Annotated in this window: 49 protein-coding genes (2 of these 49 cut by a window edge); 21 read left to right on the top strand and 28 right to left on the bottom strand. The window is 41.6% G+C overall.

Annotated features, from left to right (window positions below; all coding sequences use genetic code 11):
• Positions 1 to 66 carry the start of a non-hydrolyzing UDP-N-acetylglucosamine 2-epimerase gene (wecB, locus tag R0K30_RS07590; RefSeq protein WP_099726412.1) on the bottom strand. The gene continues 1,074 nt to the left of window position 1, outside the view, so the window shows 66 of its 1,140 coding nt (coding positions 1-66); the start codon lies at positions 64 to 66; the stop codon falls past the left edge of the window.
• 267 nt (positions 67 to 333) lie between these two features.
• On the opposite strand from wecB, the gene galU reads away from it, so the two are divergent.
• Complete coding sequence (gene galU / locus R0K30_RS07585; protein ID WP_230030664.1) at positions 334 to 1,215, top strand: UTP--glucose-1-phosphate uridylyltransferase GalU; 882 nt, start codon at positions 334 to 336, stop codon at positions 1,213 to 1,215.
• Between the two features lie 25 nt (positions 1,216 to 1,240).
• Here galU and tagH read toward each other — a convergent pair whose 3' ends face one another.
• The 6 genes from tagH to tagD all read right to left on the bottom strand — a co-directional run bounded on the left by tagH (position 1,241) and on the right by tagD (position 11,274).
• Positions 1,241 to 2,842 (bottom strand): teichoic acids export ABC transporter ATP-binding subunit TagH, encoded by a 1,602-nt coding sequence (gene tagH / locus R0K30_RS07580; protein ID WP_410609905.1) that lies wholly within the window; start codon positions 2,840 to 2,842, stop codon positions 1,241 to 1,243.
• Between the two features lie 19 nt (positions 2,843 to 2,861).
• Positions 2,862 to 3,689, bottom strand: a complete 828-nt coding sequence (locus tag R0K30_RS07575) for an ABC transporter permease (RefSeq protein ID WP_060597419.1) — start codon at positions 3,687 to 3,689, stop codon at positions 2,862 to 2,864.
• A gap of 170 nt (positions 3,690 to 3,859) precedes the next feature.
• Complete coding sequence (locus R0K30_RS07570) at positions 3,860 to 6,226, bottom strand: CDP-glycerol glycerophosphotransferase family protein (protein ID WP_410609902.1); 2,367 nt, start codon at positions 6,224 to 6,226, stop codon at positions 3,860 to 3,862.
• A gap of 183 nt (positions 6,227 to 6,409) precedes the next feature.
• Entirely contained in the window at positions 6,410 to 8,674 is a 2,265-nt protein-coding gene (locus R0K30_RS07565) for a CDP-glycerol glycerophosphotransferase family protein (RefSeq protein ID WP_410610105.1), read from the bottom strand.
• 81 nt (positions 8,675 to 8,755) lie between these two features.
• A complete protein-coding gene (locus R0K30_RS07560; RefSeq protein ID WP_410609900.1) occupies positions 8,756 to 10,762 on the bottom strand; it encodes a glycosyltransferase in 2,007 nt (668 codons plus the stop codon).
• 122 nt (positions 10,763 to 10,884) lie between these two features.
• Positions 10,885 to 11,274, bottom strand: coding sequence for a glycerol-3-phosphate cytidylyltransferase (tagD, locus tag R0K30_RS07555; RefSeq protein ID WP_008343212.1), 390 nt, complete (start codon positions 11,272 to 11,274; stop codon positions 10,885 to 10,887).
• Between the two features lie 369 nt (positions 11,275 to 11,643).
• Between tagD and R0K30_RS07550 the strand changes: the two genes are divergently transcribed.
• Positions 11,644 to 12,414, top strand: a complete 771-nt coding sequence (locus tag R0K30_RS07550) for a WecB/TagA/CpsF family glycosyltransferase (RefSeq protein ID WP_099726419.1) — start codon at positions 11,644 to 11,646, stop codon at positions 12,412 to 12,414.
• A gap of 11 nt (positions 12,415 to 12,425) precedes the next feature.
• Positions 12,426 to 13,613, top strand: coding sequence for a CDP-glycerol glycerophosphotransferase family protein (locus tag R0K30_RS07545; protein ID WP_410609898.1), 1,188 nt, complete (start codon positions 12,426 to 12,428; stop codon positions 13,611 to 13,613).
• 17 nt (positions 13,614 to 13,630) lie between these two features.
• On the opposite strand, the gene R0K30_RS07540 is transcribed toward R0K30_RS07545, so the two are convergent.
• The 12 genes from R0K30_RS07540 to R0K30_RS07485 all read right to left on the bottom strand — a co-directional run bounded on the left by R0K30_RS07540 (position 13,631) and on the right by R0K30_RS07485 (position 27,878).
• Entirely contained in the window at positions 13,631 to 16,261 is a 2,631-nt protein-coding gene (locus R0K30_RS07540; protein WP_410609896.1) for an N-acetylglucosaminidase, read from the bottom strand.
• Between the two features lie 125 nt (positions 16,262 to 16,386).
• Positions 16,387 to 17,337, bottom strand: coding sequence for a mannose-6-phosphate isomerase, class I (gene manA, locus R0K30_RS07535; RefSeq protein ID WP_410609894.1), 951 nt, complete (start codon positions 17,335 to 17,337; stop codon positions 16,387 to 16,389).
• A 147-nt stretch (positions 17,338 to 17,484) separates the two neighbouring features.
• A complete protein-coding gene (locus tag R0K30_RS07530; RefSeq protein WP_410609892.1) occupies positions 17,485 to 18,306 on the bottom strand; it encodes a carbohydrate ABC transporter permease in 822 nt (273 codons plus the stop codon).
• Positions 18,303 to 19,274 carry a carbohydrate ABC transporter permease gene (locus R0K30_RS07525; RefSeq protein ID WP_410609890.1) on the bottom strand — a complete coding sequence of 324 codons (972 nt, stop codon included), beginning with the start codon at positions 19,272 to 19,274 and terminating at the stop codon, positions 18,303 to 18,305. The genes R0K30_RS07530 and R0K30_RS07525 overlap by 4 nt, the downstream gene beginning before the upstream one ends.
• A 56-nt stretch (positions 19,275 to 19,330) precedes the next feature.
• On the bottom strand, positions 19,331 to 20,596 hold the full coding sequence (locus tag R0K30_RS07520; protein ID WP_230030655.1) for an ABC transporter substrate-binding protein: 1,266 nt from the start codon (positions 20,594 to 20,596) through the stop codon (positions 19,331 to 19,333).
• 102 nt (positions 20,597 to 20,698) lie between these two features.
• Positions 20,699 to 22,117 carry a response regulator gene (locus R0K30_RS07515; RefSeq protein WP_410609888.1) on the bottom strand — a complete coding sequence of 473 codons (1,419 nt, stop codon included), beginning with the start codon at positions 22,115 to 22,117 and terminating at the stop codon, positions 20,699 to 20,701.
• On the bottom strand, positions 22,111 to 23,553 hold the full coding sequence (locus tag R0K30_RS07510; protein ID WP_410609886.1) for a sensor histidine kinase: 1,443 nt from the start codon (positions 23,551 to 23,553) through the stop codon (positions 22,111 to 22,113). The genes R0K30_RS07515 and R0K30_RS07510 overlap by 7 nt, the downstream gene beginning before the upstream one ends.
• Positions 23,550 to 24,551 carry a sugar-binding protein gene (locus R0K30_RS07505; protein WP_099726427.1) on the bottom strand — a complete coding sequence of 334 codons (1,002 nt, stop codon included), beginning with the start codon at positions 24,549 to 24,551 and terminating at the stop codon, positions 23,550 to 23,552. The genes R0K30_RS07510 and R0K30_RS07505 overlap by 4 nt, the downstream gene beginning before the upstream one ends.
• A 68-nt stretch (positions 24,552 to 24,619) precedes the next feature.
• Complete coding sequence (locus R0K30_RS07500) at positions 24,620 to 25,075, bottom strand: GNAT family N-acetyltransferase (RefSeq protein WP_249705615.1); 456 nt, start codon at positions 25,073 to 25,075, stop codon at positions 24,620 to 24,622.
• Between the two features lie 118 nt (positions 25,076 to 25,193).
• Entirely contained in the window at positions 25,194 to 25,793 is a 600-nt protein-coding gene (locus R0K30_RS07495; RefSeq protein WP_249705616.1) for a bifunctional 4-hydroxy-2-oxoglutarate aldolase/2-dehydro-3-deoxy-phosphogluconate aldolase, read from the bottom strand.
• The gene (locus R0K30_RS07490; RefSeq protein ID WP_410609883.1) at positions 25,765 to 26,781 is read right to left on the bottom strand and encodes a sugar kinase; all 1,017 of its coding nucleotides are present in this window, start codon (positions 26,779 to 26,781) and stop codon (positions 25,765 to 25,767) included. The genes R0K30_RS07495 and R0K30_RS07490 overlap by 29 nt, the downstream gene beginning before the upstream one ends.
• A gap of 86 nt (positions 26,782 to 26,867) precedes the next feature.
• Positions 26,868 to 27,878: a LacI family DNA-binding transcriptional regulator gene (locus R0K30_RS07485; protein WP_410609881.1), complete on the bottom strand. Its 1,011-nt coding sequence runs from the start codon at positions 27,876 to 27,878 to the stop codon at positions 26,868 to 26,870.
• 260 nt (positions 27,879 to 28,138) lie between these two features.
• On the opposite strand from R0K30_RS07485, the gene kduI reads away from it, so the two are divergent.
• The 5 genes from kduI to R0K30_RS07460 all read left to right on the top strand — a co-directional run bounded on the left by kduI (position 28,139) and on the right by R0K30_RS07460 (position 33,567).
• A complete protein-coding gene (kduI, locus tag R0K30_RS07480; protein WP_410609879.1) occupies positions 28,139 to 28,966 on the top strand; it encodes a 5-dehydro-4-deoxy-D-glucuronate isomerase in 828 nt (275 codons plus the stop codon).
• Positions 28,967 to 28,971: 5 nt separating this feature from the next.
• Positions 28,972 to 29,745, top strand: coding sequence for a 2-dehydro-3-deoxy-D-gluconate 5-dehydrogenase KduD (gene kduD, locus R0K30_RS07475; RefSeq protein WP_230030648.1), 774 nt, complete (start codon positions 28,972 to 28,974; stop codon positions 29,743 to 29,745).
• A gap of 109 nt (positions 29,746 to 29,854) precedes the next feature.
• Positions 29,855 to 31,321, top strand: coding sequence for a spore germination protein (locus R0K30_RS07470; protein WP_410609876.1), 1,467 nt, complete (start codon positions 29,855 to 29,857; stop codon positions 31,319 to 31,321).
• Positions 31,322 to 31,324: 3 nt separating this feature from the next.
• Positions 31,325 to 32,425 carry a GerAB/ArcD/ProY family transporter gene (locus R0K30_RS07465; protein ID WP_410609874.1) on the top strand — a complete coding sequence of 367 codons (1,101 nt, stop codon included), beginning with the start codon at positions 31,325 to 31,327 and terminating at the stop codon, positions 32,423 to 32,425.
• Complete coding sequence (locus tag R0K30_RS07460) at positions 32,422 to 33,567, top strand: Ger(x)C family spore germination protein (protein WP_410609872.1); 1,146 nt, start codon at positions 32,422 to 32,424, stop codon at positions 33,565 to 33,567. Before R0K30_RS07465 ends, R0K30_RS07460 begins: the two co-directional genes overlap by 4 nt.
• A 14-nt stretch (positions 33,568 to 33,581) precedes the next feature.
• On the opposite strand, the gene R0K30_RS07455 is transcribed toward R0K30_RS07460, so the two are convergent.
• Positions 33,582 to 34,979: a glycosyltransferase gene (locus tag R0K30_RS07455; RefSeq protein ID WP_410609870.1), complete on the bottom strand. Its 1,398-nt coding sequence runs from the start codon at positions 34,977 to 34,979 to the stop codon at positions 33,582 to 33,584.
• 291 nt (positions 34,980 to 35,270) lie between these two features.
• Positions 35,271 to 36,635, bottom strand: coding sequence for a sugar porter family MFS transporter (locus R0K30_RS07450; protein ID WP_410609868.1), 1,365 nt, complete (start codon positions 36,633 to 36,635; stop codon positions 35,271 to 35,273).
• A gap of 271 nt (positions 36,636 to 36,906) precedes the next feature.
• On the opposite strand from R0K30_RS07450, the gene R0K30_RS07445 reads away from it, so the two are divergent.
• Together R0K30_RS07445 and R0K30_RS07440 are read left to right on the top strand one after the other, a co-directional pair.
• Positions 36,907 to 37,872 carry an LCP family protein gene (locus R0K30_RS07445; RefSeq protein ID WP_099726441.1) on the top strand — a complete coding sequence of 322 codons (966 nt, stop codon included), beginning with the start codon at positions 36,907 to 36,909 and terminating at the stop codon, positions 37,870 to 37,872.
• 173 nt (positions 37,873 to 38,045) lie between these two features.
• Positions 38,046 to 38,927: a Cof-type HAD-IIB family hydrolase gene (locus tag R0K30_RS07440; protein ID WP_410609865.1), complete on the top strand. Its 882-nt coding sequence runs from the start codon at positions 38,046 to 38,048 to the stop codon at positions 38,925 to 38,927.
• 56 nt (positions 38,928 to 38,983) lie between these two features.
• Here the strand turns inward: R0K30_RS07440 and R0K30_RS07435 are convergent, their stop codons facing one another.
• The 5 genes from R0K30_RS07435 to pgsB form a co-directional block, all read right to left on the bottom strand.
• Entirely contained in the window at positions 38,984 to 40,207 is a 1,224-nt protein-coding gene (locus tag R0K30_RS07435; protein ID WP_410609863.1) for a C40 family peptidase, read from the bottom strand.
• A 108-nt stretch (positions 40,208 to 40,315) separates the two neighbouring features.
• On the bottom strand, positions 40,316 to 40,486 hold the full coding sequence (gene edmS / locus R0K30_RS07430; RefSeq protein ID WP_099726444.1) for an extrachromosomal elements maintenance protein EdmS: 171 nt from the start codon (positions 40,484 to 40,486) through the stop codon (positions 40,316 to 40,318).
• Positions 40,483 to 41,649: a CapA family protein gene (locus R0K30_RS07425; protein WP_410609861.1), complete on the bottom strand. Its 1,167-nt coding sequence runs from the start codon at positions 41,647 to 41,649 to the stop codon at positions 40,483 to 40,485. The genes edmS and R0K30_RS07425 overlap by 4 nt, the downstream gene beginning before the upstream one ends.
• An 18-nt stretch (positions 41,650 to 41,667) precedes the next feature.
• The gene (pgsC, locus tag R0K30_RS07420; protein ID WP_012011488.1) at positions 41,668 to 42,117 is read right to left on the bottom strand and encodes a poly-gamma-glutamate biosynthesis protein PgsC; all 450 of its coding nucleotides are present in this window, start codon (positions 42,115 to 42,117) and stop codon (positions 41,668 to 41,670) included.
• Between the two features lie 15 nt (positions 42,118 to 42,132).
• Positions 42,133 to 43,314: a poly-gamma-glutamate synthase PgsB gene (gene pgsB / locus R0K30_RS07415; protein ID WP_099726446.1), complete on the bottom strand. Its 1,182-nt coding sequence runs from the start codon at positions 43,312 to 43,314 to the stop codon at positions 42,133 to 42,135.
• Between the two features lie 748 nt (positions 43,315 to 44,062).
• On the opposite strand from pgsB, the gene R0K30_RS07410 reads away from it, so the two are divergent.
• The 9 genes from R0K30_RS07410 to rbsB all read left to right on the top strand — a co-directional run bounded on the left by R0K30_RS07410 (position 44,063) and on the right by rbsB (position 53,511).
• Positions 44,063 to 45,544, top strand: coding sequence for a spore germination protein (locus R0K30_RS07410; RefSeq protein WP_410609858.1), 1,482 nt, complete (start codon positions 44,063 to 44,065; stop codon positions 45,542 to 45,544).
• Entirely contained in the window at positions 45,534 to 46,631 is a 1,098-nt protein-coding gene (locus tag R0K30_RS07405) for a GerAB/ArcD/ProY family transporter (protein WP_410609856.1), read from the top strand. Before R0K30_RS07410 ends, R0K30_RS07405 begins: the two co-directional genes overlap by 11 nt.
• Complete coding sequence (locus R0K30_RS07400) at positions 46,621 to 47,763, top strand: Ger(x)C family spore germination protein (RefSeq protein ID WP_410609854.1); 1,143 nt, start codon at positions 46,621 to 46,623, stop codon at positions 47,761 to 47,763. The genes R0K30_RS07405 and R0K30_RS07400 overlap by 11 nt, the downstream gene beginning before the upstream one ends.
• Before the next feature lie 117 nt (positions 47,764 to 47,880).
• Entirely contained in the window at positions 47,881 to 48,864 is a 984-nt protein-coding gene (locus R0K30_RS07395) for a LacI family DNA-binding transcriptional regulator (protein WP_410609852.1), read from the top strand.
• The gene (gene rbsK / locus R0K30_RS07390; protein ID WP_099726451.1) at positions 48,861 to 49,739 is read left to right on the top strand and encodes a ribokinase; all 879 of its coding nucleotides are present in this window, start codon (positions 48,861 to 48,863) and stop codon (positions 49,737 to 49,739) included. The genes R0K30_RS07395 and rbsK overlap by 4 nt, the downstream gene beginning before the upstream one ends.
• A complete protein-coding gene (gene rbsD / locus R0K30_RS07385; protein ID WP_410609850.1) occupies positions 49,736 to 50,128 on the top strand; it encodes a D-ribose pyranase in 393 nt (130 codons plus the stop codon). Before rbsK ends, rbsD begins: the two co-directional genes overlap by 4 nt.
• A gap of 15 nt (positions 50,129 to 50,143) precedes the next feature.
• On the top strand, positions 50,144 to 51,625 hold the full coding sequence (locus R0K30_RS07380) for a sugar ABC transporter ATP-binding protein (RefSeq protein WP_249704870.1): 1,482 nt from the start codon (positions 50,144 to 50,146) through the stop codon (positions 51,623 to 51,625).
• 1 nt (position 51,626) lies between these two features.
• Complete coding sequence (gene rbsC, locus R0K30_RS07375) at positions 51,627 to 52,580, top strand: ribose ABC transporter permease RbsC (RefSeq protein ID WP_099726454.1); 954 nt, start codon at positions 51,627 to 51,629, stop codon at positions 52,578 to 52,580.
• A gap of 13 nt (positions 52,581 to 52,593) precedes the next feature.
• Entirely contained in the window at positions 52,594 to 53,511 is a 918-nt protein-coding gene (gene rbsB / locus R0K30_RS07370) for a ribose ABC transporter substrate-binding protein RbsB (RefSeq protein ID WP_099726455.1), read from the top strand.
• Positions 53,512 to 53,545: 34 nt separating this feature from the next.
• Here rbsB and R0K30_RS07365 read toward each other — a convergent pair whose 3' ends face one another.
• Positions 53,546 to 54,163 (bottom strand): flavin reductase family protein, encoded by a 618-nt coding sequence (locus R0K30_RS07365; RefSeq protein ID WP_230030862.1) that lies wholly within the window; start codon positions 54,161 to 54,163, stop codon positions 53,546 to 53,548.
• A gap of 59 nt (positions 54,164 to 54,222) precedes the next feature.
• Complete coding sequence (gene alsR / locus R0K30_RS07360; protein ID WP_249704868.1) at positions 54,223 to 55,110, bottom strand: acetoin biosynthesis transcriptional regulator AlsR; 888 nt, start codon at positions 55,108 to 55,110, stop codon at positions 54,223 to 54,225.
• A 150-nt stretch (positions 55,111 to 55,260) separates the two neighbouring features.
• Between alsR and alsS the strand changes: the two genes are divergently transcribed.
• Together alsS and budA are read left to right on the top strand one after the other, a co-directional pair.
• On the top strand, positions 55,261 to 56,961 hold the full coding sequence (alsS, locus tag R0K30_RS07355) for an acetolactate synthase AlsS (RefSeq protein ID WP_410609846.1): 1,701 nt from the start codon (positions 55,261 to 55,263) through the stop codon (positions 56,959 to 56,961).
• Positions 56,962 to 56,996: 35 nt separating this feature from the next.
• Positions 56,997 to 57,671, top strand: the 5' portion of a protein-coding gene (budA, locus tag R0K30_RS07350; RefSeq protein ID WP_410609844.1) for an acetolactate decarboxylase. The gene runs 96 nt beyond the window's last position; 675 of the gene's 771 nt are visible here — the first part of the coding sequence; it begins with the start codon at positions 56,997 to 56,999; its stop codon lies off the right edge, out of view.

Genomic DNA, 57,671 nt, shown 5'->3' with positions numbered 1-57,671 from the left:
AAGTGGAGCCATTTTGATTGCTTCAGGTCTAGTACCGAAAATAGTCATTACATTTAGTTTTTTCACTTGTTTATGCCTCTTTCCTAGTATAGTACTTTCAATTATACACAATTTGGAGGATAAATTTAATGATGTGAAAAAGAAATTTACATTGAATTAACGTTATATTTCTTTTTCCTTTACATTTAACATATAAAATATGAATTACTAAAGTTCATTTTAGTGAAATCATTTGTCTTTCCTATGATTTGTAAGTTACACTTTAATAAGACGACCAAGAACACACATTGAATGATTAAATCGGTTATCTATGTAAGGAAGGTGCAAAGTTCATTGAAAAAAGTACGTAAAGCCATTATACCCGCTGCAGGTCTCGGGACACGTTTCCTCCCTGCCACAAAGGCCATGCCTAAAGAAATGCTGCCAATCGTTGATAAACCAACCATTCAATATATTATTGAAGAAGCTGTTGAATCAGGAATTGAAGACATTATTATCGTCACTGGAAAAGGAAAAAGAGCCATTGAGGATCATTTTGATTTTGCACCAGAGCTAGAGCGGAACCTTGAGGAAAAAGGAAAAAGCGAGCTTTTAGAAAAGGTGAGAAAGTCCTCTAATATTGCTGACATTCATTACATACGTCAAAAGGAACCGAAGGGACTTGGACACGCCGTTTGGTGCGCACGTAACTTCATCGGTGATGAACCTTTTGCTGTTTTACTAGGTGATGACATTGTTCAAGCCGAAACACCTGGGCTTCGCCAGCTGATGGATGAATATGAAAAAACCCTTTCATCTGTGATCGGCGTTCAGCAGGTAGCAGACAGCGATACGCATCGCTACGGGATCATTGATCCTCTTACACAAGAAGGACGCCGCTACCAAGTGAAAAATTTTGTTGAAAAGCCGGCGCAAGGAACAGCACCATCGAATTTAGCCATCTTAGGCCGCTACATTTTCACACCAGAGATCTTTATGTACCTCGATCAACAAGAGATTGGTGCAGGCGGAGAAATTCAGCTGACAGATGCCATCCAAAAGCTCAATGACATCCAGCGTGTATTTGCCTATGATTTTGAAGGAAAACGATACGATGTCGGTGAGAAACAAGGCTTCATCGAAACGACTCTCGAGTTTGCCCTTCAGGATGAAGAGCTGAAAAAGAAACTCATTCCATTTATGAAACAGCTTCTTGAAAAAGAAGAAGTCAATTAAAAAAGCTGCCGGCATCGGCAGCTTTTTATTTGATCGCTGAAATCGTCAGCGTATGCTGTTCATTATCAATGACAAACAGGTTGTTTTCGCCCTTTACTGCGAATTTCGTTTGTTTTTCATTCATCCAGACATTTTGTTCAGTCAGCCCAAGTGTTGAAGGAGAAATGGGCATAATCTCGCGGAACACAATCGCGTGTGCTTGACCATTTTGAATCACATAATCGGTTTTCTCTGTGGTCAATCGCTCAATGGTGTCGCCTTGATCACTTTTGATCGAGCTCAGCGTTTGCATTCTTTGCTGAAGCACAGATTCTTCTTTTCCAAGGAAAGATAGTAAATACTCATACGAACCTGCTGATGCAGGTGATACGTAGGAATTGAACTGTCCTGGTCCAATGGATAATGGCTTCAATTCATCTGCAGCTTGCAGTGCATCACGTTTCACAAAATACGTCTCTGACGCTGTTTTGATTTGAACAGTTTGTTTATTTTCAGCCACAGCCTGTACTTCTTGTCCAAATGGTAAAGTGACATCCGCCTTTTTTTTCATGGCTTGATCTTTGTAAACCGTCATTGAATCTGCTGTGACAATGGCTTGTTGATCTACCTTTTTCATATTAGGCGCACCCTTCGTCTTAGGATCCTTTGACTGAGGCGCCTCTGTCTTATCTGATGGTATTGCACCAAATGTTGCCAGCGTACGAAGCGGTCGATCCGAAAACATAGAAAGGGCAAGCAAGATGGTTAAGAGCGCTATAATGGTCACTTGAAACGCTGGTCCAAAAAATGAACGTCGTTTCCCGTTTTCATTATAACGAGACACCTTTGCTGTCTTTTGTACGCCTTTTCGACCTTCCTTGTGTTTCAATTGGTATTCTTTTTTCTCTTTCTTAGAAAGCTTGTTAAACCAATCAACAAACTCCTTATATTCTTTCACAACCTTTTTCGTATCATCAAACATACGAAGCTCACCATAATGCATCCAAGCCACCCGATCACAGATTTTTTGGATTTGGCTAATGGAGTGACTGACAAAAAAGATCGTCTTGCCTTGTTCTTTGAATTCTGTGATTCGATCCACACATTTTTGATAGAACGTTTGGTCTCCGACAGATAACGCTTCATCAATAATCAGGATATCTGGATCGATATGTGCTGAAATGGCAAAGCCTAGACGGGATTTCATTCCGCTTGAACAGCTTTTTACAGGCTGATCGATAAAGTCGCCAATATCCGCAAACTCTACGATTTTTTCATAAAGCTCATCTATCTCTTTATTCGTCAGCCCCATCATTAAGCACTTTAATCGAATGTTGTCTTTACCGCTTAACTGGTTGTTCAGCCCTGCCGCAATGGCAATTAACGAAGGCTGGCCGTCCATCTCAATTTCACCATTTGTCGGTGGAATGATTTTCGCTAGAAGGTTCGACATCGTTGATTTACCAGATCCGTTGATCCCTACAAAACCAATCGTCTCGCCTTCATATACATCAAAGGACACATCACGAACAGCAAAGAAACCTTTTTCATTTTTATTAGGAAAAAACAGCCCTTTGATCTTATCCGACTGTTTTTTATATAGGACGTATTGCTTGGATACGTTTCGAAACGAAACCTTTAGTTTCATCGTATAATCTCCTTACTTTTTAAAGAAAATCGACAAATTTATCCCTGAATTTCATATGAAGCAACGAACCGACTGTTAAAAGAAGAAGGGTAATCAGCCAAAAATAAAGCGTATATTTCACATCATGGAAGAACCATTCTCCCTTTAACAAGCTATTTCTGAAACCATCAATAATGTAGAAAAGAGGATTCAGTCTTAATATATCTCCAATCCACGCTTTGTCTCCAGTCAGCTTCTCTGAGATATTCCAAAAAATCGGCAGCAAAAAGAAAAGCAAACGTGTCACTGATTGTAAAAGAAATTGATAGTCTCTCACGAGTACGCTAATCGTTGAATTAAACAAACTAAACGAAAACATAAACGCGATCATACAAATAAGATAGTATATATATTGCAGCCAATGCGCGTCGGGATATATGCCATAGGAAATCAGCACAATCAGATAGACACCCATCATGACAAAGTAGCTGAACAAGTTGGACATAATCACCACAGACGGCAGCGCACTAATCGGAAAATTCATTTTCGATACCATATTAATGCGTTTAAACACACTGTTTGATCCATCAAGAATCGTCGGACTAATGAAGAACCACGGTATTAATCCAGCAAGCATCCAAATGATAAATGGAACTTCCATGCCTCCAATGACAATTGGCTGTCCTCCGCGAATACCCAAACCAAAAACAAACCAGTAAGCCAGCATTTGAATCAATGGATTTAAAAACTGCCATAAAACACCTAAATAATTCATCTGATATTTTGATTTTGTTTCATAAACAGCAAGTCGCATAATCAGCGGAAATGAACTGATTTGCTCCTTTAGTATCGTCAACATTGCGTTCATTGTTATCTTCCTTAGATATAAGTTTTTGGGATTACTTTTTTAAAAAGCACCGCTCATAATTGTAACAGATAACGATTCACATTTCATCTTATAACAAAAGTCGTGCACTTCAAACTAGAAGACAAAAAACCCTGAATCCTTTCGATCGTAGATTCAGGGGGGTTCAGACATTAGATAATTTGATGCTCTTTTAAGAAATCCGTAATTCTTTTCGTATTTTGATTATCGTTAAAGCTATTGATCTTCAAATATTTTTCTTTATATTCATCTTCCACAACATACTGATGATCGATCGCATGTTTGACAAGATGTATTAGCTCTTGGGTGTTATATGCAATCGGTCCTGGTGCATTTTCTTCGTTCACAGGAGGAATGGCCTTATACTGTCTAATTAAGTAATCTTTCTCTTCCCAATAAAAAATAGGGTACGCTCCTCTATATTGTGCATCATAAATAGCAGAAGAATAATCAGTGATAAACACTTTTGATACTTTTAGCGCTTCTGATGGGTTATCAGAAATAATATGTTTATACTGAGGAAGGTTCTGATAAACGTATTGTGAAAATTTGTTATGCGGTACAATTAAAAGACGGTCAAGAAGACCTGCTTCTTCAAAGCTTTTAATGATTTTGATCAGAACTCTATAATAAGATGTTTCTTCAATTCTATTCGTATAAATAAGCCCCTCTTCCCAATATCGGTAAGTTGGCATAAAGGCTATCTTATCTGCACCGTCTACTAATTTTGCATGATCAAAGGTTGCCAGACCTGTCAAAATCAAGTCATCACGGTCATAGTTCATTTTATAAAATTCACCGGCCTCTAATTCAGAGCTGATAACTGATTTATAAATATTGTATTGGTTTTTATCTTTGTGGAATCCAAAGGCCATTGGATTATCAACCGGTTTGGCAAACATAATGCCGTGTTGTAAAAACACGAGTGGGACACTCATGATTCTCTCTCTGAGATGATCAATGTATAATCTATCATTCAGAACATGGTTTGATAACTCACTTGAAATAAAATAGCTGGCGTTAAAGATACTTAAATAGTGTCGCAGGCTATATTTCGGAATGATTCCCTTTGCATATTTAGCTTTTAGTGTTGGATATGCGCTTGATTTCTTATTAAGAATAAAGTAATTTCTTGAGTTCGTTTGACAATTCTCCTGTATATAGTCATAAACTCTAATAGCTGATTCATCTGCTTTGTCACTCTTTTTCTCAAAAAACAAATTCACACCATACTTTTTGTCTTTATAGAATGATGATAAGATACTCGCTACTTTTATTTTCACTTTACTAAATAAAGAATATTCCTGAGAATAAGGAATAATGGTTGATGTCACATTCCCAAACAGATTTGTTCTTAGTACTTGAAGCTTGTCCCCATTCTTTTTCGTGATATATGTTTTCACCTTTTTATCTCTTTTTTTCAATCTTAAACTATGGATAATTCGGTTATCATTTCCTACGAACAAGTTATTGTGGATTCTGCTATCTAAATCAAGATCATTTAACGAGATTTTAAAGAAACCATACCTTTTCAATAATTTAATCTTTCTAAAGGGTCTCATAAATCTCGCTAGCTGGTGGTCAGAGTTTCTAATATAAAGATATTCATATTTTTGATCTGAATTATATGCGTAATGAGTCAGTCTTCCATAAATATAAAAACTATTAAACATACTAAAAATACGTAATCTTGACGTATGTTTTGTAACCAGATATGGATTTCCTCTCACTAAATAAACACCATTAGTTCTTACATATATATAGTATCTTTGTTTATTAATCACCAAAATATTAAGAATGTTGTCTTCTTTGAATTGCTCTAAGGTATCTTTACCAAAAATTTTGAGCGGCTGATATCTAGGAACGAGTCTAAAGTTGACGGTTTTCTTTTGCTGAGTCATCTTATTTAAAATTTTGATTTGATTACGGTTATTCAGAGTCACTTCAATATCTTTATGTTCCTGCATCACATCAAACAAAATTTTCCTTACATTTAGTTCTTTATTCTGACAATCGTACGTAATCACAAAGTGGAAAGGACTGTATATGATAAAGGAGATGTCAATAAATCTTCTATTCGTCCCATTAATGGTCAAATTCATTTTATAATTCCGGTTGATCTCATCTACGTTCAGCAGCCCTGAGAATAATAAAAGTTCCTCTTCGCCTCGATATAAACCATAACGGTCTATCCCTAATTGTTTGACATAGATATTTTCAAATTGATTGTTAATTTTAATAGGATGTATCTGATTGGGTTGAATCATGTCTGAGCTTTCTTTCACAATATATAAATTCTGGTCCTTAGAATAGAGATAGATCATTTCATTAGAATGATCTATTGTTGATTCAAAAATCATTTGATCTTTTACATTAATTTCACAGATCCACTTTGATTCGTTTACATTTAACTTTTCAAACTCAAAAGTGCATAATTTCTCTATGTCGTCAATATATAATGCTAACTTATGTTCATCTAAATTGAGAATTTCTATAAAATTATGATAAAGTTTGTACATTGAAACACCTCTATATTATTTTCAGCATATTTACAGTACCGGATAATCTTATCTAAATTTAGCATGTTTATTGTTAAATTTCTATGTTTTTTTATTTTTACCATTACTTTTAAATATGTGTACAATGGAATAAAAAACACAAAAAAAAGTATCGTTCAAAAGGAGAAGAACGATACTTTTTTACTATTTTTCAGAAAACACAACCTCAACCACCCGTTTCGATGATTCCCCGCTCTCTAAATAGCAGAATTTTTCATAAAACGGTGCAAATGAAGCTGGTAATGCAAAGGTTGGCTGTTCTGTTTCTCTTACCCAGTCAATGACACTTGCTGTCTCTTTTACAAGCGGTCCAGGTGCTTCTTGTTCAAAGTCGAAGTAGAAGCCTCTGAGCTTGTCACGATATGTTTCGATGTCTGGCACATAGAACAGCATCGGACGTTTGAGATTTGCATAATCAAAGAACACGGATGAGTAATCTGTGATGAGCAGATCAGAAATCATATAAAGGTCTCTGATGTCTTCGTAATGAGAGAAGTCATAGGCAAAGCCTTCATATGGTCCTAAATCAAAGTTTTCAGCTACTAGATAGTGCATACGAAGAATGATGATATAGTCGTCTCCGATAGATGCTCTTAGCTCATGCAGATCAAGGTCTAAATCAAATTTGTACTGACCTTTTTTATAAAATTGATCGTCTCTCCATGTCGGTGCATATAAGATCAATTTTTTATAAAGCGGCAGGTTCATTTTTTGCTTGAGTGCCCTCATCGTTTCTTCATTGTTTTGATTGTGAAGGAAGTCGTTTCTCGGATATCCTGACTCAACCATCGTCTTTTGAAATTGGAACGCACGTGTAAAGATTTCAGTCGAGTATGCATTAGGAGAAATGAGGTAATCCCAATTCGATGCTTCTTTCGTGAAATTCTTTTTGTATTTCTTCGTGTTCGTTCCAGGCATATGCACCTCGTCCATGTCCATCGCCAGTCGTTTTAACGGCGTACCGTGCCATGTTTGCAGGTATGTTGTATGGTCTGGTTTTGGGACCCAAAGCGGCAATCGACTGTTGACGACCCAATACTCAGCTCTTGCCATCGCAAAAATCCATTTGAATGACAGACGATTGATATAGTAGATGTCTTTTTCCTTAAACGGTGCTTCATGCCCTTTTTTGACGCTCCAGATCAACGTATATTCAGGGTGGTTTTCTTTCATATACTCATAAATAGCACGCGGGTTACAACTGAATTGTTTTCCATTAAAGCTTTCAAAAACAACGGTTTTCTTTTTCACGGACAATTTACTTGCTAGCTTAAAGGTCGTTTTGAAGGTTCTTGTCACCAATTGATTACGGACTTTTTTGATTTTGCCAATTTTCTTTTTGAATTTCTTCCACTTGCTTTTGACATAGTACTTCGCACGGGTTTTGATTGTGTAATCATTAATTCGGATGCCAAGCGTTTGCCTCTTTTTCTTTCGATATACTTCATATCGAATCGGGATATCGTTCTTTTTTTGTATTTGGACAAGCCCTTTTAATTGATTAGATCGATCTCCAAGCACAAGTGACGGTGTTGTTAAAGTCTCTTCTACTCCGTTAACTTCACATATAAATTCAAAGTACATTCTATAGATATATCGCTTATCTGTAGAATAGGTTAATGCCCCTAAAGGGACTTCAACTTTGAAAGGATATATCTCTGGCATCTCCCCGTCTGTTCTATAATAATCAATTTCACTTTTTTGCTGGAAATTTACGGGGAAGCGGTGCTCCATTTCGGGGGCACTGTTCCTTTTGACCAGGATTTGTATTCTTTTGATTCGATAAGAGTGCTCAGCACTTATCACACCACAATATCCATTTAGAGTCAGGATATTGGTCTCATCGAGTGATATCTGCTTCATTTTCGTGATCTTCATTTCTCGCTTGACCTTAATAGAAGCATTCCCTTTGTCCGTACGATATGGTATGGCAAGGAGCAGAGCGTTTTGATTTTCTATGAAACAGACTTCAGGCGTTTCGACATCCAGCTTTAGACGACGCTTATAATAAGGATTGTCGTCTTCATCTATGAATTGTCCTTCTTCCTCTTCCAATTCCGCCTCTTCGTCCTCTCCATCAGAATCATACGAGGAGTCTTCGGTTTCATCTTCGCTCTCACTACTATCAATCATTTGAGAAAAATCCGTCACATATAAATTATACGTTTGTCCTTGTTCCATTTTATTCGAGAAAGAATCTTCATGAAGCACTATTTTAAACCGATTTTCTGCTAGATGTTCAAGAGGAAGGTAAACTTCCTGCTTTGAGAACCTTTCTCTCATGAGCAAGTAAAATATTCGACCTTCTAATGGCCTATCATCATCTATTTTCAACACAATTTCCAGTTGTTGGTGATGGTTCTTTAAACTTTCAACAACACTTTTCTTCTGAACGGTCTCTTCAATCATCAATCATTTATCTCCTCTGTTCATCGAAATCTTATGCTTGTCATACTCATAACACGATGTAGTATAAATAAAAGTTTCTATTTATTTATTCAACTTCCAAGAATAATTCCCTTTAATTGTCTTGTAAGAAACACCATCCACCTTTGACACACCTTTTTCATTGAGCAAATGCTCGGCGATTGGTAACCGCTGAGTGATTTCATTGAATTCTTCATCTCTCATTCTCATATAGAAATCAACGTATTTTGTTTTGTTTCGCTTCAATGCCGCCTTTATGAATGCATGTCCAATTGGGAAGGATACCTTTAAATTTTCGACTTTTTTAGAGAATAACTCAGCATGGTTATCCCGATCGTATCCGACAAGTTCTAATATAACCTTTTTTCGCTTTTCAATCACACCTTCCATTTGCAAGTCCAATGAAAGAACATGATGTTTACTACTAATGTCTACCAATTTGAAATGAATAGGCTTCATCATGCGTTGAATTTGGTCTCTTTTTTCTCGAACTTCTATCATTTTGTGGAGTGCCGTTATCCAGTTTTCATAATAGTTCGGGATTGAATATATCTCTGCAATCTCCTGACAATTTTCTGAAAAAATTTGATGCTGTTCATCGTTTTTTAACAATTCAATGATTTTGTTAGCTAGCTGCTTCACTTCATATTGCTCTACAACAAAGCCATTAAACTCATTTTTCACAAGCGTGCTAGCACCATAATCGTAATTATAAGTAATCACAGGGCAATTGTTAACAATTGATTCCATGATAGATAATGGACAGCCTTCAAAGACAGAGGTAGAGATAGACATTCTAGCTGTTCTAAATTCAACATCAGGTTTTTGAGTGAACCCTTTCAAAAAGACATTCTTTTCTAAATTTAATTTTTTAATTTCCTGTTTTAGCTGCTTTTCTTGAGGACCAGAACCAAAGATTTCAAGCCTCGCACTTGGTACTTCTTTTATCACAAATTGAAACGAACGGATGGCATCTATGACATTCTTGATTTTAGTTAATCTCGCCATCATCAGTACCTTATGTGGATCAGCCATATAATGATCTTGTACTTGATGTGACGAACGGTCTAGTGTATGTGGCGTTAAAAAGAATATATTTTGATGACCGAATTGTTTTACTACATCTGTTTTTTGCTCTTCAGTGATAAAGAAGACGGCATCTACTTTTTGTTTTCTTATTTGGGTAAATAACTCATTGTAATCAGAACGTAATGCTGTCTTTTCTGTTTCGTAGTGTTTACTGTGAATAATTGCTGAGAAGTAAGAAGAGCTTCTTTTTTTTAATTGAAAAACATACTTATCCTGCTTCCGACTATCAACTAAAAAGAGCTTTTTCCGATCATTTTTATACTGAATAGTCATGAGCCACTCTTGTCTTAATGCCTTTTCATTTTTAAAGGTTTTTATCCCTTCCTGAGCATACCATATCATTTCTTTTAATTTATTTTTAGACTCTTCTTCAAGATGAACATACTCTTTTTTCATATAAATATAAGTGTGCTCATAAATGAATAGTTCTTGATAGACTTTGCCCGTTTCCTGAGAGAAATAAGAAACTTTATGCAACTGCCCTTGTGTATTGTATTCCTCACGCTTTTCCATTTGCTGATTTTGATGAAAGAACTCAATCATCTCAATTTGATTTGTTTGTTCATTCCTAATGAATCGAACAGATGGATCTTCATGATCAATTACCACTTCACTGATGTTGTCAGGGTGATAAGATGGGTGATACTGTTCCTCTGGTTTACTATTTGGAATAAGGAAGTCTACATACATATTTTGAATTTTTGTCATTTTAGGATTCACTATTTGTTTGTCAATGATCCCTTTCACTTTCCGAGAAAATTCAGGATCATATGAAAAGGTTAAAAAATGAGATGAAATATTCTTCAACCCAAATAGTTTCGCACGTAGCAATAACGACTTCGTCATACCACCATATTTCTCTTTAATTCTCCCAGTAATAAAGTAATAATCCATATCCGGAATTTGTAAGTGTGGTTGCGGTTGACTTTGATTATTTTTAAGTGTCTTTCTTCTATGCTTGTTAAACCATTTTCGGATCAAAACACTCAACCTTTCATTGTTGTCCATTTATTCCGTCGATATTTAAATAAATTTTAAAAGAATATTTTAACATGAAAAAGTACTTCTCACCAAATGATAAGAAGTACTCTTATTTCAATCTATTAAAGTCCTGCAATTTCTTCCTTTATTTGTGTTGTAGAGATGCCTTCTGTTCTCTTCAAGTATACGACTTCGCAATGCTCTTTCAAGAAATCGAATTTACCTTCCCAGTCATCTCCCATGACAAACACATCGATGTCGTGCTCTTGCACGTCTCGGACTTTTTGGTCCCAGCTGTTTTCTGGAATGACTTCATCTACATAACGAATCGTTTCTAAAATCAGCTTTCTATGCTCGTAGCTATGATAAGCCTTTTTTGATTTTTGTAAATTAAACTCATCTGTAGAGATGGCCACCACTAAGTAATCTCCGAGCTGCTTTGCACGCTCCAGCAGCTTAATGTGACCCCAGTGTAATAAATCAAATGTACCGTAAGTAATAACTTTCTTCATTGCAAACTAAACTCCTTTCTTTAAATCCTTATTCGTCTGCTTCAAGCAGTAATGTTTATCCGTAATCCCATTATCTTCGATCAGTTTTTTCGCTCTTCGGAACCTCATTATATCACAGTGCCCATTAAACGTTAAGCAGATGTAAAGACAAACTATTTCCAATTTAATGGGCACGGGAGGAAAAGTCCGAAAAATCAATGTTTCACCGATCTTCAATTATATGAAATTATAAAAATGTCATGAAATTTAAAGGATTGTAAAGTTATTGTTAATATTTCATGGAGCAACTATGATAAAATGATGAGTAGGCTAAGAATGAATTTACAATGAACGTTCATAGATAACAAGATGAAAAAGGAGGTCTAAACAATGCAAACAGAAGTGGTCTCTAACCTTTCTTATGTAAACGGCGACTTAGATGAATTTATCAGCTATATCAACCAGCATCATATTTCTCAGAAAAGAGGCGCCATGATTGCGACTGTGAATCCAGAGATTGGCTATGCCGTCATGAAGGATGATGCGTACCATCAAGTAGTCTCTTCTGCGGATTATGTATTGCCGGATGGTGTGGGCGTCGTGTTGATGTCACGCATGACACAGAGTCCGCTTAAATCAAGAATTGCAGGCTTTGATGTCTTCATGTCTATGCTTGATCTTGCAAACAAGCAGTCTAAAAGTATCTTTTTATATGGTGCGAAAAAAGAAGTGCTTGAGGCTGTCAAACAGCGAATTGATACGGAATATCCAAATGTGGTCATTGCAGGCAGCTGTGACGGCTATCAAGCCGATAAACGTTTCGTTGCGAAACAAATCGCTCGCTCGAAAGCACATATGGTGTTCGTTGCTTTAGGTTATCCAAACCAAGAGAACTTCATTTATGAATACCGCCATTTATTCCCGCAGGCTGTTTGCATCGGTTTAGGCGGAAGCTTCGATGTATTTAGCGGCACAGTGAAGCGTGCACCACGCTGGATGATTAAGACAAATACGGAATGGCTGTACAGACTGGTTGTCAATCCGTGGAGGTGGAAACGAATGCTGAATATTCCAAAGTACGCCTTTGCCGTATTGAAGGAAAACAAAGGGAAGAAACGTTACTATCCTGAGCAAGTAAAAGATCAGACGAAGCAGCTATGAGAGACTGATCAATGATGAATATACGCTCAATAATCATTTCATGTTATGCAGCTTTCGTTTCTTTTATTGGATGGCTGATGAGCGGAGTGAAACCGCGTGAAAACCAGGTGACGCTGCTTGTTTCATTCCAGGAGAATGCGGCTGCTCTCATTGATACCTATCAACAACAAGCGAATATGACGATGAAGCTGACAGTCCTCTATACGAAGCATGCTTCCAATATAGAAAAGGACGGGTCTCATCTGTCATTTCGCTATTTTCATGAAAAAAATCCCTTCCATCTCATTCAATGTATGTATACGATGCTGAAAAGCAAGGTCGTTGTGACGGATAATTACTTTCTCATGACAAGTGTGCTAAGAAACAGACCTTCTACAACCTGTATTCAAGTATGGCATGCCAATGGCGCTTTGAAAAAATTTGGCCTTGAAGATGCTTCAAATTCATGCCGGAGTCCACGTGATATCGAACGCTTCAAGCGGGTCTATGCGTCTTTCGATTATATCGTCACGGGTTCAGATCGCATGCGTGAGATTTTCAAGTCATCGTTTGGGGTAAATGACGAACGTTTTTTACCAACAGGTGTGCCGCTGACGGATGTGTACTATGATCAGCGCCCGCCTTCCTTAAAGCCGGATGATTTCCCTAAAGGAAAAAAAATTCTGCTTTATGCACCGACCTATCGAGATTATGCAATGGACGGTCTTGTCCTGCCCTTTTCAAAGGAGCAATTGCAGACAGAGCTGAATGGCGACTATATTCTGCTCGTCAAGCTTCATCCTGCGGTCAAACATTTAGCGAAGGCTGAAACAGATGGTGAATGGATATTTGATGTGTCTGAGCAGCCGCTTTATCCTTTGCTCTGTGCTTGCGATGTTCTGATTACGGATTATTCGTCGATTGTGTTTGAATATGCGCTGCTCGAAAAACCTGTTTTGTTCTTCACTTATGATTTAGAAACTTATCGAGATAAACGGGGATTAGTCGATCGTTATGAAGACATCATTCCCGGAAAGGCTTGCGTCTCTCAAGACATGCTCTTGAAGGAGCTTTTACATCTAAACGAATCAGCCAATGGAGATCTATTAAAAACCTTCGCTGAGGAATGGAACCAATATTCAAAGGGACAATCAAGTGAGCAGCTCTTAACATTTATTGAACAGCAGCTCTTACACAAAAAACGTCCGGCTTCTTATTAGGAAGCACGGACGTTTTTTTATTTGTTATAAACCGGGATATCATAATACAGCGTATAGTTATCAAGTAAGTTATACAAACTATACATACGAGTGACTTGCTTATAAGCCCATCCAATATCCGTAGCATATTGATGAGTCGCTGCACTAGACCAGCGCATTTTATAAATGGTATCTTGTTTGTATGTGGCGTGATTGATATAGCTGTTGCCAATGAATTTTGCCCCGCCAATAATGGCTGCCTCTGGCGTGAACCATTGCTGTTCATACGCATACTTTGCACCGAGATAATTCGGATTGCTGTCGTATGCGCCAATGCCATACATGTTATACACTTTCTTTCCATTAAACATCGTACCATTCGCTAAAATTGAACTTCCGTTACCTGTTTCAAGCAGCGCATGAGAAATCAAATAGATTTCGTTAATATGATACGTTTTCGCTGCAGTTATAAAGGCTTGTCCTTTTCCAGCAAGAATCCCTTTCCCTGCTAAAATCTTCGAATTGACTTCGGTCGGATTGAGATTCGCAGCTTCAGAGAGTTTGAGAAATTGAAAATACGATTGAGTGCCCTCAGCGATATTAGCTGGGTCTACATATTTTAACACTTCTGCTGAACTCGCATTTCTCCAGCCAAGGCTGATCTTTATCCAATTTCCTTCTTTCCCGAGCTGTTTCACTTTTGTGCCTTTGTTCAGCTGTGCCACGATGTTGCTTGCAGAGCTTGAATCAGGTGTAGAACGTACATTTAACCCATCCGTATTCACTGTTGACGTCGCTGGATCTACATATGTCGCATAAACATAAGCCGCACCATCTGTCTGTGGTGACACCTTCATTTGTTTGTTCACCATCTCATTGACAGTGAGGTTATAATTCGTTTGCATGACCATCGGGCCATTTTTGATTTTTGTTGCGGTGGCTGTCCAGCCATATTGGCTTTTCACAAAAGCAATGGCCGCATTTGCATTTGCTAACCCTGTGAATTGCTGCGTTATGTTGATTTTATATGCCGGTTTTGTTGTCGTTGTATAAGCAGCTGTTTCATTCCGTTTTTTGAAAAATGCCATGCCTTGATCACGCAATGCAGCAGTCGCAATGACCCCTGTTTTCATTTGATATTGCCCATAATCAGTTGTACCCGTTTTTTGGGCAGCTGCCTTCATTTTTTGTTTCGTCAAATAGCTAAGTGCTTGATTGAGTTTTGTCTGATTCACAGTCGCCTCTGTCGTAATACGGTATTGCTTGACAGCTTCTGTTAAAGTTTTTGTACTGCTGGCAACCCCATTTTTCTTGATGATCTCTTGCGCCTGCTTCACTTTGCTTTGATCATATACAGGTGTTGTCATCAGGCTATACGCTTTGGTGACGGCTTGTCCCTTACCTGTTGTGATGTTACTTGTCACCTTTTGTGCCTTTAAGTATGCGGCACCTTTGTTCACTTTTGCTTGATCCGTTGCTTGATTGACAACGAGTCGATACGTGCTATCAGATACCTTGCCCGTTTTTTTCGTTGTCGCAGATACCTTTTTCTTTTGGAAGAAGGCCGTCGCTTTTTTCGCTTGATCATCTCCTAAAAGGTTCCCAGTCACTATTTGATATGGCTGTGTAGAAGAGATTTTTTTGGACGTATAGCGCCATTTCTTTTTCTTGAAAAAGGCAACTGTTTTTGCATAAGCTGTATCGTTTAATTGATTGAGCTTCACGATATAATTTTTCGTTTTTCCTACTCGCTGCACAGTACCTGCAGCACCGGTTTGTTTCTTAATCTGAGCCGCAGCTGAGGCTGCTTGTTTGCTGTCTTTGAAATAGCCTGATTCCATGCGATAGACATTTTTAACGGCTCCTGCCTTCTGAATCTTCCCGCTGATTTTTGCTTCTTTTTGCAGCTGGGTAAGAAGTGTTTGGGCTTTCGACTGGTTAGCTTGTGCAGCTGATGTGACGATGTAATATGGCTTGCCTGCTGTCACCGTTTGACGCACTGCTTTTAAACCAGATTCCTTTTGAAAGCCTTGCAGGATGGTATTCGCCTTACTTTGTCCAACAATACCGCCTGAGATCAGCTGATACACGGTGCCAGCTTTGTTTTCGGTTTGGTATGTACTGGTGACTCCTGCCTTCTTTTGTAATTCTGTTTGAATATTTTTGACTTTCGTTTCAGAATCAATGGCTCCTGATATGACCTGATAAGAAGGTCTGCTTTGACTGATGACTTCATAGGAGCTCTTTAGCCCTGATGTTTTTGCTAGCTCTAGCGAGAACTTTTTTGCCTGACTTTCATCGTTGATCGGGTCAGATACGACCTTTTGTAAAGGAAGGCGATCACCAACTGGAGACACAGTGCCATTTATGCCCACCTCTTTTTTTAACGCCGCCGCACTTGCATTCGCTGCATCTTGTGAGTCATATCCTGAGGCAGTGAGCTGATAGGTCGACGTATTCCCTGAGGTTTGATAACTTGCTGTCCACTTTTTATCTTTTTTCAGTGTTTCTACTGCTTTTTTCACTTCTGATTCTGTCGTAAATACCTTTGAGGTGCTAATCGTATAAATGGATTGATCGACATAGGAGGCTGCTTGCGCTTCTTTGCCTGTGTGTAATGTCATACCAAAGGCAGCTGCGAGTAACATAATCTTGATGGTTTTTTTCACGTTCCCTGTCCCTCTCTTAACTTTGCATAATAGTCTACTAATCTCTTTATCGACAAAAACAAGTCTTCTTTCAAGTCATTCATGCAATAGCAAAATAGAGGACCCCATTTAAGTCCTCTTTTCCTTTATATATGTGACACAATCAGTTCACAAGATCCTTCAATCGAGAAGCTCCCTGTTTCAGCTGGCAGAATAAAATGAGCCCCTTTTGGCAGTGGATATGTGTTCCCATCATGCTCTATAGACCCTTCTCCCTTAATAACACTGCACAGCAAAAATGGATCATCTTGCGAAAGCTCTACTTTTTGATCAATTTCCCATTTATACACAGAGAAATATTCTGCTTCTACAAATGTTCTAATGGTCATTCCTGGACGTGTTTCGACTGATTCATCTGCATAACCGTCTATATGAGGAACCGTTGTGACGTCAATGGCTTGCGCAAAATGAAGTTCACGCTCATTGCCATCTTGGCCTTTTCGTTCATAATCATATACCCGATAGGTTGTATCTGAGCTTTGCTGCGTTTCGAGGACAAGCGTTCCTTCGCATAGCGCATGAATGGTACCGCTTGGCACATAATAAAAATCACCAGGCTTAATCTTCACTCGCCGTAAAAGACCTTCCCAATCTCCGCTGTTCATCATGGTCACTAGCTCAGTTCTTGTTCTTGCATTGTGTCCATAGATCATTTCTGCTCCTTCTTTGCAGTCAATGATATACCAGCACTCTGTTTTCCCAAGCTCTCCATTTTCATGTCTTTCAGCATAATCATCATCTGGATGAACTTGAACGGACAAGTCTTGGTTTGCATCTAAAATTTTTGTTAACAGCGGGAAGCGATCGCCTTCTATTCCCCCGAACAACTCCCTGTGATTGTCCCATAGTTCGATCAACGTTTTCCCTTTATATGGACCGTCTTGCACGACACTTGGTCCGTTTGGATGAGCAGAAATTGCCCAGCATTCTCCCGTTTGATCAGAAGGAATATCATAGCCAAATTGATCCCTTAAGGCTGTACCTCCCCATATTCTCTCCTTCAATTCAGGCAGTAAAAAAATTGGTGACTGCTTCATTCAGGATGACTCCTCCCTTTGCTACCCTTTGATAATCCTTGCCTAGCATGATGAAAACTAGTAAGTCTCAACTTTTATTATGACGCTATCTAAAGAGAAGTCAATCCTTTCAGTACACCAAATGAAAACGATAACATGAAAATTTCTTTATCCTTTGACAGAGCCTGCGAGAAGCCCCTTCACAAAGTATTTTCCGAGCAGAATATACACCAAAAGTGTCGGCAGTGCGGCCAAAATAGCTCCTGCCATTTGAACGTTCCATTGCACAATTTGGCTGCCTGATAGATTTTGCAAGGCGACCATGACTGGCTGATGCTCCGCAGTGGTCATCGTGACTGCAAATAAAAATTCATTCCACACATTGGTAAACTGCCAAATGGCGACCACGACAAATCCTGTGATGGAAAGCGGAAGAATCATATGTCTGAAAATCCCGATAAACCCTGCGCCATCAATTTTGGCCGATTCAATCATTTCATCAGGGATGCTCACATAGAAATTGCGAAACATGAGTGTTGTGATCGGAAGACCATATACGACATGGACAAGCACTAGACCTGGAATCGAATTATATAATCCGACTTCACGTAAAAATTGAATGAGTGGAATGAGGATGCTTTGATACGGAATAAACATACCAAACAGCATCAACGTAAAAACCACTTCTGACCCTTTAAAACGCCATTTTGATAGCACATAGCCATTCATCGCACCTAATACGGCTGACAATAAGGTAGCAGGAATGACAAGATAAAGTGAATTCATCAAATTAGGCGATAGCTTTTCAAAAGCGATTTGATAGCTAGAGAAATCAAGCGTTGATGGCAGCGACCACATTTGCTCAAGGGTGACTTCACCTAATGGCTTTAAGCTTGTGACGAGCATGACATAGACAGGCATTAGAAAAAAGAGGCTGCACAGAATCAATAAAGCATAGAGAACTGGACGGACAAACCATCTGGCTGTCATGATGAAGCCCCCTTCCGGCTCGACAGGAGATATGGCACGATAAAGACCGCAACAGAGATCAGCATGACGATTGCAATGGCAGCACCGCCTGCATAATGGTTTCCTCTAAAGGTCATTTCAAACATATAAACGCCCGGTACATCCGTGACAAAGTTTGCACCCGGTCCTGTCATCGAGTAAATCAAATCGAAAATCTTTAAAGAAATATGAGCCATAATAATAATGACACTTGCAGTAATCGGTTTTAAAAGCGGAAAAATGATTTTTCGGTAGATTTGCCACTCAGTTGCTCCATCCATTCTAGCAGCCTCTCTCACTTCCTCTGGAATTCCTCTAAGACCTGCCAAATACATCGCAAGCGAGAACCCAGTCATTTGCCACACAGCTGCAATGACGACTGCAATCATCGCCGCTGGTACACCAAATTCAATTTTCCCCCAGACAAATCCAGCTAAAATATTCGTATCCGTGTACCACTTAGGCTGGATGCCTAGCGTTTTCAAAAATAAATTCACTCCAGTTGACGGATTTAAAATCCATTGCCACACGACACCAGTCACAACGAAGGAAAGGGCCATCGGAAAAAAGAATAAATTCCGGAAAAGAGATTCACCCTTGATCTTCTGGTCTAGTAAAATCGCAAGTGCGAGCCCAGAGGCTATGACGGCTCCAATAAAGAATAAAGTAAAAAAGACCGTGTTTCGTAGATCTGACTGAAAGCGGAAATCTTGAAACAGCATGACATAATTGCGAAGTCCTGCAAAAGAGAAATCCGGAACAAGCGAGGTCCAGTTTGATAATGAAACATACCCTGTCCAGCCAATAAAGCCGTAAACAAAGATGAATAATAAAACAGCTGACGGGGCTAAAAATAGCAGTGCAAGCAGCTGATCTCCATTCCATTTTTTCCGAACACGTTTCACTTTCGGCGCTGACGCTTTTGTGTTCAGCGATGTGTCCATGCGCATGAAGCTACACTCCTTTTTAAAAAAGAGGCGGTGCCTGATCGCCGCCTCCTTCGTCTTTATTTCATAGAGTCTTTTAAAGATGAAACAAACTGGCTGCTGTCTTTTTGTGTCACAAAAATATTGACGGCTTGGTTTGCTTTCGTCACAAAGCCTTCTTCAGCAGCTGAGCCATGGGCGAGTGACGGCGCCAGCTTTGATTCTTTAAATGCCTTCATCGCCGATTTTCCGTATTCATCATATTTTGATACATCCGCATCAACCCGTGCCGGAATCGATCCCTTCAGCGGATTAAACGCATCCTGTCCTTCCACAGATCCTAAGACAGATAAGAATTTTTTCACGTTTTCCGGCTGTTTGACACCCTTCGGCAGTCCGAACGTATCGGTGATCACCATAAAGCTTCCCTCCGTTCCAGGGGTCGCCACGTAACCAAAATCTTTGTTGACCTTCAAGTCCAGATCGTTGACAAAGTATCCCTTCGCCCAATCGCCCATGACATTCATCGCCGCTTCCCCTTTTGCCACGAGCTGTGAGGCATCCTGCCAGTTACGGGAGCTATGATCGTCATTGACGTATTCGAGCATGCGTCCAAAGATGTCTGCCGCTTCCTTCACTTTTGTGTCATCCATTTTCAAGTCGCCCGCCCAAAGTTTTTGATAATCTTCTGCGCCTAATACACCAAGCAGAACACTCTCAAACAAGTGAGTCGCTGCCCAAGGCTCTTTATCCCCAAGCGCAAGTGGAGTAATCCCTTTTTTCTTTAAAGCATCTGCTGTTTTGAAAAATTCATCAAATGTCGTTGGCGGCTCTAAACCTTGGTCTTCAAATACCTTTTTGTTATACCAAAGCACATTGCCTCGGTGAATATTCACTGGAACCGAATAGATTTTCCCATCTTTGCTCACAAGGTCAATCAGTGATTCTGGGAATTTGTCCTTCCAGCCTTCTTGTTCATAAAGATCATCAAGCGGCTCCATTTTGCCTGCCGCGACCCAGCTCTCGTTCAGCTCTGCCCCGCCATGTACTTGGAAGGAAGCTGGCGGATCATTTCCTTGCATCCGGCTCGTCAAAACAGCCTTTGCATTCGTACCAGCACCACCTGCGACGGCTGCATTTTCAATTGGAATCTCTTTATTTTTCTCTTCAAACAATTGAATGAGTGCTTTCAGTCCGTCTTCCTCACCTGCTCCTGTCCACCAAGAGAAAATTTCAAGCTTCTCCGCTCCGCCCTCTTTTTTTGCATCTGAGTTCGTCGATGTACTGCAAGCCGTGATGAGAAGCATGCAGAGTGCCAACAAAGTAAAGCCTAATTTGAACTTCATGATTGATCCCCCATCCCTATTTTGTAAGCGTTATCAAAATAAGTATAATTGTAGATCATTGCTTTTTTTCAGGCAAACTTCTTCACTTTTTTATGAAATTCTTCATTTTTTTATGGCCAGTTTTCGATATTCCTTCGGTGAACAACCGACCATTTTCTTAAAGACACGGCTGACGTAATTGGGGTCGGTATATCCTGCCTGATAAGTAATTTCTTTTAAACTAAGCGAGCTGTCTTTGAGAAGCTTCTTGATTTTATCCAGCCGGCAGGTCGTCACATATTCTTTAAAGGTCAGACCCGTCTCATCTTTAAAGCGCTTTGTGAAATAGGTTGGGCTTAAGTCAACATAGGCGGCAGTTTGCTCGAGCGTGATATGTTCGCAGAAATGTGTTTTGATGTAACGTTTTGCCCGCTCGATGTCATTCACGGTCTGGGTTCTCGCTTCATACACGTCAAATAGATGCTCACAGCACTGGCGGCATTCTGCTGCTGTGCTGATGGCCAGAATGGAGAGGTCTGCACGGAGTCGTGATTTTAATAGAATCAGCAGCTCTTTTACATGTGTAAGTGCCGCCCCCTCTAATTCAAAGGCATCAAATAAGGCAAGCGCATCCTCTCTTCTTCCTTCTTCCAGTGCCAGCATTATGTCGTCAGCAAGCTCGGGAAGATTGATCAACAGATTGGACTGCACTTCTGTATTGTAAAAACCATAACGAACAACGCCGCCATCCTTTTTTCGCTGATAATAAGAAAGCTTTGCTTCCGCTGCACTTTTCTGAAGATGAAGTGGGTTTGAGACTGGGTGCCCTATGCCAACGACAGGTGAAGGATGTCCGCTTGTCATGGCAGCTCGAATGGCTTGCAGTACATCTGCCTTTAGCTGACCTGTTCCTTGGTGACTATAAATGAAGCATGTAAACAGCTCACCGCCCATCTGAATAGGCACCGCTTGAAAAAGAGCGGATTGCTGTAAATCACTCAACAGCTGATCCCCGCCTGCCCGCTGAACAGCGATGACGAGACCTGCTTCACATTCTTGGAACAATTGTTGAAACTCAGTGAAGGTATAAGATTGACCGTTGATCACATGGGCTTCCAGCCACTTTGACTGCTGATTGACCGTCGCTGCCTGCCGCTGAGACGCCTCCTGCTCAATTTCTGCCGCAACAGATCGAATGGCTGCAATGGTTTCGTCTTTATCAGCTGGTTTGACGAGGTATTGTTTAACCCCTTCCTGCATCGCTTGCTTGGCATAATTGAACGTATCGTAGGCTGTCAGCATAATAAATTTTGTATGCGGGCTGCCTGCTTTGATCTGTTTGATGGCTGTCAATCTATCCATGCCAGGCATCTGAATATCCATGAGCACAAGATCAATCGGCTCCGACCGCGCAAATTCAACCGCCTTCTTTCCATTTTCAGCTTCCCCTGCAATATGACACTCCGGGAGCCATTCGGTCATGAACTTCCGCATCGCCATTCGTTCTATTTTTTCATCATCCACAATCAGCACGTTCAGCATACAGGTCCCTCCTTTATCGGAATCGCCAATTGAATGGTGGTGCCTTCGTTTGGCTTTGAATTAATTTGAAGGGCATCTTGCACCCCGTAAAACAAACGCAGTCTTGACACCACATTTCGAAGACCAATTCCTGTAGAATGGCCTTTACTCAGTGTGTTCGGATGATCCTCTTCTTTTTCCGATAGCAATCTTTTTTTCTCTCTTTCATTGATTCCAGTCCCATTGTCCCGAATCCGAATCATCACAAAGCCATTGTCTCGATAGATAGAGAGCTCAACAAGCCCGCCTTCCTCCTTTGGTTCTACTCCATGAATAAAGGCATTTTCGACAAGCGGCTGTAATGTGAGACTTGGAATGTGAACAGATAGACACGACTCATCTATGGTCGTTTTGCATGTAATACGATCGGCAAATCTCGTTTCTTGGATATGAAAATATTCTTTGACCACTTTCACTTCTTGTTCCAATGTAACGGACGTACTGAGAGCAGACAGTGAATACCGCATCAGCGTGGAAACCGATTGAATCAATCTCGATGTGGCATCTGCTGATTCTAAGTAAGCCATGCGTGATACGATGTTTAATGTGTTAAATAAAAAGTGTGGGTTCATTTGGTTTTGCAGCGTTTTCAACTTCATGTCTTTGATTTTTTGATCTAAGGCAGCCTTTTGTTTCATCTCTTCAATCATCATTTTCATCTCCTGCCGCATTCGTTGAAAGGCCTCATTTAACACAGATATTTCGTCCTTTGATGTGACATGCAAATTCGCTCCATCAAAATTTCCTTCTGATACTTCTTTGGCACTTCGAGACAGGTGGACGATTGGCCTTGATATCCCGCCAGCAATGATATATGCCATCCATAATGCGACCCCAATCGATAACGTAAACAGACACAGGGTAAAGAGCGCATAAGTTTGATGTCTTTGTTGAAGTGATTGATAGAGTACCTGATACTCAGATAATTCATCATCTAGCAGGGTCATCGTCTGCTCTTGTATATAGGAGGAGACTGTTCTCACCTCCTTCACACTTGCAGCATATTCTTTGATTTTCCCTTCTTTTACATGTGTCATGGTCGCATCACCTTCATTCATGAGCGTCCGCATCATATATTGATATTTTTCAATAGAGGGTATCGCCGCATGAAGCCCGGCATCTTTTAGCAGCGCCTGATCATAGGTTTTCATTTTCTGTTTTGATTCAATATATTCTCTGGCAAACTGCCGATCTTTCTCAATGGCATAGGCATTGACCTTTTCATACATCGTTTTTGCCTCTGTGGATATATCATTAAGCAGGAGAAAAGAACGAAAGCTCCTGCTATATTCTGAGGTTAATTTCGAGCTGCTCCAATAGACAAAAAAAGCAGCCACGTTACCAAGGAGCACAAGGGTTAAAAACGCCAATAACAATTTACTTCGAATCCTTCTCATGGCTGAACCCCCTGTGGTCTTTCTGTTTGATGAAGAGGCAAATCCCCGCGCCGAATCACACTCGTTCCTGTGTACTGCAGCGCTTCTTCCTTTTCGCCTTTCTGCAAACGAACAAGTGATTCAACCGCTTGGTAGCCCATTTCATAAGGGTGCTGCACGACCACCGCATCGATTTTTTCATCATCAAGCGCCTGAATCGTATCAGGCAATGTATCAAATGTGAGCACATAAAAATCAGCAGCTGATCGATATTGCTCTGTTGCTTGAATGATGCCGACACCATCTAATGCGCTTGTTCCATAAAATGCGGTCAGCTCTGCATGATTGTTTAATAGTTTATACGCTGCACCGGAAGCCCCTGACTTCGTAATGGCTGATTCTTCTATTCCAGCAATATGAATGCGTTTTTCAGCAGAAACGGCATCTCGAAATCCCTTAACGCGCAGCTTCTGGTGGATGGCATCAAGCCGGCCCGTGACAATTCCTACATACTGTTCGCCTGTTGTATCTGCGATGAGCGCCTGCCCTGCGATAAAGCCTGAATAATAATTATCCGTTCCAACATACACTTGACGCTTGCTCCCCTCTGCATCCGTATCGACTGTGACGACATCAATGCCTTTTTCCCTTGCTTTTTGAAAGAGCGGTTTGTATTTCTTCGCGTCAAGTCCCTGCGTCATAATACCATCTACATGCCCAGCAATCGCCATATCAATGGTTTTAAGATGATCATCCAAATCAGCCTGCTTTGGGCCCAGGTATTCGAGATACACACGATGAACGGCCGCCGCATCAGCAGCTCCCTTTTGCACCAGTTGCCAATATTCGTTATCAAGTTCCTCCGGTACAAGGACAAAGTGATATTGATAGGTTGATACCACTTTGTCGGAAGCGCTTTCAATCTTAAATAAATCTTGACCTAATACACATAAAGAAATGACGGATAGCACACAAACTGTGAGAAGAGCGCCTATTCCAATCAACTTAGACAGCTTCACTCACATCCCCCTCCTTTCATTGTTGCCGCATAAAAAAAGAGCTGCTTATAAGCATACTCTCTCGACCTCTATAATTCCTTTGTCATAAATAAACTGTTTGGATCTTCTTGATATGAACCAAAAGGCGGACAATATTGAAACCCAAAGCTTTCATATAGTCTTCTTGCTGGTTCAAAGAAAGCCATCGCACCTGTTTCGAGGCTGACACGTGTATAGCCTCGCTGTTTGGCTTCTTGGAGAAGGTAGGTCAGCATTTGCCTTGCTACCCCTTTTCGCATATGGAGAGCTGCCGTCCTCATCGATTTGATTTCACCATGTTCACTTGATAGCTCCTTTATCGCTCCGCAGCCAAGAAGTTCCTCTCCATCCCATACACTCCACACTGTGACATCTTGTTTTTTCAAATCGTCTAATGGAAGGGCATGAATGCTTTCTGGCGGAGAATGCTCCTTCATCTCTTCTACATGACCGGTGATCAGCTGATCTATCCGTCCATCTGTGAGTGCATCTTGTTGAATGTACATTTCAATCCCTCCTTCACGATCATTGTACGTGAAGAGTCGAATCTTACCCGCTGTTATGTCAGATAAACGAACAAACAACCGGCATCCATGAGCCAGTTGTTTGTGTCATATCAAGTATTTATGAAGAAAGAACCGCTTGTAATTCTTCTGCTGTACTGCTTCCAAGCTGACTGCCGACACCTACTGCCACAGCACCTGCTGCGAGCCATTTTGGGACATCGGCTGGATGAATGCCGCCTGTTGGAATAAATTCAACCTCTGGAAACGGGCCTTGTAAGTTTTTCATATAGGACAAACCGAAGGAGCCGCTTGGAAAAAGCTTGAGCAAGCGGTATCCATTTGCTTTTGCCTGCATGATTTCACTCGGGGTCAGGACACCTGGCACATAGAGTGTATCGTGAAATGATAGATGCTCTCCAATCACAGAGAGATATCCTGGACTGACAATAAATTGCGAGCCTGCCTCAATGGCTGATTGTGCCTGTTCAAGCGTCGTGATCGTTCCTGCTCCTACAATGAGTTCTTGCTCATGCCGAAAGGATGCGATGATGCGTTCAGCATTTGGAGTGGTATACGTTACTTCAATGGCACGCACCCCTTTTTTCTTTAAACGCTGAATCATCTCAATGCCTTCTCCTTCACTATCCGCTCTAACCACTGCGATCAGTTTACAGACTGCGAGCTGCTCTTTAACGTTCAAACTTGCTGACTTTCCCATCTCTCTCATCCCCCTTCATATACTCCCGCCTGTGATACCGTTTGGCTTCTTTCATAAACGCCTGAAGCTCCTCCCGAGTGGGCAGTCCATCCTTATCTCCTGGAGACATCACCGCAAGTGCTCCAATGGCATTACCCCTTGTAACGGATTTTTCATAGGATAAGCCGTCAAGTAAGCCACTAATAACCCCCACTGCAAATCCATCACCAGCGCCGACCGTATCAACGACATCATGAACATGAAACCCGCTCACAATTCCCTGACCGGCTGCACTTTTATAAAAGGCACCTTCCGCTCCGAGCTTAATGACCACTAGCTTGACACCTTTTTGTAAATAGACCTCTGCAATCTCTTCCGGCTCATGGCATCCCGTGAGCCTTTGCCCTTCTGCAAGTCCCGGGAAAAACCAATCGACTTGATAGGCTATCTGGTTCACCGTATGAATCATATCCTCTTCCTCTTCCCATAGCTGAAGCCTAAGGTTCGGATCAAATGAAATGGTTTTGCCTGCTTCCTTCATGGCTTGAAGGACAAGAAAAGAAAACGCTCTCATTTCACTAGACAGTGCAGGCGGAATACCTGTCATATGAAGGTGTCCAGCCTGCCGGAAATAGTTGGAGGGAAAGTCACTTGGACTCATTGTGCTCGCAGCAGAGCCTTTCCGGTAATACGTCACGTCAGGGTCTCCATCAATGACTTTTGATTTAAGCAATAACCCAGTTTGGGACCCATCATTTGAACGGAGCACTGCACTTGTATCGACCCCTTCTTTTTGAAGCTCTTCTAAAATAAATGTGCCAAGTGAGTCTGCCCCGACTTTGCTCATCCAGCCAACCTCAAAACCCAGCCTTGAAAGGCCGACAGCGACGTTACTCTCTGCACCAGCAAGCGCCTTTTGAAACGTATGCACTTGATGAAGTTCTCCAACTTCTTTTGCGTAAAACATCGCCATTGATTCCCCAAATGTGACCGCATCCAATGCTTTCACTCATTTCTCCCCTCTCTCGGTACCGGTTTCAAATCAGTTGAAAAAGAGAGAGCATGCACGTATGTATACTCTTCTCTGCCTTTCGCTTATAAAGATTTCCTGACAATGATTTCTCCATCGAGTTGAATAGTTTGGGGCGCACTTTCATCGCCTTCAAGCCGTGTCTTGATTTTTTGCATGGCCGCTTTCCCCATTTCATGAGATGGCTGTGCAACAGTTGTGATCCCTGGCCCAATCAGCTTATACCATTCTGTATCATCAAACCCGGCAATGCCTATCTCATCAGGAATCTTGATCCCAAGCTCCACGAGTTCACTAATGAGCTTCAGCATGAGTAAACCATTGCCTGCTAAAATCGCCTTTTTCTGATGGTTTGATTGTAAAAAACGGACAATCTCTTCTCGCATTTGTTCCTTTTGCTTCAAATTGATTTCTGAAATGATAGGTTTTTTATGTTTACTCATGGCCGTCTGTTCATATGCTTCTTTTCGTTCTTCACGAGGACTAATCCCATCAACCGGCTCAGTAAAGAAAGCGATGTGATCGTAGCCCTTCTCATACATTTGTCGAAGCAGCCCGATCGTGATATCACGGTTATTCGTTGTCACTGTGTCGACTTTGAGTTCAGGTAATTTACGGTCAACAAGGACAATCGGTACACCGTTTTTCTTAAAATCCTGTAGAATGTCATTGTTTTGACCTGTCGTATTGATGATGAGCCCTTCAATATAATGTGCATTCAGCTTCAGTAGCATTTCTCGTTCTTTTTCTGGACGATTATCTGTGTTACAGACCATGATGCTGTACCCATATTCATCACAAATCTCTTCGACACCGCGAAGCGTCGCTACAGAGAATGGATTCGTTATATCGGCTACAATAAAACCAATGACCTTACTTTTTCTTACTTTTAGTCCTTGAGCGAGCTGACTCGGGCGGTAATGGAGCTCCTCAATGGCTTTTTTAATTTTTTTTACCTTTTCAGAAGAAATTTCATTTGTTCTGCCATTGATATATCTGGATACTGTTGATTTTGAAACACCTGCATAAGCTGCAACTTCGTTAATGGTCACTTTCATTTGCTTCTTCTCTTTCATTCAAAAAACTCCCACGATTAATCTTCTGGTTTGTTTCGAAACCGATTTCAAATAAACTTAAAAAGAGCATACCATAATTTGATGAATACCAGAAGAATTTTTTGAATGATGTGGAAAAAATCGTATTAATAAACAATAAAGAAAGCGATTTCAAATTAACGGTTGACGCCGCTCTCTTTTTCCTCTAGAATTTTCCTTGAAACCGATACCAAATAAAACACCAATATTTTGTTTCAGATGGAAAGGGAGGCTTATTTCAAATGGAAAATCGTTATGCTGTACATCCTGAGCAGGTCAAACGTTTTACAACAGAGGAACTTCGTCGTCATTTTCATATTCCTACGCTATTCGTCAGCGGTGAATTGAAGCTCTATTATTCGCATGAGGATCGTGTGGTCATTGGCGGGGCAATGCCGACAGCAGAACCGATCAAGCTGGATGCCGGCGACTTTTTACGTACGGATTATTTCCTTGAAAGACGAGAAATTGGCATCGTGAATGTCGGCGGGCAAGGAACGGTTACAGTCGATGGTGAGTCTTTTGTGCTGGAGCATAAAGATTTCTTATATATTGGTCTTGGACACGAAGATGTGCAGTTTACTAGTTCATCAGGCGAGCAGGCCAAGTTCTATCTTGTATCAGCAACGGCTCATAGAGCATACCCTACGCAAAAGGCAGCCATTGCTGAATTAACACCGAATCACTTAGGGGAGGCGTCTGCCTCAAACGTGCGAAACCTGTATCAGGTCATCCATGCAGACGGCATCCAAAGCTGTCAGCTCATGATGGGAATGACTCAGCTTGAAACGAATAACACATGGAACACAATGCCTGCTCATATTCATGGCCGGCGTATGGAAGTGTACTTATATCTTGATATAGAAGAAGAGGCACGTGTCTTTCATTTTATGGGGGAGCCCTCTGAAACGAGACATCTCGTTGTCGCAAATGAGGAAGCGATTATTTCTCCTGCCTGGTCCATTCATTCAGGCTCAGGTACAGCGAATTATTCATTTATTTGGGCAATGGCGGGAGAAAACTATACGTTCAAAGATATGGACTTTGTCCCAATGGACCAGCTGAGGTAACGAGGGTGACGACGACATCATATGTTGCGTCCCTCTTTTCCCTCGAAGGCAAAACAGCCCTTGTGACAGGTCCTGGAACTGGCATTGGTCAAGGTATTGCTGTGGCGCTTGCCCGTTCAGGTGCAGATATCATCGGCACATACCACCGCACACCACTTGATGAAACAAAAGCGCTTGTCGAACAGACTGGCAGATCATTTCATGCATATCAGGTCGACTTTGCCGATCCTCAGTCTGCACAGCGGGATGTCGATACCATTTTAAAGCAGCATACCATTGATATTTTAATCAATAATGCTGGAACCATTAAAAGAGAAGAGGCCGCTCACTATTCAGAGGAAAATTGGCATACTGTCATGGATGTGAATATCAACAGTCTCTTTTTTCTCACTCAAAAGGTTGGGCAGCAAATGCTGAAAAACGGGCAAGGGAAAATCGTCAATATCGCCTCCCTCCTCTCGTTTCAAGGCGGCGTCTTTGTTCCCGCTTATACAGCGAGTAAGCATGCTGTCGCTGGTCTGACCAAAGCTTTTGCGAACGAATGGGCGAAACATCAAATTCAGGTAAATGCGATCGCACCTGGTTATATTGCCACCAATAACACGCAAGCCATTCGTGATGATGCGAATCGAAATGAAGAAATTCTCAAAAGAATCCCCGCCGGGCGCTGGGGACAGCCTGAGGATCTAGCCGGTGCAGCTGTTTTCCTTAGCTCACCAGCTTCCGATTATATGAACGGCCACATTTTAGCTGTTGATGGCGGCTGGCTTGCGAGATAAACATATCGAGAGAATTCCTATTTTCAGGGATTCTCTTTTTTCTATTTGCATAATTCTCCTCCTTCCGAGTCACTCTATAAAAAACATGACATGAGGGTGGTGAGGTATTTTGAAAAGTCGCATTGAACAAGATATACAGTCCGTCATCAAGCGCGTCAAAAGCTTTGCCGGGAAAAGTGATGATATCGTGTTCCACTCTTTTTCATTTGGTCCTTCTGCTGTCTCTGCATGTCTCGTGTACGTTGAGGGACTCACAGAATTTGAGATGCTTTCCAAACAAATCATTTCACCTATGCAAAAGGAACTGGACATCACCGAAGTCGATCACACCACACTTCCTTCCCTGTCTAAGAAGTTCTTTGGCATTCAAAATGATGTGCTGGAAGATATGAACCTTGCCATCGAGCAGTTATATAGCGGCAGGGCTATTTTATTTGTAGATGGGGCGACGCAAGCTCTTGCGCTTCATACGAACCTTTTTCAATTCAGAGAAGTAGAGGAGCCACAATCTGAAGTACTTGTAAGAGGACCACGGATTGGATTTATTGAGAACCTTGAAAAAAATACGGCTTTACTACGCGAGAGGGCAAACGATCCTAATCTTGTCATTCAAAAGGTGAATGTAGGCACTCGTAATAAGAAAACTGCCGCTCTCGTGTACGTTCGTGATATTGCTGATCCAAAACTAGTAGAAGATGTTCTATCACGCATAAAACAAATCAAAATGGATGATATCCCTGAAACCGGCTATATTGAACAGCTGATTGAGGACAGTCACATTTCCATTTTTCCACAGATTCAAAACACGGAACGCCCTGATCGGGTGATCGCATCTGTGCTTGAAGGCAAGGTTTCCATTTTGCTTGACGGCACACCTTTTGCTCTTATTCTGCCTATGACACTTACAGCCTTAATGCAATCACCAGAGGATTATTATCAACGATGGACAAGCGCGACTCTTTTACGCCTACTCCGTTATGTCGCCGTAATGTTAACGATTTTTTTACCCGGGCTCTACATCGCCCTTGTCTCCTATCACCCCGGTTTATTACCGACACAGATGGCACTCACCATCGCAGGTAGTAGGCAAAATGTCCCGTTTCCTCCTGTGGTTGAAGCCATTCTCATGTCTTTTACGATTGAACTGCTGCGAGAAGCTGGACTTCGTCTTCCTCGAGCGATTGGGCAAACAATTGGATTGATTGGCGGCGTGATTATTGGTCAGGCGGCTGTACAAGCGAATATCGTCAGTGCCTTAATGGTCATTATTGTTTCACTAACTGCATTGGCTGATTTCACAGCGCCATCATATGACTTTAGCTTCCCGTTACGAATCCTTCGGTTTATGGCGATTTTCAGCTCTGCTATTTTGGGTTTGTACGGCTTAATCATGTGTTATTTATTCGTGCTTTGTCATCTCATGCAATTGAAGACCTTTGGTTTTGATTATTTTACACCTATTTTGTCTTCACCATATTCAGATTTAAAGGATACGTACGTTCGTTTGCCTATAGGACTATTTAAATCAAGACCGAAAACCGCCAAGACAAAAAATATCAAAAGACAAGGGGAGTAAGCAATGTACAGAGCTGATAAGCTATCATTGTTACAAGTCACCATTCTGTGCAGTTCTACAATGATAGGCGCTGGAATTTTAACCATTCCTCGCAGTTCTGCCAATTCAGGATTCCCTGATGGCTGGATCATTGTATTAATACAGGGAGTCATCTTTGCTTTCGTTGCTTTTTTATTAGGCTGGATTGCCGAAAAGAATGCACCGGATACGATCTTTGATTCTAATACAAAAGGCGCCGGTGCCTTCTTCGGCACGTTCTTTAATTTAATCATGATTGCTTATTTACTAGCCATTGTTGGTTTTGAGGCGCGTGTACTCGGCGAAGTGGTTCAGTTTTTCCTTCTTCAATCGACCCCTATGGCCGTGATTGTGATGATTTTTCTACTTGTAGCGATCTATCATTTAAAAAGCGGTATCTTTCCAATGGTGAAGATAGTGACGTATGTTTACCCTATTACGATGGTTATTTATATTGGGCTGATGCTGTTTAGCCTGAAAATATTTGATTTTGATTATTTGCGCCCCGTCATGGCGCACGGATTTAAAGATTTTGGTAAACTTTTCTCTCAAACCTTCATTCAATTTACAGGCTTTGAGATCATTTTGATTGTTGTGCCGCTGATCTACAAAGACAAATGGTCAAAAGCAAAATGGGCCGCAGCCATTGGTGTAGGGATTACCTCACTTGTGTACTCCCTCACGCTCTTTGTTGTGATTGGCTCCATGACTGTTGGAGAAACGATGTCACTCACATGGCCAACCGTCTCACTCATTCAAGCGCTAGAACTTGAAGGGGTGTTCATTGAACGCTTTGATATTTTCTTACTGACGATCTGGACATGCCAGCAGTTTATTTGCATGCTGGGCTTTTTCCAATTTGCCATTAAAGGGTGTCACACAGTCTTTAAGAAGACCAATTTAACGTGGTTGCTATGGCTGTTGTTTTTCTTAACCTCTGCCCTATCTCTTTTTCCAAAAAATATTAATGAAGTCTTTTATTTTTCCACTTTACTCGGCTACGCTCTGTTCATCATTTTAGCCATTCCTTTTATCACATTTATGCTGCTGGCGATACGTAAAAAATGGGGAGGTCGTTCTGCATGAGACGAAGGCGTTTACTTTTATCCTGCTTGTCCTGCCTTCTTTTTCTTCTAACTGCAGGGTGCTGGGACATAAAGGACATTGAGACATTAACGTTTGTGCGCGGCGTTGGCATCGATGAAACAGATGATCAAGGCGTGAAGCTCACCTACCAAAACCTTGTGCCCAATATGGGGGGAACACAAGAAGCCACTTCAACCGGCTATGTCAATGTCGTATCGAAGGGGAAAAATGTGCTTGAGGCTGTCAGTCGTGTCGCTTTGAAGAACCAGCCGATCTACAGTGATCATCTCAAAATCTTTTTGTTCGGCAAAAGTCAGGCAGAGCATCACGATATTCAAGGGACACTCAATCACTTTATACGAGATGACGAGGTTCGAAGAAGCAGCTATCTTTTAGTGACACGGGATAATGCTTCAAAGGTAATCAATCAAAAAATAAATTCGCAGCAAAAAGCACCGGTTGAGCACATCTTTGAAACTTCAAAAAACCGGGACTATAACGGCAAAATTTTACTTCCAACACGTATTGGGAGAGCGTCCGATTACTTTCAGATGGGCGTAAGCTTTCTTGTTCAAAGTGTGGATGCCATTAACGACGAGCTCATCTATGATGGAGCAGGTATCATTCATGGAAAAACACGAAAACTCATAGGGTTTATTCCAGCAAATGATGTTCAAGCTTTAAATTGGATGATGAATCGTATCTCAGGCGGAGTTGTTCCTGCAGCCTACAAAGGCTATCCCATTACATTTGAAATCAAGAAAGCCGCTTCCAAGGTCGAACCTTATTTAAAGGATGGAAAGATTTCCTTTAAAGTCAGTGTAAAAACAAATGGTAAACTATCTGAAGATCAATATCCCTCTGAAAACTCATACGATGAACAGTACATCAAGCGTTATGAGCGCATTTTTTCCCAAAAAATCAAGGGGCGGATTCATAAAGCCGTCCGTCACATGCAGACCGAAGTGGGTGTTGATCCGATCTTTTTAAATCATCAGGTGCGCATCAAGTATCCTGACTTTTGGGAGAAGCATCGAGATGAGTGGGACACGCTATTCCAAGAAGCAGACTTCGATTATGATGTAAAAGTCAGCATCTTGAACTTTGGTGCAGAAGGTGCAAGTAAGAGCTTTAAATGGTGATAGCAAAAAGGCGGTTAGCCTGAAGGGGCGCCGCCTTTTTTACGTGCCACAATCAGAAGCTGATATAGTGTCACTTGATCAGATAAAGCTTTTGTTTGAAATCCAAGTGACTCTCCTACTCTCGCCACTTCGTCAAAAAACAATTGGACGTTTTGATCAATCTGTACATTGATATACTGCTCTATCACGCGTTCGAACAAATGGTTTGGAAAGAGCTCACGCATCGTTTTTGGTGTGAAAAATCTTATATGCGTTCGATCTAGAATTCCCACATCTTGATACGTAAAATCACCTGTCATTAATGGCAGGAGCACCTCCGCATGCATCATGTTAGGCAAGCAGCATATGATCACGCCGCCTGGCTTTAAAGACGTGTGCGCTTGCACAATGATTTGCCATGGATCTGACACATGCTCTAATACATCAGAAAAGATGACCGCATCAAAAAAGGCTTCCTTCTCTGACCACGGGTACTCATCCGCTTTGCCCTCGATGACTTCTTGGTAATACGCCTTGGCAATCTCTGCTTTTAAGGCATCGGCCTCTACCCCGTACATGTCAACAGACTGACTATTGATGAGCTCAAGACCCGTTGCCCCTGCGCCGCACCCAACATCCAGCACGTATTTAGTCTCTTGAGGCAGCAGTGCCGTAAAATATGGATGAGGGGTGATCAGGTTTAAATCAATGCCCCATTTATCTAAAAACCGAAGCCTGTTCTCTGCAAACAGTGTAGAAATGTTCGTTTCTTGATTCGCACGGAAGGTTGCATGACCGTGATGATGCACAAATGAATCATGGACAATTTGCAGCTGATATCCCTTCAGCAATGAACGCAAACAAAGGTCGTCATCCTCAAATGATCCGTACACAAACCGTTCATCAAATAACCCCACATCCTCGATCAGCTCTTGTTTCACCAGCAGACAAAAACCCACAAGTCTATGCACGTACGTCCTCTGACCTTTTCTAGCAGCTGTATATTTCTTAGCGAAGGCTGGGAGCTCCTTCACATCTGTATACGATGGCTGGACCATCTGAGGACCACTCACATAATTGGAGACAGGTCCCACCATTCCAATACGATCTGATGCAAATAGCGCCTCTTTTAATGGAGAAAGCCAGTTTTCAGTCACCATTGTGTCATTATTTAAAAAGAGAATGTTATCTCCTGTCGCTTTTTTCGCTCCTTGATTACACCCCTTTGCAAAACCTTGGTTCTTCTCGTTTTCAATGAAAATAACATCTTCCAGCTCTCTCACATATTCCTTCGTGCCGTCTGTTGATGCATTATCGACGATGATAAGTTCATATTGGTCACTTCGGGTATGCTGCTTGATACTGTCGATACATTTTTTGGTTAAATGCAGTTCGTTGTACGTCAGCATGACAATGCTCGTTTTTCCTTTCATCTTATTTCCACCTTTCGCCCGCCTGTTCCATATGTATGTCATATGCAGCACGTTCAGAAGATGAGCGTTTTTCCTTTCTTGATTAAACGTTTGTTTAACAAAGGGCTAAAATGAACTTTATTTTAGCCCTTTGTCTTCTTTTCAGCGTGATAGAAAACCTTAAAGTCTAGGAAGGACGAGTACCGGAGCGGAGTGAATGTGACATTCATGAGCACCGGCACGCAGGACTGACACCGAATGCGAGAGTTTGTCTACACGCTGAACTAGCTGCATAAGGCAGCTGGTCTTTTTTCACACCGTTTCCCCTTCGTCACTTACGACGGCACGGTTTCTCTTTTTTAAATCCTCTTCAATTTCTTCAAGGCTTTTCCCTTTCGTTTCTGTCACTAAGTATTTCACAAATAAGAAGGCACCTACGCCGATGACTGCATAAATGAGGAAGAGATTGCTGATGCCCATCGCACTTAATAAAGCTGGGAACGTTAGCGAGATGATCAAATTCCCTGTATGAAGAAGGAATGTAGATACACCTGTGCCAATACCCCGAACATGTACTGGGAACAGCTCTGGAAGCATCACCCATACGACTGGACCCCAGCTGACGGCAAAGATCACGATGAAGAGTCCTAAACAAATAATCGTTGTCCATCCTGCGGCTGTTGACCCCTCAAAAAATCGATTCACCACTGACAGAACAATTAAACTGAGGACCATTCCAGCATTCCCAAATAGGAGTAACGCTTTCCGTCCTAAACGGTCAATCATTTTGATCGCCACAAACGTCATGATCACATTCACTGCGCCAATTCCTACGGTTCCTAAAATCGCCGCTGAATCACCAAAGCCGACACTTGTGAATGTTTTTGGTGCATAATAAATAATCGTATTGGTACCGATAAACTGCTGTAAAAAAGCTAAACCGACACCAGCGATCAATGCTGGGCGCACCCACGGCTCAAATAATTCCTTAAGACCGCCTTTCTCTTCACTTTCCGCCTTTTGAATATCTAAAATTTCTTCTTCGACTTCTTCCTTACTCTGTCTAAGTTTTGATAATATCGCCTTCGCTCGGTCAGCCTGTCCATGGACAAACAGCCAGCGAGGACTTTCTGGCATAAACAAAATACCAAATAATAGAAGGACAGAAGGAGCCACTGCAATTCCAAGCATCAGACGCCATGCCTCCGCATCTGCTAAAACGTAGTTCACAATATAGGCGAGAAGAATACCAAATGTGATCATGAGCTGGTTTAAAGAGGACAGTGCCCCCCTTGATTCCTTTGGAGCAAGTTCAGATAAATATAATGGAACAATCGTCGTCGAGCAGCCTACAGCAAGCCCTAATACGATTCGGAATAAGACCATCACTTCCGTATTTGGGGCAAAGGCTGTTCCAAATCCGCCGATAATAAACAAAATAGCTGCGGCGACGATTGCTTTTTTCCGCCCAAATTGGTCTGTCAGTTTTCCAGAGAGAGTGGAACCAAACATCGCTCCGATTAAAATCGAGCTGACGACAAGCCCCTCTGTAACCGCGTTTAAACCTAAATCCTTTTTCATAAATAAGATGGCGCCAGAGATGACACCTGTATCATAGCCATATAAGGCGCCGCCAAGTGCGCCGAAGAAATAAAGCCATCCATTCCGATTTTTCATCAACATAACCCCTCTTTTGTCTGTGTTTACTGGATGTTTCTCTAATAAAAAATCATTTTCCTCACTTCCTGTCATTTCAAACATTTCGATGTTTTATGACAAATATATTTCATTTTCGTATCAATGAAACTTTTTACGATAAGGAAACGTCAATTAAGCGTTGGCGAAAAAATGTCGCACTATATCCCGTTTTAAGGTATATTTGTTTTAGTTTGTAAGCATAAGAAAGAACATCTTTACTATAAAAATCATAGGCGAGGGTTTAAAATATATGGATCAATCACGAAGCAAACGCAAAGGAAAAAAGCGTTTAAAACCATGGGTGAAAGTCACTCTTTTTATATTCGGTATTCTTTTACTGACAACCGCTTCTGTCACAGGCTATGCCTACTATAAAGTGACAAATGCTGCCAAAAAAGCACAAGTGTCTCTAGATCGAGGCGCACAATCTGTCAAACGGATTGAAGCATTTGATCCAGGAAAAGACAGTTTTTCTGTTTTGCTGCTCGGAATTGACAGCAGACCAGGCGAAACAGTTAAACAGGCACGAAGCGATGCAATGGTCTTGGCGACGATTAACCGCACTAATAAAACCGTTAAATTATTAAGCATTCCAAGGGACTCATACGTCAATATTCCAGGTCATGGTTATGACAAAATTACTCACGCACACGCATTTGGCGGTGCAGATTTAACGGTGAGTACAGTTGAAGATTTACTAGATATTCCGGTCGACTTTGTCATTCAAAGTAATTTCAAAGCATTTGAGGAAATTGTGAATGAACTAAACGGCGTTTCTATTAACATTAAGGACGAATATCTTGTCAAACAAATTCAAAAAGATACAAAAGGCAAGGTTGTGCTTCAAACAGGCACTCATACACTAGACGGCGATCAAGCTCTCGCATATGTGAGAACGAGAAAAGCAGATAGTGATTTAATGCGCGGACAGCGTCAAATGGAAGTTTTAAAAGCCATTTTTGATAAATCAAAATCATTAACGTCTATTCCGTCATATGACAATATCATTGATACACTTGGTGATAATGTCTCAACGACCCTTTCTATGAAAGAATTAGTCGGTCTTTTCCCGCTTCTGACTTCATTAAAATCTGTTGATACCATTCAGCTAAAAGGTTCAGACTATCAGCCAAACGGCGTCTATTACTTCCAATTGGATCAAAATCAACTAAACGAAGTAAAAACTGAATTGAAGAAGCAGCTTGAATTATCTTAAACAGAAAGCGTCCCTGTGGGGCGCTTTTTCTCATCTCACCATTGATCATTTTGACATTTTTGTTTAGCCTTGATATAGAGAGGAATCAAATCTCCTCACTCTTTCATGAGAATGAAGGAAATCGTACATACTTTTAAGAGGCTATTGCATGAATGAAGGAGGATTTGACAGCGATGAAAAAAATGATTGCGATTGATTTAGACGGCACACTCTTGAATACAAAAAGTGAAATTTCCGCTCAAAACCGGCAGGCATTGATTCGTGCGAAGGAAGCTGGCTATATTGTCACCATCTGCACAGGGCGGGCGACTTTTGATGTGAAGAACCTTCTTGGCGATTTGGACATTCCAATTATTGCGGCAAACGGCGGGACCGTCCATACCGAAGGATACAAGCTCTTCAGCCGAATCACACTTGATCAAGAAGCTGGGAAACGTGCGGCAAAGGCATTAGTGGAACGGAACATTTACTTCGAGGTATATACTGACGATGCCCTCCTCTCCCCATTTGATGGAAAAGAGAAGCTGAAAGCAGAATTTGATGTGATCAAAAGCGCAAATCCAAATGAGGATGTAGCTGATTTATGGGAAGGGGCAATGACCCAATTTAAACAATTTGGCATCAAATCAGTGGATGATATCCGCCAGATTTTTGAGTCGAATGAAGCGACCTATAAATTACTGTGCTTCTCATTTGATATGAACAAGCTGCAGGAAGCACGAGATCTTCTTGCCGAGATGCCTGAGCTCTCATTGACCTCGTCTGGAAAACATATCATTGAGGTGCTGCCAAAAGAGTCAGGGAAAGGACATGCCCTTAAAAAACTCGCAGCCCATTATGGCGTAGACCGCTCCAATATTTATGCGATCGGTGACAGCCCTAATGATCTATCCATGTTCGAGGAAGCAGGTCACCGGATTGCGATGGAGAATGCGGTGGACGTCATTAAAGAAAAGAGCACATACGTCACAAAAGGCAACCATGAAGATGGCGTCGCCTATTTTATTGATCTGCTTTTACAGAATCAATTCCAAGAAAAAAAGACGCTTGTCTAATCAGCGCCTAGTGAGAAGTCCAGAAGTCCGATCCAAGTGTTGATCGGGCTTTTTCTTTATTTTTTGATTCTAACAGCCGTCTCATATTTATCCTTCCAGTACGTACTTGTTTTCATATTGGTAATGACAACACCATTTGAGACGGTCACATGAATGACTTGATTTGATCCTGCATAAATGGCCGGCATCAATGAAGTCCCTTTGAAGAAGACAAGATCTCCTGGCTTAAGCTCCGAACGTTTTACAGGCGTGCCTGCCTTGACTTGTCCTGACGCATAGCGCGGAAGCTCAATGCCAAGCACTTTTTGATATACATACTGTGTGAATCCTGCTGTATCAAACCCTTTCTCTGGGTTCGTACCGCCTTTGACATAAGGGACTTCCCCAATATACGTAGCAGCTTTTGATACGATTGGGTCTTCTTTCACTAGTTTCAGCTCAGTTAATCGTTTCGCACCTGTCCATTTCTCGCGCCAATACGATTCGGATAAATAAGAAATTGTCACACTTTCAGAACGGCTCGCATGAATAAAACGATCGCCCCCAATGTACATCCCTACATGAGAAATTCCGGGTTTATATGTGTTGCTAAAAAAGACAAAGTCGCCAGGACGAATATCGTCTAGTGCTACTTTTTCTCCGACCATCCATTGCTGTTCAGCACTTCTAGGCAAATAAATGCCAAGTGATTTTTCAAATAAATATTGTAAAAAACCTGAACAATCAAAGCCAACCTTTGGATCTGCTGCACCAAACACATAAGGGACACCTAAATATTTCATCGCATCTTTCACAACAAGATCATCAGAGATTTCTTGAGAAACAGGCAGCCGTTTGACCGCATAAAATCGGTCTGTCCAATATTTGCTTTGGCTGACATCTGTTTTCACCACACCTTGACTAAGCGTGATGTGGATTACTTGATGGTTTCCAGCGTACAAAGCCACATGTGTCGGGATCTTTTTTGTTTCCTCAGGACTACGGAAATACACGAGGTCTCCGGGTTTGGCTTTTTCCCATGATACCTTTTCTCCAATCTGATATTGATCGATGACCTTCCGCGGCAAATCAAATGTGCCTGATGTCTTGTATACATATTGAATAAACCCAGATGCATCAAAGCCCGTTTTTGAATCGGTTCCCCCTTTATGATAAGGTGTTCCAATCAGCTTTTCCGCTTGCTCCAAAGGAGACTTTGTTTGAGCAGACACCTCTGATTGGGACATGAACATCAGCCCTACGAGCGCACAGCCTCCAATCAACATTCCTTTCCATTTCATGATCTTTTCCCTCCTTTCTTCTCTAGTTTCGGCATGACACCTTTCATTTTACACCTTTTTTCGACAAAAAAGAGCACGCAAGGCGTGCCCCTTCTATTCACCATGACTCTATTTATTCGCTTCCGCTTTCGACTGCTTTTGCTGCTCGATCTTCTGCATTTCAACTGAGATCTTTTGCTTCTCATGATCTGTCAGACTGTCACTAAATTTAAAAGCAGACATAAAGACAAATACTAAAATTAACGCAACAAACGGCCAGCTTGCTTTTAGGAATCTCATTTCTTATTTTTTCCTCCGTTTTCTTTTAATGTTTGAACTTTATCAGCATGATTGACTTCAAAGAAAATGTGTCCGTCTTTTTCTTTCCAATCCGCATTCGTGCCATTGGTCAGCATACGAATAATGGATTTCGATTCAAGAGATCCTGCCTTTACTGGAGCAGGCGTTGCTTCTTTGATATACATTGGGACAACTTCAAATGTCGCTTTTCCATCTTCATTCAGATGATACTGAACAAGGGCAGAATCACGTGTTCTAGACCAGCCTTGGTCAAAAATAAAGTTCCCCAGGCTATAGAAGATCGCCGTTCCATTGTAGACCTCCATTGGCTCAAGGACGTGCGGGTGTGCACCGATGATGATATCAGCACCAGCCTTCGACATCGCTCTTGCTAATTCTCTTTGTCTATCGTTTACTTCATTGTTGTACTCCTGACCCCAGTGAGCATGAACAACGACGATATCTGCCTTTTCAGAAGCCTGAGAAATCATCGGAATAAAAATAGATGGATCGGCTGGCAGAATACCTGCTTTGCGATTCGTTGCTTTAAAATTTTTCCCATACACATCTGTAAAACCGAGTGTAGCGATTTTGACACCGTTCACTTCTTTATAAGAGATGTTCTGCTTCGCATCTTGGAGGTTACGACCTGCTCCGGTGTAATCCATGTCAGCTTTTTCAAAGGCATTGATCGTGTTGTTCAGACCTTTTTCACCAAAATCTGCCGCATGGTTATTTGCAAAGTTTAATACAGAGAAATTCAAATCCTTCAATGCTTGGACAGAATCTTCATCCGTTTTCAAATGAATATTCTTTTGCGCCGCCTGTTCCTGATCTGATGCAACTGGATGCTCAAAGTTACCTGTTACATAATCTGACACATCAAAATATGGTTTGGCATAGCGAAAGAGATGCTGTTTCCCGTAGCGATCGGTCACTTTCTCTACATTTCTTCCAAACATAATGTCACCGACAAACGAAGCGGTCAGGATGTTTTCTGGATTCTTTTCTACAGTTGGCACTTGCGCTTTCCCGATAAATGTAAATAGAAATGTACAAGCAATGACGATCGGTAAAGCAATCAGTACATGTTTATTCGTCTTTTTCTTTTGATTCTTTGTGATTTTCAGCAGCTTTTCCTGAAAGCTCAATTTTTTATTCATGATTGGACACACCTTATCTTAAAATAGATAGTAAACATACATGATGGCAAATGTTGCACCACTTAGAAGCAGCGTGCTTCCAAGGGTAATCGTAAGACCTTGCTTTTGAATCGTATTTGCAATCAAACCAGGTACGATGATCCCGATTCCGCGAAATTCTGCTATTTCAAATGGGACCACTGGATAGAAGAAATCAAATACGAGCTTTAAGGCAATCCCTGTAATCAGCATCGCAGCAAACTTTCTGCGTCCGTATAAAATCATAAATTTTGATAGACCAAAGCGAACGATGACATACGTAAGCAAGCTGACAGATAAGACGACTAAAATGAAGACTGGCTGGTTAAATACAAGCGCAAGATAACCTGGAACAACTAGCCCAGCTGGTACAATTCCTGTTTTTTCTGCAAAGATTAAACTAAGTAGAACACCTAAAATTAACGAGATATAAAGATCTGATCCGAACATTTTCTATATTTCCTCCTAGCTGACAAGCTGCTTAATTTTGTATTCTTGAATTTTTTCGATTAACGGTTCAGCGGCGCCATGGATATTGCCGACTCCATAAACCACTCGATTATGAAGCTTCTTCTCAAGCATGTTCATAATTTCTTCTGTAGATTGATATTCAAGGTTGTGTAAGTGGTCAGCCGGAATTTTTCCATCCTCATATGCCTTCACGATTGGATCTGTTGTTTCACCAATTAAAACAAGATCACTTGCTTCAATATAAGGAAGTACATCCTCCGCAAACTGGATCGTTCTATCTACACGATCCGCACGGCAGTTCATGATAATAATCGGTTCATCTGTTGGATATCCAATTTCTTTCACACGCTTCCAAATGTTCAATGTAGATGATGCGTCATTTGCCGCAAATCCATTTACAAAGTGTCCAGGTGTTTTTGCATCCATTAATGGAAGAATTCTCATCGCTCCTGGATCAGGCGGCGCATTTAACATTCCTCTGAATGCCGTATCTTCATCAATCCCTAATGCTTGAGCGACACCAAGTGCCAGCGAAGCATTATCCGGGAAAACCATGTACTCAAATTTCCGTAAATACTCATCGGTAATCTTGGAATTATCTGCAACAATGACTTCCGTGTTGCGTTTTTTCGCAATCTCTTTAAAGAAATCCGTATATTCACTATCCGTAATAACCAAGTGTCCATTGTAAGGAATTGTGGCTGTAAAGGCTTCTGCTATTTCATCAAGAGTTGGCCCCATTACATCCATATGATCTTCAAGAACGTTTACGATCACGCCAATATTCGCTTGAAGCAGCTCTTCCTGAAAGATAATTTGGTAATCTGGATTTACCGCCATACATTCACTGACGATGGCATTTGCTCCTCTTTCAACTGTTTCTCTCATAACTTCCTTCTGCTCTCCGATATTCGGTCCTTGCGGTTTCCTTTTAATCGGTTTCTCTTCTGGCGTATCCCAGTAAATCATTCTTGCATCCGTTCCCGTTGTTTTGCCGACAGTTTTATAACCTGCCTCCATTAAGATACCGGTTGTCAATCTTGTAACGGTGGACTTTCCGCGAATACCATTAATATTGACACGCACCGGCAGGGCATCGATATTTTTCTGATGACGCTTCTTTTCAATAAAGCCAATCCCTAACATGATGACGCAGGCTATAACGATTAACCACATCGATTATCTACATCTCCTTTTTTTATGAGTGTGATATGTAAATTCAATCAACAGTATATCTGTTCAGCATAAAATCACAATCGGTATTATGTAACATAATCTTTCACTTCCTCGTATGCCAAATTCCTCTAATCCTAAGGTGTAAATGCCTAGCACTCCCTCAAATAAAAAGGACAAAAGACGGACAAAATTCAGACTGAATTTCTGCTTCATTCAAGAGAAAGCGTTACCATCAATCATCGAAAAATCTTTTGTCCTTTTCTCCCTAAATTTTTTGACAATTATTAAGATGTATTTTGAATCAATGTTTTAAAACCCTCTCATCCCTACAAAATCAGTCATATCAGTGCTTTAAATGAATAGTGCGTGTTTTGGAATGTTTTATCTTTTTGAATGAACAGGTTAGAAAGTCATCCTCAACGGTCAGAATGCTATACGTTGACCTATGACAAAGGTCACCTCTCAAAAAATCAAGTCATATGCTTATTTTTGGGTCACGAAAAATTGGGATAAGATGTCAAAGTTTGATCATTTCGTTATACCTTCTCTTTACGATATTCACTCCTTATGACCTAAACAATGAAACAATATTCATTTGTTTTTATCAAGATTCATCATTTCTTAACATTTTTAATATGATTTTAGTTGAAAGTTGTCGGCTCATGTCATGCATTCCCCAAAGGTGACGAATAAAATCAGCTTCTCCGCTTACACTAAGGTTAAAAAATAATGTGAGAGGAGGCTAAAGATGCCAAACACCAATGAACAAACACGCTTGCACTTTTTATCAGGCAGCTTTGAGGAGAAAATTCGGATCCTGAAGAAAGCATTTCAGCAAAGCGGCGATTTTGAATACCGGGAGTTAATGGTGAATGAAACAAAATCAGTCCTGTTCTTTATTAAAACGAGAATTGATGAAGGCAAACTGAACGATTTCATTATCGGCAACTTGTTAGGCCCTCCCGGGAAGCAGGACTATACAAAGTCTCTTAGTGCACTTGAAACAGGTGATTTGACACTGATCACTGACAGTATTATTGCAGGAAGCATTGCCTTTCTTGATGAAAATTCCTCGCAGATGAAATTGTTTGCTGTTGGACAGCCGCCGCTGCGCTCTATTTCTGAGCCTTCTTCTGAAAGTATTATTGCGGGCGCACATGATGGATTTGTCGAAAGTTTAGATACGAATTTATATTTGCTGCGTTCACACTTAAATGATCGAAAACTGGCTATCCAATATCATAAGATTGGTACAAAATCTGAAACAAAGCTTGCGACTGTTTATATATCTGATATCGCTAATCAAGAAAAGATAGAAGAGGTAAACAAACGGATTTCTTCTATTAAAGTAGACACGCTGCTAAGTCCTGGCTCTATTGTTGAGGCGATTGAGGATGATTCATTTTCTATTTTCCCGCAGCTGATTGATACAGAGCGCCCTGATAAGGTGAGATCTGCAATCCTTGAAGGGCGAATTGTGGTGATGATGGATGGCAGTCCGATGGCCATCATTCTTCCTGTCACCTTCTTTAGCTTCTTTCAATCACCTGATGATTATAATAGCCGCTGGATTCCGGCTACGTTTATCCGTGTTCTCCGCTATCTTGCCTGTATCATCGCAGTCATTTTGCCATCTTTTTATATTGCTGTCATTGGCTTTCATTATGAGGTCGTCCCAGATGAATTAGCCATTACGATGAAAAATTCAATTATCGGTATCCCATTTCCTCCTTTGATAGAAGCGATGCTAATGGAGATCACCATTGAACTCATACGCGAGGCAGGGGTGCGTCTGCCAAAACCAATTGGTCAGACGATTGGAATTGTAGGCGGTTTGGTCATTGGGGATGCCGTTGTAAAAGCAGGACTCATTTCGAATGTCCTTGTTATTGTGGTTGCAGTGACAGCCGTCGCTTCTTTTGTCCTTCCATCCTTTGAAATGACGTTAACCATTCGAATGCTGCGTTTCCCGCTCATGTTCATGGCATCGATGTTCGGTTTTATCGGTATTTCATTTGGACTGTCTATTGTCCTCATGAACTTATGCCGCTTGGAATCGCTAGGAGTACCTTACTTATCACCAGTTGCTCCATTTAACTGGCAGGACTTAAAGGACACGATCATTCGATTACCGATGTGGATGTACAAAATGCGCCCTGTTTATTTAAATCCGCAAAAGAAAGAGCAAATTGAAAATTTGAGAGGGTGGAAAAAGAAAAATGAACAATAAAATATCTCCACCTCAAGCTGTCTTTTTTATCATCCAATCTCAAATTGGTGTCGGTATTTTAGCCCTCCCCCATTTGCTCATGAAAGACATGGGTCACGATGGGTGGATGACGATTATTCTAGCCGGATTATTCATCCAAATCATCAACACCATTTTTATTTACATTATTCATAAATATCCTGACACATCGTTTTTCCAAACGTTAATCAACGTGTTTGGAAAATGGATCGGCCGGACCTTGATCGTACTCTATACGGTATACTTTGCCTCAGTCTGCATTGTTGTTCTATCGATTTTCACAAGAATTCTTGGAATATGGGTGCTGCCGCTTACGCCAAATTGGGTCATTGATTTTTTGCTGATGATATCCATTATCTACATCGCAAAGGAAAAACTCACAGCAATTGTCAGGTTTAACTTTATTTTGACTCCCTTTTTGCTCATGCTGTCTCTATTGATGATTTATGCATTAAAAGGAACGAATATCGACTACCTCATGCCTTTTTTCCAAACAGATTTTTCTCAATTTCAAATTGGATTGAAGGACGTTGTGCTGTCCATGAATGGATTCGAGATGATTCTTATCATCTCTCCATTTATGAAGGGTACCACCAAGGAACGTTATAAGGTCATGACCATTTCTAATATATGCACAACGCTTTACTACCTATTTATTACATTGATTTGTTTTATGTTTTTCAGCCCAATTGAGCTTAATGTCATTCCCAACCCTGTTCTTTATTTATTAAAGACCATTTCATTCGGTGTGATTGAGAGGACAGACTTAATTTTTCTCAGCTTTTGGGTGTTTAACATTCTTGCCACCCTCAGCAATTATCTCTACTTTTGTGCAAATGGCGTATCCAGCATTTTGAAGAAAAAAGAGCATAAAAAATATGTCTATTATTTTGCCATTTTGATCTATGTCGCTAGCTGTTTTCTTGCAGAAGATCATTTTAGAATTCAGCGCTTTAATGACTTTACGACTTTTTCTCAATATTCAGTCATTTATACACTTCCGATCATTATGGCCATCACCATCTTGATCAAACATCGCAAAGGGAAGGTGAAATCACATGCGTCATAAGTACATGCTGACGCTGCTTATGTGTATTTCTCTTATATTCATGCCTGGCTGCTGGGATCAGAATTTGTTAAAAAACATCTCTCTTGTCCTAACTTCAGCTGTCGATCAAGGAGAAGAAGACAATGCGAAATTCTCAATTACCTATCGAAAGGTGCAGCAGTCTCAAAGTATGGAGCAAGGAAATACAGGCAGCTATTCAACCACTGTTCTTACAACTGAAGCACCGACTTTAAGAAAAGCAAGGACCAACTTTAGCCGGATTGTCGACCAAAAAATTGATATATCGAAAATGCGGGTCATGCTGATCGGCGATGAATTTGCTCAAAATCGCCTTCTTCCCTATTTAGATATGTTTTATCGAGATCCCAAAAGCCCTTTACTCGCAAACCTTGCTGTGGTTCAAGGGGGAAGCTGTGTGGAATTGATCAACCAGCTGCTCAAGGAAAAACTTATTGTGAGCGACTATTTAAACAACTTAATCACTACCGCATCACAGTCCTCCCTAGTAGCACCTAAAAACATTCAAAATGTCCGGTCCAAAATGCTGCAAACGGGAGAGGATTTCACACTGCCGTTACTTCACTTCGATCAATCAAAGCAGTTAATTAGTGTAAAAGGTGTAGCCCTATTTGATAATGAAAAAAAGAAAGGCGAACTGTACGGTCAAGATGCGATTCTGCTCACCGTGATGGACGGGAAAATGGGGAGCTATGCAACCTTCACAAAAAAAGTCAGAAGTGACATGAAATCAAAAGAGAGCAATTACATCACCATTCAAGTAACAGACTCAAAGAGAGACATCAAGATTGTCAATCCTGATCACCGAGACTTAACATTCTCTCTCAATTATGAATTCACGACATCTGTGCTCGAGTATCCGAAAGATAACCTAGATACAGATAAGAACATTGAAATGCTCAACAAAAGGCTTTCAGCCATTTTGACAAAAGAAGCCGAAAAAGTCGTTGCTGCGGTGCAAGAAGCAAATTCTGATGTCCTAAGCCTTGGCAGAAAATATCGAGTAAGACATTATGATGAGTATATGAAAATGAACTGGGTAACCGATTATCCAAAGGTGAAAATTATTCCAAAAATCAAAGTGAATATTAAAAAAACAGGTATTACTAGCTAAGAAAAGGAAGAAGTCATCTTTCTTTTCTTTTTTTATTTTTTTAAGATTGTCATTTCGATAATTTCGTGATAATCTATCTATGTAAACGGTTACATATTCACGAAGGGAGGCACTCCATTGGCTACAATTAAAGATGTTGCAAAAGCCGCACAAGTGTCTGTTGCTACTGTTTCACGCGTGCTCAACGATACTGGATATGTCCATACAGATACGAAAACCCGCGTGACACAAGCGATGCAGGAGCTGAACTATTTCCCCAATGAAGTGGCTAGATCCCTTTTTAACAGAGAATCACGCTTAATCGGTTTAATCTTACCTGATATCACAAACCCCTTCTTCCCTCAGCTGGCTAGAGGCGTTGAGGATGAGATTCATGCTCATGGTTTTCGGTTATTATTCGGAAACAGTGATGAAGATCGCGAGAAGGAAATGGCTTACTTACAAACCTTTAAACAAAATCAAGTGGTCGGTGTCATTGCTGTCACCAACGAACCTGAATCGGATATGTACAATGATGATTTACCCGTTGTGTTCTTAGATCGAACAGTGCCAAATGCACCTTCTGTGTTTGCAGATGCTGCAACTGGCGGGAAAATGGCCGCAATGGAATTGATTAAGCGCGGCAGCCGGCAGATCACACTGCTAAAAGGACCTTCCCATCTTCAAACAGCGCGGCAGCGATTCAAAGGTGCACTTGATATTCTCACTGAAAAAGGTGTCGACTTTCATGTGATGTCTAACGCTTCTTTTTCCTTTCAAGAAGCCCGAAAAAGCGCCAAGGCTCTTTTCCAGCTGTACCCTGAAACAGATGGCATCATCGCCAGCAATGATATCGTCGCAACAGCAGTCATACACGAAGCGCTTCGGATCGGAAAAGCCATTCCAGATGAAGTCCAAATCATTGGATTTGATGATATTCCGCAAAGCGAACTGCTCTTCCCTTCCTTATCAACGATCAGGCAGCCTGCCTATGATATGGGGAAAGAAGCAGCGAAGCTGTTAATCAAGTTCATTCAAAAGCAACCAATAGATCAGCCAGTTATTCAAATGCCCGTCTCTTTTATTGAACGAGAGACCACGAGAAAGGTGGATTCACAATGAATCATATTGTTGTAGTAGGAAGCTGTTCAATGGATTTAGTCGTCACATCGGATAAGCGGCCAAATGCCGGAGAAACGGTTTTAGGTGAATCATTTAAAACCGTCCCAGGCGGAAAAGGAGCAAATCAAGCAGTTGCAAGTGCCAGACTAGGTGCAGATGTATACATGGTCGGCCGAGTCGGTGATGACGCTTATGGTCAAGATATCGTAAGCAATTTACAAGCACAAGGTGTCCGTACCACATATATGAAACCGGTTACCGAAATGGAAAGCGGTACAGCTCATATCATTTTAGCAGAAGGCGATAACAGCATTGTTGTGGTTAAAGGAGCAAATAACGAAGTCACACCTCACTATGTAGAAAATGCTCTTTCTACGATTGATGATATTGGGATGGTTCTCATTCAGCAGGAAATACCTGAAGAAACGGTCGAAGCTGTCTGCGCCATTTGCAGCGAAAAAAAGATCCCAGTGATCTTAAATCCCGCACCAGCCCGCAAAGTGTCACAGCAAGTTTTAGAGCAAGCTGCCTATATTACACCGAATGAGCACGAAGCAGCTCTTATGTTTGATGGTCTCACAATTGAAGAAGCCCTGCGTCAATTCCCTAATAAATTACTGATCACAGAAGGAAAAAATGGGGTTCGATATTTTGACGGATCGAGAGAAGTTTTAGTCCCAGGCTATCCTGTTAAAGCAGTCGATACAACAGGAGCTGGCGATACATTTAACGGCGCTTTGGCTGTGGCATTAATAGAAGGCAAATCCCTATACGACGCGCTTGCCTTTGCCAATCTTGCAGCATCTATCTCTGTCACAAAATTCGGCGCACAAGGCGGCATGCCAGCAAGAGAAGAATTGGAGAGAAAGAAATGAAAAAAAACGGCATCTTAAACAGCCATATCGACAAGGTGCTTGCTGACCTTGGTCATACAGATACAGTCGTCATCGCAGACTGCGGTCTACCTATTCCAGAAGGCCCAATCAAGATCGACCTTGCGTTATCGATCGGCACACCATCCTTTCAGGAGGTCACCTCCCTCCTTCTTCAGGAAATGGCCGTTGAAAAAATCACTGTAGCCAGTGAAATCAAAGAAGCCAATGAGCGAGATCATTTGTTTTTAAAGAAAGCGTTTTCAAATTCGTTACATGATGTAAATCACGAGACTTTCAAAGATATGACCAAACAGGCAAAAGCAGTCATTCGAACGGGTGAAGCCACCCCATACGCAAACTGCATTCTTCATGCCGGTGTCATCTTTTAAAAGGAGGAGCCAGAAATGAACATTGAGATGCATAACATCCATAAGGCCTTTGGAAAAAACACCGTTCTCTCCGGGGTCTCCTTTGACCTCGTCACAGGTGAAGTCCACGCGCTCATGGGTGAAAACGGGGCTGGAAAATCAACTTTGATGAACCTGCTGACAGGCCTTTATTCATTAGACCAAGGAACGATTCAAATCGACGGAAAAGAAACCGCTTTCAAAAATCCGAAGGAAGCTGAGCAGCACGGAATCGCCTTTATTCATCAGGAGCTGAACGTATGGCCTGATATGACCGTATTGGAGAATCTATTCATTGGTAAAGAAATCTATACGAAGCTCGGCCTCCTAGACACAAAAAAAATGAAAGCCCTCGCTCAAACGCAGCTGGACCGATTGTCTGTTAACCTATCACTTGATCAAGATGCAGGCAGCTGTTCTGTTGGCCAAAAACAGATGATCGAGATTGCGAAGGCGTTAATGACCAATGCGAAGGTCATCATCATGGATGAGCCTACTGCAGCTTTAACAGACCGTGAGATTGAAAAGCTATTCCAAGTCATTGAATCACTCAAAAAAGAAGGCGTTTCCATCGTCTATATTTCTCACCGTATGGAGGAAATCTTTGCGATCTGTGATCGTATTACGATCATGCGTGATGGGAAAACGGTCGATACGAAAGCCATACCTGAAACGGATTTCCATGAAGTCGTCAAAAAAATGGTCGGCCGAGAATTAACAGATCGTTACCCTAAGCGTACGCCTTCTAAAGGAGATATTGTCCTAGAAGTAAAACAAGCAACGAGAAAAGGACGCTTTCAAGATATCAGTTTCTCAGTCAAAGCTGGAGAAATCGTCGGTGTCGCAGGCTTAATGGGCGCTGGCCGAACCGAAATGATGCGGTCGCTGTTTGGCCTCGATCCTCTTGACAAAGGTGAAATCTGGGTCCACGGGAAAAAGGCTGTCATTAAAAAACCAAGTGATGCCGTCAAGCTCGGCATCGGCTTTATCACAGAGGATCGCAAGGATGAAGGACTCATGCTTGATGCCTCCATCCGAGAAAATATCGGTTTGCCAAACTTAGACAGCTTCTCTCCAAAAGGGCTGATTGATAAAAAAAACGAACAAGATTTTGTCGACCTGCTCATTAAGAGACTGACGATTAAAACGGCTTCCTCTGAAATCTCTGCCCGGAGCCTTTCTGGTGGAAATCAGCAAAAAGTCGTCATTGCCAAATGGATTGGCATTCAGCCGAAGGTCTTGATTTTAGATGAACCGACAAGAGGTGTTGACGTCGGGGCAAAACGAGAAATCTATCAGTTAATGAACGAGCTGACCGATCGAGGCGTTGCGATGTTGATGGTCTCCTCTGAGCTCCCAGAGATTCTCGGGATGAGCGATCGAGTGCTTGTCATTCATGAAGGAACGATCAACGGAGAATTAGATCAAACAGAAGCGACACAAGAACGAATCATGACACTAGCTACAGGAGGGAAGTAACATGAAACCACTTACTTCAAATGGACGATTTGATTACATCATGCAAAAGCTTGGGCCATTCTTAGGACTCATCATCCTTGTCGCCATTGTTTCTATTTTAAACCCGGCCTTTTTAGAGCCATTAAACATTTTAAACTTACTGAGACAAATCTCCATTAATGCCCTCATTGCCTTTGGGATGACGTTTGTTATTTTAACTGGAGGTATTGATTTGTCTGTCGGTGCGATTCTAGCCCTGTCTAGTGCTCTGACCGCAGGCTTTATCGTTTCTGGCATGGACCCGATTCTAGCCATTATCGTGGGATGTATCATCGGTGCGATCCTTGGGATGGTCAACGGTCTTTTAATCACAAAAGGAAAAATGGCTCCTTTCATTGCCACTCTTGCAACGATGACCATTTTCAGAGGATTGACGCTTGTTTATACAGACGGAAACCCGATTACAGGGCTTGGCTCTAGCTATGCATTTCAGTTATTCGGGCGCGGATATTTCTTAGGCATTCCTGTTCCAGCGATCACGATGCTTCTCACCTTTATTGTGCTTTGGGTGCTGCTTCATAAAACACCTTTCGGCAGAAGAACGTATGCCATCGGTGGGAACGAAAAAGCCGCTCTCATCTCAGGAATAAAAGTACCGCGCGTCAAAATCATGATTTATTCATTAGCAGGTTTCATGTCTGCTTTAGCCGGTGCGATTTTAACCTCCCGTCTAAACTCTGCTCAGCCAACAGCTGGTATGTCCTATGAGCTTGATGCGATTGCTGCCGTTGTTCTTGGCGGGACAAGTCTATCTGGCGGAAGAGGAAGAATTGTCGGCACACTGATCGGGGTGCTGATCATCGGTGTCCTGAACAATGGTATGAACTTACTTGGTGTATCATCATTCTATCAATCTGTTGTGAAAGGGATTGTCATCCTGATTGCAGTCCTACTAGACAGAAAGAAATCTGCTTAAGGAGGCAGCTGCTATGAAAAAATATCTCATTCTCATCCTGACTCTCTCATTGTTCATGCTCTCTGCCTGTTCACTTGAACCGCCAGAGTGGGCCAAGTCATCAAAGGATGGCAAGAAAAAAGACATCAAAATCGGGCTATCCATCTCGACCTTAAATAACCCATTCTTCGTTTCTCTGAAAAACGGCGTGACAAAAGAAGCGAAAAAGCTTGGCATTGAAGTCGTTATTGCAGATGCACAAAATGATTCAGCCAAACAAACGAGTGATGTCGAAGATTTAATTCAGCAAGGGGTCGACGCATTGCTCATCAACCCAGCGGATTCTTCTGCCATATCAACAGCTGTCGAATCAGCGAATGCTTCAGATATACCTGTCATCACATTAGACCGCTCAGCAGAAAGCGGAAAGGTGGAAGCACTTGTTGCATCAGATAACGTCAAAGGCGGCGAAATGGCAGCTGACTTTATGATCGACAAGCTCGGCAAAGGAGCGAAGGTCGCTGAATTAGAAGGTGTGCCAGGAGCTTCCGCCACACGTGAGCGCGGAAAAGGGTTCCATCAAATAGCGGACAAAGATCTAGATGTTACAGCAAAACAAGCCGCTGACTTCGACCGGACAAAAGGATTGAATGTCATGGAAAACCTGCTTCAAGGAAACCCAGACATCCAAGCGGTCTTTGCACACAATGATGAAATGGCACTTGGCGCTTTAGAGGCCATCCAAAGCTCCGGGAAAGACATTCTCGTCGTCGGCTTTGACGGAAACGAAGATGCACTAAACTCGATCAAAGCCGGAAAGCTTTCCGCAACGGTCGCACAGCAGCCAGAGCTAATCGGTAAACTGGCCGTTGACGCTGCAAACGACGTATTAAAAGGGAAGAAAGTACAAAAGAATATCGCCGCTCCGCTAAAACTTGAACAAAAGAAATAAACAAAACCCCCGACAGCCTCGGGGGTTTTTCACATTATTCTGGTCTTTTGAGCACAAATGACGTGCCTAAATGAGCATAATCATTTCCTGCTAAACGTGCGACTGGCTTTAATTCATTAGTAGAAATATATCCTTTTTCCGCATCATAGACAGCCTCATCTAAATGCGCACATACAACCCGGCCAATGATATGATCGACCGTGATCTCTCCTTCATCATTTTGAAAGGTCAGATGCTGCTCTAACTGACATTCAAAGCGAATGCGTGCTTCCTTGATGCCAGGAACTGAAACAACACTGCTCTTTACTTGATGAAGACGGGTTCGATCCAGCTCACTCTCTTCCTGCGGCAAAGTAGCAGCCGTTTCATTAATATCCTGTATGATGTCTTCATCACTGACATGAACAACAAACTCTTTCCTATCTATGATATGCTGCGCCGTATCTTTCATCTCTCCTTGACGTCGTCCGATGGAAACAGCGATGAGCGGCGGGTGTCCACTGATGACATTAAAGAAACTAAACGGTGCGGCATTTACGACATTTTCTTTAGACAGACTTGTAATAAACGCAATCGGTCTTGGAACAATGGAGCCAGATAATAATTTATATGCTTCTTTTCGTGACAGCTGATCCATTTGGAATGTAATCACTTCAGGCACGCCTCCTCTTTTATGTAACGACATCATACCATATCCACTTCTTTATGCCCTTACTCAGGCTCAGCACGATGGAGAATATGATGAACAAGATGAAATAAAGCAGGATTATGATTTTCTCGTCTATAGGAAATAGTCCATTCTGCCAGAAGCTGTTCATCTTCAATCGACCGATACACAACATCTAGATTAAATAAACGCCGGGCTGATTTCGGAATGACCGCAATGCCGATACCAGCTGTGACAAGTCCAATGACCATTTGATATTCCGCCGCTTCCTGCACGATATTTGGAGAAAATCCGTACTTTTCACATAGCAGGACAAAGTGCTGATAAAGGGACGGCCACGATTCCTTTGATAAAGAAATAATCGGTTCTTCACGGATATCTTCAATCGTGACCGCCTCTTTTTTTGCCAGTGGATGATTTTTCGGAATTGCAAAAATACATTCACTTTGTTTCATTAAACGACTGACCAGTTCTTCATGCGGTGATGTGGGATGTAAAAAGCCAATATCAATCTCCCCATTCAAAAGCGCCCGCAGCTGCTGCGAGACAGAAAGCTGCTTCAGTTCAATACTGACTGAGGGATACAGCTCTCTGAATTCACGGACAACGGGCGGGAGAATATCATACGTCGCTGTTCCAACAAACCCTATGATGATTTTCCCAAGCTCCCCTCTTGCTGTATGCCGGGCATGATCAACAGCTTTATCAAGCTGTTGCAGCACCCCCCGCACCTCATGTAAAAAGACCTTCCCAGCAGATGTTAACTCCACCACTCGTTTAGACCGGTGAAACAAAGGAAACCCCAATTCTTCTTCAAACTGCTTAATTTGCTGACTAAGTGGAGGCTGTGTCATATTCAACCGTGCGGCCGCTCTGCCGAAATGCAGCTCCTCCGCTACTGTGACAAAATACTGCAAATGTCTCAGTTCCATCCTTTCACTCCTCGTACACTTATTCGTAAAACATATCAAAACCACGTTAAACATATATTGGAAATTTTATTTTGTGAAATGTATAGTAAATCATATCACGAAAATATATTTTCATAAAAAAATTTACTTGCCGAAAGGAGTGCGGGGTATATGAATTCTCAAGCACAACCCCTAACAAAACGAGGAGCAGAGTTGATTGTCGATACGTTGATTGCTCAAGGTGTGACCCATGTTTTTGCGATTCCAGGTGCAAAAATTGACGCGGTATTCGATGTATTGAAAGACAGAGGTCCAGAACTTGTTCTATGCAGACACGAACAAAATGCGGCCTTTATGGCAGCTGCTGTCGGTCGTTTAACTGGCAAGCCAGGCGTTTGTCTCGTCACATCAGGTCCTGGTGCATCTAATTTAGCAACAGGTCTATTAACAGCAAATACTGAAGGTGACCCTGTTGTCGCAATCGCTGGAAACGTCATTCGTGCGGATCGGCTGAAACGAACACATCAATCACTCGACAATGCGTCATTATTCAAACCAGTGACAAAATATAGCGTTGAAGTACAAGACGTAAGCAATATACCAGAAGCATTAACTAATGCTTTTCGCGCGGCACAAAGAGGTCAAGCTGGAGCAGCATTTATCAGCTTTCCACAAGATGTCGTGACAGAACACACCACACAAACACCAGTGTCTGCTCACCCTTCTCCAGAACTAGGTCCTGCACCGGATGCTCTCATCAGTTCGGCCATCGCCAAAATTCAAAATGCACACTTACCTGTGGCAATTGTGGGAATGAAAGCTAGTCGTCCAGCTGCTGCAAACGCCACAAGAAAATTATTAAAAACACTTGGTATACCATTTGTCGAAACGTACCAGGGAGCCGGCGTTCTCTCAAGAGAGCTCGAGTCTCAATATGTGGGTAGAATCGGCTTATTCCGTAATCAGCCGGGAGATCTTCTCATTGAGCAAGCAGATGTCATTTTGACCATCGGCTTTGACCCGATCGAATATGATCCGAAGCATTGGAATATCAAGCCGCAGCAGCGCCAGATCGTCCATGTTGATGATATGCAGGCGGATATTGACCATTTTTATGAACCAACGCTTGAGCTTGTTGGCAATATATCTGAAACCATCCAACACCTAGCACACGACAGTGTTCCACTTTCACTATGCAAAGAGAAAGTAGAGCTAGTCACTGATTTACAGGACCTATTAAACGATATCGAAAAAGCACCAGAAAGAGAAAGTCATCTGTCTCACCCGCTCGATGTCATTCATACATTGAGACGCCTGATTCATGATGACACGAAGGTCACATGTGATATCGGATCTCACGCGATTTGGATGTCCCGTCACTTCCGCGTCTATGAACCGAACACATTCCTAGTAAGTAACGGAATGCAAACACTCGGCGTGGCATTACCATGGGCAATTGCTGCCTCTATTTTGAATCCAGATGAGAAAATTATTTCTATCTCAGGCGATGGTGGTTTTCTCTTCTCTGCAATGGAGTTAGAAACAGCCGTCCGCATGAAAACAAACCTCGTTCATCTCGTTTGGAATGACAGCACATATGATATGGTGGCGTTCCAGCAGGAAATGAAATATGACCGCACGTCCTGCGTTGAATTCGGACAGATCGACTTAGTGAAATATGCGGAAAGCTTTGGAGCAACTGGGTTACGTGTAAACTCACCTGAAGAGCTTTCAACCGTCCTTCAAAAGGGTATAAACATAAAAGGACCTGTCATTATTGATATTCCGATTGACTATCAAGACAACCCAGACCTCGCCAGTCAAAAATGGCCAGAAGTCTTTCGCGAAACACACACATTGAACGTCAGATAAGATTTCTATACATTACATCAAAGGAGTGAGCGGATATGGGTAAGATGCACCCAATGAATCAACACAGCGACACAAGACAGCATGACAAACAGCAAGAGGTCTATCAAGTATCGACGATGACCTCCCTGCTGGAAGCCGTATACGATGGAGATTTCTCCCTCGCGCATATTCCTGAACACGGTGATTTCGGCATTGGTACATTCAATCAATTAGATGGAGAGCTGATCGGCTTTGACGGCGCATTTTATCGACTGCGCTCGGATGGAACAGCGACACCGGTAACAGATCAAGATTATTCACCATTCTGCTCTCTAGCATTCTTTGAAACGGATATCGTTCATCGAATTGATGCACCAATGACTTCTAAAGAGCTAGAAGAAGAAATTGACCGCATTTTACCAAGTAAAAATGTTTTTTATGCGATCCGCATTGATGGATCATTCAAAAAGGTTCAAACCCGAACGGTCGAAAAACAGGAAAAACCTTACGTTCCAATGGTGGAAGCAGTTAAGTCACAGCCTATTTTCGATTTTGAGGATATTCATGGAACGATCGCAGGGTTCCGTACACCGCAGTACGCACATGGTATTGCGGTGAGTGGATATCACCTTCACTTTATTGATGATGATCGGCGTGTCGGCGGGCACGTATTTGATTACACCGTTGATCAAGTCACCATCCGAATCTCTCAAAAACGTCATATGAATTTA

Origin of the sequence: Bacillus sp. SIMBA_154, from assembly GCF_046536015.1 — a bacterium.
Taxonomy (GTDB): Bacteria; Bacillota; Bacilli; order Bacillales; family Bacillaceae; genus Bacillus; species Bacillus pumilus_P.
Note: the sequence above shows the minus strand (reverse complement) of the source record. Positions and strands in the feature narration are given on the sequence as shown.

What these genes read in the sequence shown, in the direction of transcription:
- kduI (WP_410609879.1), top strand. Translation starts at nt 28,139, where the DNA reads ATGGAAAATCGTTATGCTGTACATCCTGAGCAGGTCAAACGTTTTACA.
- tagH (WP_410609905.1), bottom strand. Translation starts at nt 2,842, where the DNA reads ATGAAACTAAAGGTTTCGTTTCGAAACGTATCCAAGCAATACGTCCTA.
- R0K30_RS07405 (WP_410609856.1), top strand. Translation starts at nt 45,534, where the DNA reads ATGAACAATAAAATATCTCCACCTCAAGCTGTCTTTTTTATCATCCAA.
- pgsC (WP_012011488.1), bottom strand. Translation starts at nt 42,117, where the DNA reads ATGTTCGGATCAGATCTTTATATCTCGTTAATTTTAGGTGTTCTACTT.
- R0K30_RS07460 (WP_410609872.1), top strand. Translation starts at nt 32,422, where the DNA reads ATGAGACGAAGGCGTTTACTTTTATCCTGCTTGTCCTGCCTTCTTTTT.
- pgsB (WP_099726446.1), bottom strand. Translation starts at nt 43,314, where the DNA reads ATGTGGTTAATCGTTATAGCCTGCGTCATCATGTTAGGGATTGGCTTT.
- R0K30_RS07525 (WP_410609890.1), bottom strand. Translation starts at nt 19,274, where the DNA reads ATGCGCATGGACACATCGCTGAACACAAAAGCGTCAGCGCCGAAAGTG.
- R0K30_RS07440 (WP_410609865.1), top strand. Translation starts at nt 38,046, where the DNA reads ATGAAAAAAATGATTGCGATTGATTTAGACGGCACACTCTTGAATACA.
- alsR (WP_249704868.1), bottom strand. Translation starts at nt 55,110, where the DNA reads ATGGAACTGAGACATTTGCAGTATTTTGTCACAGTAGCGGAGGAGCTG.
- R0K30_RS07400 (WP_410609854.1), top strand. Translation starts at nt 46,621, where the DNA reads ATGCGTCATAAGTACATGCTGACGCTGCTTATGTGTATTTCTCTTATA.
- R0K30_RS07450 (WP_410609868.1), bottom strand. Translation starts at nt 36,635, where the DNA reads ATGAAAAATCGGAATGGATGGCTTTATTTCTTCGGCGCACTTGGCGGC.
- R0K30_RS07510 (WP_410609886.1), bottom strand. Translation starts at nt 23,553, where the DNA reads ATGAGAAGGATTCGAAGTAAATTGTTATTGGCGTTTTTAACCCTTGTG.
- R0K30_RS07575 (WP_060597419.1), bottom strand. Translation starts at nt 3,689, where the DNA reads ATGAACGCAATGTTGACGATACTAAAGGAGCAAATCAGTTCATTTCCG.
- R0K30_RS07485 (WP_410609881.1), bottom strand. Translation starts at nt 27,878, where the DNA reads ATGAAAGAGAAGAAGCAAATGAAAGTGACCATTAACGAAGTTGCAGCT.
- R0K30_RS07495 (WP_249705616.1), bottom strand. Translation starts at nt 25,793, where the DNA reads ATGGGAAAGTCAGCAAGTTTGAACGTTAAAGAGCAGCTCGCAGTCTGT.
- R0K30_RS07425 (WP_410609861.1), bottom strand. Translation starts at nt 41,649, where the DNA reads ATGAATAAAAAATTGAGCTTTCAGGAAAAGCTGCTGAAAATCACAAAG.
- R0K30_RS07445 (WP_099726441.1), top strand. Translation starts at nt 36,907, where the DNA reads ATGGATCAATCACGAAGCAAACGCAAAGGAAAAAAGCGTTTAAAACCA.
- R0K30_RS07565 (WP_410610105.1), bottom strand. Translation starts at nt 8,674, where the DNA reads ATGATTGAAGAGACCGTTCAGAAGAAAAGTGTTGTTGAAAGTTTAAAG.
- R0K30_RS07465 (WP_410609874.1), top strand. Translation starts at nt 31,325, where the DNA reads ATGTACAGAGCTGATAAGCTATCATTGTTACAAGTCACCATTCTGTGC.
- R0K30_RS07530 (WP_410609892.1), bottom strand. Translation starts at nt 18,306, where the DNA reads ATGACAGCCAGATGGTTTGTCCGTCCAGTTCTCTATGCTTTATTGATT.
- rbsB (WP_099726455.1), top strand. Translation starts at nt 52,594, where the DNA reads ATGAAAAAATATCTCATTCTCATCCTGACTCTCTCATTGTTCATGCTC.
- R0K30_RS07500 (WP_249705615.1), bottom strand. Translation starts at nt 25,075, where the DNA reads ATGTACATTCAACAAGATGCACTCACAGATGGACGGATAGATCAGCTG.
- rbsD (WP_410609850.1), top strand. Translation starts at nt 49,736, where the DNA reads ATGAAAAAAAACGGCATCTTAAACAGCCATATCGACAAGGTGCTTGCT.
- R0K30_RS07435 (WP_410609863.1), bottom strand. Translation starts at nt 40,207, where the DNA reads ATGAAATGGAAAGGAATGTTGATTGGAGGCTGTGCGCTCGTAGGGCTG.
- R0K30_RS07515 (WP_410609888.1), bottom strand. Translation starts at nt 22,117, where the DNA reads ATGCTGAACGTGCTGATTGTGGATGATGAAAAAATAGAACGAATGGCG.
- R0K30_RS07570 (WP_410609902.1), bottom strand. Translation starts at nt 6,226, where the DNA reads ATGTACAAACTTTATCATAATTTTATAGAAATTCTCAATTTAGATGAA.
- R0K30_RS07545 (WP_410609898.1), top strand. Translation starts at nt 12,426, where the DNA reads ATGATGAATATACGCTCAATAATCATTTCATGTTATGCAGCTTTCGTT.
- rbsK (WP_099726451.1), top strand. Translation starts at nt 48,861, where the DNA reads ATGAATCATATTGTTGTAGTAGGAAGCTGTTCAATGGATTTAGTCGTC.
- edmS (WP_099726444.1), bottom strand. Translation starts at nt 40,486, where the DNA reads ATGAGATTCCTAAAAGCAAGCTGGCCGTTTGTTGCGTTAATTTTAGTA.
- manA (WP_410609894.1), bottom strand. Translation starts at nt 17,337, where the DNA reads ATGAAGCAGTCACCAATTTTTTTACTGCCTGAATTGAAGGAGAGAATA.
- R0K30_RS07520 (WP_230030655.1), bottom strand. Translation starts at nt 20,596, where the DNA reads ATGAAGTTCAAATTAGGCTTTACTTTGTTGGCACTCTGCATGCTTCTC.
- R0K30_RS07410 (WP_410609858.1), top strand. Translation starts at nt 44,063, where the DNA reads ATGCCAAACACCAATGAACAAACACGCTTGCACTTTTTATCAGGCAGC.
- R0K30_RS07380 (WP_249704870.1), top strand. Translation starts at nt 50,144, where the DNA reads ATGAACATTGAGATGCATAACATCCATAAGGCCTTTGGAAAAAACACC.
- R0K30_RS07550 (WP_099726419.1), top strand. Translation starts at nt 11,644, where the DNA reads ATGCAAACAGAAGTGGTCTCTAACCTTTCTTATGTAAACGGCGACTTA.
- tagD (WP_008343212.1), bottom strand. Translation starts at nt 11,274, where the DNA reads ATGAAGAAAGTTATTACTTACGGTACATTTGATTTATTACACTGGGGT.
- rbsC (WP_099726454.1), top strand. Translation starts at nt 51,627, where the DNA reads ATGAAACCACTTACTTCAAATGGACGATTTGATTACATCATGCAAAAG.
- alsS (WP_410609846.1), top strand. Translation starts at nt 55,261, where the DNA reads ATGAATTCTCAAGCACAACCCCTAACAAAACGAGGAGCAGAGTTGATT.
- R0K30_RS07455 (WP_410609870.1), bottom strand. Translation starts at nt 34,979, where the DNA reads ATGAAAGGAAAAACGAGCATTGTCATGCTGACGTACAACGAACTGCAT.